Origin of the sequence: Microbacterium meiriae (assembly GCF_025143875.1) — a bacterium.
Lineage (GTDB): Bacteria > Actinomycetota > Actinomycetes > Actinomycetales > Microbacteriaceae > Microbacterium > Microbacterium meiriae.
Genome location: NZ_JAMBDU010000006.1, coordinates 112017 through 160139, shown reverse-complemented (window position 1 = coordinate 160139; position 48123 = coordinate 112017). Strand labels below are relative to the sequence as shown.

The 48123-nt window shown below is 70.6% G+C and carries 55 protein-coding genes and 1 pseudogene (1 of these 56 cut by a window edge); 28 read left to right on the top strand and 28 right to left on the bottom strand.

All coding sequences use genetic code 11. From position 1 onward, the window contains the following. The 4 genes from M4D53_RS06185 to M4D53_RS06170 form a co-directional block, all read left to right on the top strand. Positions 1-706 (top strand): ABC transporter permease (locus M4D53_RS06185; protein ID WP_259952713.1); only part of this gene is annotated, 706 nt, incomplete at its 5' end. Further along, on the top strand, positions 703-1614 hold the full coding sequence (locus tag M4D53_RS06180; RefSeq protein ID WP_259952711.1) for an ABC transporter permease: 912 nt from the start codon (positions 703-705) through the stop codon (positions 1612-1614). The genes M4D53_RS06185 and M4D53_RS06180, both read left to right, overlap by 4 nt. Beyond that, positions 1611-2426, top strand: a complete 816-nt coding sequence (locus tag M4D53_RS06175; RefSeq protein ID WP_187662748.1) for an ABC transporter ATP-binding protein — start codon at positions 1611-1613, stop codon at positions 2424-2426. Before M4D53_RS06180 ends, M4D53_RS06175 begins: the two co-directional genes overlap by 4 nt. Continuing rightward, positions 2419-3258: an ABC transporter ATP-binding protein gene (locus M4D53_RS06170; RefSeq protein ID WP_259952709.1), complete on the top strand. Its 840-nt coding sequence runs from the start codon at positions 2419-2421 to the stop codon at positions 3256-3258. The genes M4D53_RS06175 and M4D53_RS06170 overlap by 8 nt, the downstream gene beginning before the upstream one ends. Positions 3259-3316: 58 nt before the next feature. Here M4D53_RS06170 and M4D53_RS06165 read toward each other — a convergent pair whose 3' ends face one another. After that, positions 3317-4021 (bottom strand): hypothetical protein, encoded by a 705-nt coding sequence (locus M4D53_RS06165; RefSeq protein ID WP_259952707.1) that lies wholly within the window; start codon positions 4019-4021, stop codon positions 3317-3319. Between the two features lie 226 nt (positions 4022-4247). On the opposite strand from M4D53_RS06165, the gene rpsF reads away from it, so the two are divergent. The 4 genes from rpsF to rplI all read left to right on the top strand — a co-directional run bounded on the left by rpsF (position 4248) and on the right by rplI (position 5915). Further along, entirely contained in the window at positions 4248-4616 is a 369-nt protein-coding gene (gene rpsF, locus M4D53_RS06160; RefSeq protein WP_021201450.1) for a 30S ribosomal protein S6, read from the top strand. A 5-nt stretch (positions 4617-4621) separates the two neighbouring features. Continuing rightward, positions 4622-5125: a single-stranded DNA-binding protein gene (locus tag M4D53_RS06155; protein ID WP_025102815.1), complete on the top strand. Its 504-nt coding sequence runs from the start codon at positions 4622-4624 to the stop codon at positions 5123-5125. Positions 5126-5196: 71 nt separating this feature from the next. Next, positions 5197-5451, top strand: coding sequence for a 30S ribosomal protein S18 (gene rpsR, locus M4D53_RS06150; RefSeq protein ID WP_017829850.1), 255 nt, complete (start codon positions 5197-5199; stop codon positions 5449-5451). An 11-nt stretch (positions 5452-5462) separates the two neighbouring features. Then, positions 5463-5915, top strand: a complete 453-nt coding sequence (rplI, locus tag M4D53_RS06145; RefSeq protein WP_187662744.1) for a 50S ribosomal protein L9 — start codon at positions 5463-5465, stop codon at positions 5913-5915. Between the two features lie 80 nt (positions 5916-5995). Here rplI and M4D53_RS06140 read toward each other — a convergent pair whose 3' ends face one another. Next, entirely contained in the window at positions 5996-7690 is a 1695-nt protein-coding gene (locus tag M4D53_RS06140; protein ID WP_259952697.1) for a S1 family peptidase, read from the bottom strand. Positions 7691-7777: 87 nt separating this feature from the next. Here M4D53_RS06140 and M4D53_RS06135 point away from each other — a divergent pair. The 3 genes and pseudogenes from M4D53_RS06135 to M4D53_RS06130 form a co-directional block, all read left to right on the top strand. Then, a pseudogene (locus M4D53_RS06135) lies at positions 7778-9457 on the top strand (acyltransferase family protein); the annotation flags it as partial. A gap of 119 nt (positions 9458-9576) precedes the next feature. Then, positions 9577-9903, top strand: coding sequence for a CapA family protein (locus M4D53_RS17540; RefSeq protein WP_396817193.1), 327 nt, complete (start codon positions 9577-9579; stop codon positions 9901-9903). Positions 9904-9919: 16 nt separating this feature from the next. After that, complete coding sequence (locus tag M4D53_RS06130) at positions 9920-10285, top strand: cupin domain-containing protein (protein WP_259952692.1); 366 nt, start codon at positions 9920-9922, stop codon at positions 10283-10285. A 205-nt stretch (positions 10286-10490) separates the two neighbouring features. Here the strand turns inward: M4D53_RS06130 and M4D53_RS06125 are convergent, their stop codons facing one another. After that, the gene (locus M4D53_RS06125; RefSeq protein WP_259952690.1) at positions 10491-12209 is read right to left on the bottom strand and encodes a beta strand repeat-containing protein; all 1719 of its coding nucleotides are present in this window, start codon (positions 12207-12209) and stop codon (positions 10491-10493) included. Between the two features lie 102 nt (positions 12210-12311). Continuing rightward, a complete protein-coding gene (locus M4D53_RS06120; protein ID WP_259952688.1) occupies positions 12312-13376 on the bottom strand; it encodes a hypothetical protein in 1065 nt (354 codons plus the stop codon). Between the two features lie 517 nt (positions 13377-13893). Here M4D53_RS06120 and dnaB point away from each other — a divergent pair. Then, positions 13894-15267 (top strand): replicative DNA helicase, encoded by a 1374-nt coding sequence (dnaB, locus tag M4D53_RS06115; protein WP_187662739.1) that lies wholly within the window; start codon positions 13894-13896, stop codon positions 15265-15267. Between the two features lie 9 nt (positions 15268-15276). Here dnaB and M4D53_RS06110 read toward each other — a convergent pair whose 3' ends face one another. After that, a complete protein-coding gene (locus tag M4D53_RS06110) occupies positions 15277-15909 on the bottom strand; it encodes a winged helix-turn-helix transcriptional regulator (protein WP_259952686.1) in 633 nt (210 codons plus the stop codon). Positions 15910-16000: 91 nt separating this feature from the next. On the opposite strand from M4D53_RS06110, the gene M4D53_RS06105 reads away from it, so the two are divergent. Beyond that, positions 16001-16477, top strand: a complete 477-nt coding sequence (locus M4D53_RS06105) for a hypothetical protein (RefSeq protein WP_187662737.1) — start codon at positions 16001-16003, stop codon at positions 16475-16477. On the opposite strand, the gene M4D53_RS06100 is transcribed toward M4D53_RS06105, so the two are convergent. Then, complete coding sequence (locus tag M4D53_RS06100) at positions 16474-17079, bottom strand: TetR/AcrR family transcriptional regulator (RefSeq protein ID WP_187662736.1); 606 nt, start codon at positions 17077-17079, stop codon at positions 16474-16476. The two genes, M4D53_RS06105 and M4D53_RS06100, sit on opposite strands and share 4 nt — an antisense overlap. 32 nt (positions 17080-17111) lie before the next feature. Here M4D53_RS06100 and M4D53_RS06095 point away from each other — a divergent pair, with 32 nt between their 5' ends. Further along, a complete protein-coding gene (locus M4D53_RS06095; RefSeq protein WP_187662735.1) occupies positions 17112-18101 on the top strand; it encodes a DMT family transporter in 990 nt (329 codons plus the stop codon). On the opposite strand, the gene M4D53_RS06090 is transcribed toward M4D53_RS06095, so the two are convergent. The 6 genes from M4D53_RS06090 to M4D53_RS06065 all read right to left on the bottom strand — a co-directional run bounded on the left by M4D53_RS06090 (position 18041) and on the right by M4D53_RS06065 (position 22488). Continuing rightward, on the bottom strand, positions 18041-18268 hold the full coding sequence (locus M4D53_RS06090; protein ID WP_187662734.1) for an RNA-binding S4 domain-containing protein: 228 nt from the start codon (positions 18266-18268) through the stop codon (positions 18041-18043). The genes M4D53_RS06095 and M4D53_RS06090 overlap by 61 nt on opposite strands. A 28-nt stretch (positions 18269-18296) precedes the next feature. Continuing rightward, positions 18297-19196 carry a hypothetical protein gene (locus M4D53_RS06085; protein WP_232089130.1) on the bottom strand — a complete coding sequence of 300 codons (900 nt, stop codon included), beginning with the start codon at positions 19194-19196 and terminating at the stop codon, positions 18297-18299. A 170-nt stretch (positions 19197-19366) separates the two neighbouring features. Continuing rightward, positions 19367-20692 (bottom strand): sensor histidine kinase, encoded by a 1326-nt coding sequence (locus tag M4D53_RS06080; protein WP_259952682.1) that lies wholly within the window; start codon positions 20690-20692, stop codon positions 19367-19369. Next, positions 20685-21362 (bottom strand): response regulator transcription factor, encoded by a 678-nt coding sequence (locus M4D53_RS06075; protein ID WP_259952678.1) that lies wholly within the window; start codon positions 21360-21362, stop codon positions 20685-20687. The genes M4D53_RS06080 and M4D53_RS06075 overlap by 8 nt, the downstream gene beginning before the upstream one ends. A gap of 119 nt (positions 21363-21481) precedes the next feature. Continuing rightward, positions 21482-22006: a putative immunity protein gene (locus tag M4D53_RS06070; protein WP_259952676.1), complete on the bottom strand. Its 525-nt coding sequence runs from the start codon at positions 22004-22006 to the stop codon at positions 21482-21484. A gap of 23 nt (positions 22007-22029) precedes the next feature. Then, complete coding sequence (locus tag M4D53_RS06065) at positions 22030-22488, bottom strand: DUF6194 family protein (RefSeq protein ID WP_259952673.1); 459 nt, start codon at positions 22486-22488, stop codon at positions 22030-22032. Between the two features lie 61 nt (positions 22489-22549). Here M4D53_RS06065 and M4D53_RS06060 point away from each other — a divergent pair, with 61 nt between their 5' ends. Next, on the top strand, positions 22550-23347 hold the full coding sequence (locus M4D53_RS06060) for a MerR family transcriptional regulator (protein WP_259952672.1): 798 nt from the start codon (positions 22550-22552) through the stop codon (positions 23345-23347). Here M4D53_RS06060 and M4D53_RS06055 read toward each other — a convergent pair. After that, on the bottom strand, positions 23280-24029 hold the full coding sequence (locus M4D53_RS06055) for a DeoR/GlpR family DNA-binding transcription regulator (protein ID WP_259952670.1): 750 nt from the start codon (positions 24027-24029) through the stop codon (positions 23280-23282). The genes M4D53_RS06060 and M4D53_RS06055 overlap by 68 nt on opposite strands. Positions 24030-24083: 54 nt before the next feature. Here M4D53_RS06055 and M4D53_RS06050 point away from each other — a divergent pair, with 54 nt between their 5' ends. Then, positions 24084-24449, top strand: coding sequence for a DUF4406 domain-containing protein (locus M4D53_RS06050; protein ID WP_259952669.1), 366 nt, complete (start codon positions 24084-24086; stop codon positions 24447-24449). Positions 24450-24458: 9 nt separating this feature from the next. After that, positions 24459-24635, top strand: a complete 177-nt coding sequence (locus M4D53_RS06045; RefSeq protein ID WP_025102796.1) for a hypothetical protein — start codon at positions 24459-24461, stop codon at positions 24633-24635. Between the two features lie 66 nt (positions 24636-24701). Here M4D53_RS06045 and M4D53_RS06040 read toward each other — a convergent pair whose 3' ends face one another. The 4 genes from M4D53_RS06040 to M4D53_RS06025 all read right to left on the bottom strand — a co-directional run bounded on the left by M4D53_RS06040 (position 24702) and on the right by M4D53_RS06025 (position 28297). Next, complete coding sequence (locus tag M4D53_RS06040; protein WP_259952668.1) at positions 24702-26066, bottom strand: LLM class flavin-dependent oxidoreductase; 1365 nt, start codon at positions 26064-26066, stop codon at positions 24702-24704. Between the two features lie 73 nt (positions 26067-26139). Beyond that, entirely contained in the window at positions 26140-26847 is a 708-nt protein-coding gene (gene pnuC / locus M4D53_RS06035; protein ID WP_187662726.1) for a nicotinamide riboside transporter PnuC, read from the bottom strand. A gap of 2 nt (positions 26848-26849) precedes the next feature. Further along, positions 26850-27377 (bottom strand): GNAT family N-acetyltransferase, encoded by a 528-nt coding sequence (locus M4D53_RS06030; RefSeq protein WP_259952667.1) that lies wholly within the window; start codon positions 27375-27377, stop codon positions 26850-26852. 2 nt (positions 27378-27379) lie between these two features. Next, positions 27380-28297: a DUF808 domain-containing protein gene (locus tag M4D53_RS06025; protein WP_187662724.1), complete on the bottom strand. Its 918-nt coding sequence runs from the start codon at positions 28295-28297 to the stop codon at positions 27380-27382. Between the two features lie 152 nt (positions 28298-28449). Here M4D53_RS06025 and msrB point away from each other — a divergent pair, with 152 nt between their 5' ends. Together msrB and msrA are read left to right on the top strand one after the other, a co-directional pair. Continuing rightward, positions 28450-28917 carry a peptide-methionine (R)-S-oxide reductase MsrB gene (gene msrB / locus M4D53_RS06020; RefSeq protein WP_259952665.1) on the top strand — a complete coding sequence of 156 codons (468 nt, stop codon included), beginning with the start codon at positions 28450-28452 and terminating at the stop codon, positions 28915-28917. Next, the gene (gene msrA, locus M4D53_RS06015; protein WP_259952664.1) at positions 28914-29456 is read left to right on the top strand and encodes a peptide-methionine (S)-S-oxide reductase MsrA; all 543 of its coding nucleotides are present in this window, start codon (positions 28914-28916) and stop codon (positions 29454-29456) included. Before msrB ends, msrA begins: the two co-directional genes overlap by 4 nt. A gap of 87 nt (positions 29457-29543) precedes the next feature. Here the strand turns inward: msrA and M4D53_RS06010 are convergent, their stop codons facing one another. The 5 genes from M4D53_RS06010 to M4D53_RS05990 all read right to left on the bottom strand — a co-directional run bounded on the left by M4D53_RS06010 (position 29544) and on the right by M4D53_RS05990 (position 34110). Next, positions 29544-30344 carry an alpha/beta fold hydrolase gene (locus M4D53_RS06010; RefSeq protein ID WP_259952660.1) on the bottom strand — a complete coding sequence of 267 codons (801 nt, stop codon included), beginning with the start codon at positions 30342-30344 and terminating at the stop codon, positions 29544-29546. Positions 30345-30452: 108 nt separating this feature from the next. After that, complete coding sequence (locus tag M4D53_RS06005; protein ID WP_136052327.1) at positions 30453-31922, bottom strand: catalase; 1470 nt, start codon at positions 31920-31922, stop codon at positions 30453-30455. Between the two features lie 64 nt (positions 31923-31986). Further along, complete coding sequence (locus M4D53_RS06000) at positions 31987-32406, bottom strand: Fur family transcriptional regulator (protein ID WP_187662721.1); 420 nt, start codon at positions 32404-32406, stop codon at positions 31987-31989. Positions 32407-32474: 68 nt separating this feature from the next. Continuing rightward, positions 32475-33392, bottom strand: coding sequence for a J domain-containing protein (locus tag M4D53_RS05995; RefSeq protein ID WP_187662720.1), 918 nt, complete (start codon positions 33390-33392; stop codon positions 32475-32477). Positions 33393-33456: 64 nt separating this feature from the next. Beyond that, positions 33457-34110: an IMPACT family protein gene (locus M4D53_RS05990; RefSeq protein ID WP_259952657.1), complete on the bottom strand. Its 654-nt coding sequence runs from the start codon at positions 34108-34110 to the stop codon at positions 33457-33459. A 133-nt stretch (positions 34111-34243) separates the two neighbouring features. On the opposite strand from M4D53_RS05990, the gene M4D53_RS05985 reads away from it, so the two are divergent. The 3 genes from M4D53_RS05985 (at position 34244) to M4D53_RS05975 (ending at position 36639) form a co-directional block, all read left to right on the top strand. Continuing rightward, positions 34244-35488 carry a sensor histidine kinase gene (locus tag M4D53_RS05985; protein ID WP_259952655.1) on the top strand — a complete coding sequence of 415 codons (1245 nt, stop codon included), beginning with the start codon at positions 34244-34246 and terminating at the stop codon, positions 35486-35488. Further along, the gene (locus M4D53_RS05980; protein ID WP_025102775.1) at positions 35485-36108 is read left to right on the top strand and encodes a response regulator; all 624 of its coding nucleotides are present in this window, start codon (positions 35485-35487) and stop codon (positions 36106-36108) included. Before M4D53_RS05985 ends, M4D53_RS05980 begins: the two co-directional genes overlap by 4 nt. A gap of 78 nt (positions 36109-36186) precedes the next feature. After that, positions 36187-36639, top strand: coding sequence for a DUF2871 domain-containing protein (locus M4D53_RS05975; protein ID WP_259952648.1), 453 nt, complete (start codon positions 36187-36189; stop codon positions 36637-36639). Between the two features lie 4 nt (positions 36640-36643). Here M4D53_RS05975 and cycA read toward each other — a convergent pair whose 3' ends face one another. Next, a complete protein-coding gene (cycA, locus tag M4D53_RS05970) occupies positions 36644-38107 on the bottom strand; it encodes a D-serine/D-alanine/glycine transporter (protein WP_259952645.1) in 1464 nt (487 codons plus the stop codon). Between the two features lie 176 nt (positions 38108-38283). On the opposite strand from cycA, the gene M4D53_RS05965 reads away from it, so the two are divergent. Next, positions 38284-39756, top strand: coding sequence for an MATE family efflux transporter (locus M4D53_RS05965; RefSeq protein ID WP_259952644.1), 1473 nt, complete (start codon positions 38284-38286; stop codon positions 39754-39756). 113 nt (positions 39757-39869) lie between these two features. Continuing rightward, positions 39870-40271, top strand: coding sequence for a hypothetical protein (locus tag M4D53_RS05960; protein ID WP_187662715.1), 402 nt, complete (start codon positions 39870-39872; stop codon positions 40269-40271). Between the two features lie 3 nt (positions 40272-40274). On the opposite strand, the gene M4D53_RS05955 is transcribed toward M4D53_RS05960, so the two are convergent. Together M4D53_RS05955 and M4D53_RS05950 are read right to left on the bottom strand one after the other, a co-directional pair. Continuing rightward, positions 40275-41984, bottom strand: coding sequence for an AMP-binding protein (locus M4D53_RS05955; RefSeq protein WP_259952643.1), 1710 nt, complete (start codon positions 41982-41984; stop codon positions 40275-40277). 42 nt (positions 41985-42026) lie between these two features. Next, the gene (locus M4D53_RS05950; RefSeq protein WP_259952642.1) at positions 42027-42494 is read right to left on the bottom strand and encodes an Lrp/AsnC family transcriptional regulator; all 468 of its coding nucleotides are present in this window, start codon (positions 42492-42494) and stop codon (positions 42027-42029) included. Positions 42495-42606: 112 nt separating this feature from the next. On the opposite strand from M4D53_RS05950, the gene M4D53_RS05945 reads away from it, so the two are divergent. Then, positions 42607-43845: a trans-sulfuration enzyme family protein gene (locus tag M4D53_RS05945; protein ID WP_187662712.1), complete on the top strand. Its 1239-nt coding sequence runs from the start codon at positions 42607-42609 to the stop codon at positions 43843-43845. A 150-nt stretch (positions 43846-43995) separates the two neighbouring features. Next, on the top strand, positions 43996-45402 hold the full coding sequence (locus M4D53_RS05940; RefSeq protein ID WP_259952640.1) for a hypothetical protein: 1407 nt from the start codon (positions 43996-43998) through the stop codon (positions 45400-45402). Positions 45403-45496: 94 nt separating this feature from the next. Here M4D53_RS05940 and M4D53_RS05935 read toward each other — a convergent pair whose 3' ends face one another. Further along, positions 45497-45967 (bottom strand): acyl-CoA thioesterase, encoded by a 471-nt coding sequence (locus tag M4D53_RS05935; protein WP_081811533.1) that lies wholly within the window; start codon positions 45965-45967, stop codon positions 45497-45499. A gap of 136 nt (positions 45968-46103) precedes the next feature. On the opposite strand from M4D53_RS05935, the gene M4D53_RS05930 reads away from it, so the two are divergent. Next, a complete protein-coding gene (locus tag M4D53_RS05930; protein ID WP_187662710.1) occupies positions 46104-46718 on the top strand; it encodes a ClpP family protease in 615 nt (204 codons plus the stop codon). Continuing rightward, positions 46715-47317: a ClpP family protease gene (locus tag M4D53_RS05925; protein ID WP_259952638.1), complete on the top strand. Its 603-nt coding sequence runs from the start codon at positions 46715-46717 to the stop codon at positions 47315-47317. Before M4D53_RS05930 ends, M4D53_RS05925 begins: the two co-directional genes overlap by 4 nt. 70 nt (positions 47318-47387) lie before the next feature. On the opposite strand, the gene M4D53_RS05920 is transcribed toward M4D53_RS05925, so the two are convergent. Further along, positions 47388-47738: a helix-turn-helix domain-containing protein gene (locus tag M4D53_RS05920; RefSeq protein WP_187662708.1), complete on the bottom strand. Its 351-nt coding sequence runs from the start codon at positions 47736-47738 to the stop codon at positions 47388-47390. 62 nt (positions 47739-47800) lie between these two features. Beyond that, positions 47801-48123, bottom strand: partial view of a MarR family winged helix-turn-helix transcriptional regulator gene (locus M4D53_RS05915; protein WP_187662707.1) — the 3' portion only. It continues 148 nt past the right edge of the window; only the last 323 of its 471 coding nucleotides appear in the window; its start codon lies beyond the right edge, outside the window; it ends in the stop codon at positions 47801-47803.

Below are 48123 nucleotides of genomic sequence, written 5' to 3'. Positions count from 1 at the left end.
CGCGATCAGCGCGATCATCGTCAGCCTCGCGGTCAGCATCGTGCTCGGCACGCTCGCGGCCTACCGTCGCGGACTCGTCACCGACCAGGTCATCCGCGTCGTCACGCTCGTCGGGCTCAGCGTCCCGACCTTCTGGCTCGCGCTGGTCAGCTTCTACGTGTTCTTCCTGGAGCTGCGCATCGCGCCGGGCTCCGGACGCATCTCGCCGTCGATCACCCCGCCGCCCCGGGTGACCGGGCTCTACACGGTCGACTACCTCCTCAACGGCGACGCGGTGGGCTTCTTCGACGCCCTCGCGCACCTCGCGCTGCCGGTCATGGTGCTCTCGCTCGTGACCATCGGACTGCTCACCCGCTTCATCCGCACCTCGGTGCTCGAGGTCCTCGGCAGCGACTACGTGCGCGCGGCCCGTGCCAAGGGCCTGCCGGCCATGCGCGTCATCCTCGACTACGTGCTCCGGGGTGCCTCGCTGCCGATCCTGACGGTGGTCGGCGTGGCCTTCGGAGCCCTGCTCTCCGGAACGGTGCTCGTCGAGTCGGTGTTCGCCTGGCCGGGGCTGGGCACGTACGCCTACAACTCCGCCGCCAATCTCGACCTGCCCGGCATCATGGGTGTCGGTCTTGTGGTCGGTGTCATCTACCTCCTCATCAACTTCATCGTGGACCTGCTCTACGGCGTGCTCGACCCGAGAGTGAGGATCGCATGAGCCGCATCGCCGCAGCGACCCCCGCCGGACGCTTCCGCTTCCGCTGGCCGCGCGCCTGGCGCACCCCGCTCGGCATCATCGGCACCGTCATCGCCGGTGCGTGGATCATCGTCGCCTTCACCGCGCAGTGGTGGGTGCCCTACCCGCCGAACGCGCAGGTGCTGTCCCGTCTGCAGGCGCCGGGCATCGACACGATCCTCGGCACCGACGGCAACGGCCGCGACATCTTCTCCCGATTGATGACCGGCGCGACGGTGAGTCTGCCGCTCGCGCTCATGCTCGTGATCGCCGCCCTCATCATCGGCACCCTCGTCGGCGCGGTCGCCGGGTACTTCGGGCGCGCCGTCGACGAGACGCTCATGCGCATCACGGACCTGTTCATGGCGTTCCCGACCGTGATCCTCGCGATGGTGGTCGCGGCCTCGCTCGGCCCCTCGCTGTTCAACGCCGTCATCGCCGCGATCGTGGTCTCGTGGCCGCAGTACGCCCGCGTCACCCGCAGCATCGTGCTCGGTCTCCGCGGACAGAACTACGTGATCGCGGGCCGCCTGCTCGGACACTCGCCGGTGCGCACCCTGTTCGTCGACATCCTCCCGAACATCGCCGGCCCGGTCCTGGTGCTCGCGACACTCGACATCGGGGCGGCGATCCTGCTGCTCTCCGGCCTCTCCTTCCTCGGCCTGGGGGCGCAGCCGCCGACGGCCGAGTGGGGGTCGATGATCTCCGGTGCGATGCAGAACTTCGACGCCTGGTGGCTCGGAGTCTTCCCCGGTCTCGCGATCCTCACGGTGGTGCTCGCGTTCAACTTCCTCGGAGACGCGATGCGCGACGTGCTCGACCCGACCGCCGAGATCGCCCACGAGAAGCAGGCGGAGCACACGGCTTCCGCGACGGGGGTGCCCGCATGACCGCGCACAGCACGGCGACGCTGAGCATCCGCGACCTCACGATCGACATCGGCCGTCCGCTGGTCAAGGGCGTGTCCCTGGAACTCGAACCGGGGCGCATCCACGGCCTCGCGGGGGAGTCCGGCTCCGGCAAGACGCTCACCTCCCTCGCCGTGCTCGGCCTGCTGCCGCGACAGGCGAAGACCGGCGGCTCGATCCTGCTCGCGGGGGAGGAGCTCGTCGGTCGCAACCGCCGGGGGCTCAACCGCATCCGCGGGAAGCGGATCGCGATGGTCTTCCAGGATCCGTCGGCCTCGCTGCACCCGCAGCTTCCGGTCGGTCGGCAGCTCACCGATCACATGCGCGTGCATCTCGGGCTCAAGGGCGCCGCTGCGCGCGAGCGGGCGGTGGAGCTGCTCCAGACCGTGCAGGTGCCGAATCCGGCCGAGGCGTTGAAGCGGTATCCGCACCAGTTCTCCGGCGGGCAGCGGCAGCGCATCGCGATCGCGTGCGCCCTCGCGTGCGATCCGGAGGTGCTGCTCGCGGACGAGCCGACGACCGCCCTCGACGTGACGGTGCAGGCCGGCATCCTGAAGCTGCTGCGCGACCTCGCGATCGAGCGGAACCTCGCCGTCCTGCTCGTGACCCACGACCTGGGCGTGATGAGCGCGATCGCCGACACGGTCGCCGTCATGAAGGACGGTCGCATCGTGGAGCTCGCCGACCGGGAGACGCTGTTCCGCGCTCCGCAGCACGAGTACACCCGCATGCTGCTCGCGGCCCTGCCGGGATCGCGCATCGATGAGAGCCCGGAGGAGGCCGCGGATGAGTGAGGTCAGCGTCCTCGACGCGCGCGACGTGGTGGTGCGGTATCCGGGCACCCCGCCCGTGATCGCGGTGAACGGCGTCTCGCTGAGTGTCGCGGCGGGAGAGACGGTCGCCCTCGTGGGCGAGTCCGGCAGCGGCAAGTCGAGCCTGGCCCGCGCTGTCGTCGGCATCGAGAAGACCGCCGGCGGGACGGTGTCGTTCCGCGGAGCCCCCGTCGCGCCGCTGGGGATCCGTCGTCGTGACACGGCGCTCACGGGCATCCAGATGGTCTTCCAGGACCCGGCGACCTCGCTGAACCCGCGCCGGCGGATCGGCGACCAGATCTCCGACGGCATCGCGACCGCCCGCGCGCGCGGTGCCGCCGGTTCCACCGTGGAGGAGTGGCTGGAGCGGGTCGGACTGCCCGCTGAGGTGCGCACCCGCTTCCCGCATCAGTTCTCCGGCGGCCAGAAGCAGCGCATCGCGATCGCCCGAGCGCTCGCCGCGCGGCCCTCGCTGCTCGTCGCCGATGAGCCGATCTCCGCGCTCGACGCGTCCACCCAGACGAGTGTCGCGGGGCTCATGCGCGACCTCGTGGCCGAGTCCGGCGCCGGGATGCTCTTCATCTCCCACGACCTCGCCGTCGTGCGCCGCATCGCCGACCGCACGTTCGTGATGTTCGGCGGGAGGGTGCTCGAATCAGGGCCGACCGCTGAGCTCTGGGCGGCGCCGCGGCACCCCTACACGCAGGCGCTGCTCGCCGCGATCCCGGAGCCGGACGGCACCGGCCGCATCCCCGATGCCCCCTCCGCCGACGACCGCGCGGTCTGGGCCGAGGTGCCTCCCGTCGCCTACTGACGCCTGATACGGCGAAGGGCCGGAGCATGCACCCCGGCCCTTCGCGTGTCTCGTGCGATCAGAGCGGCGCGACGATGTCCTGCTTCACGTCCCACTCGGTGATCTCGAGCGCGACGTCGACCGACTGCCCCTGGACGGTCGCGGAGCTGGTCGAGGCGAGGTTGACGTAGTCCTCGGTGACCTCGAACACGACCTCGACGGGCGTGCCCGCCTGCTCGACGGTGCCGCTGACGAGGTAGACCTTCTGGCCGAGGCGCTCGCCGGTGCCGGTCACGGTGAAGTCACCCGTGATGGCCTTCGCCGTCTCGGCGGGGTCCATCGCGGTGACGTCCTTCGCGGTGGTGCTGAGGCTCGCGATGATCGGGTCGCTCGACGACGGGTCGGCGGTCTGCCAGTCGCTCGATGGCGACTTCACCCAGACGTCGTCGCCGATCGCGACGATCGAGCCCATCGGGGAGAGCGACTCCAGCGCCTTCTCGGACGGGTTGAAGCGCGTGGTGGACTCCATGCCCATCACGACGGTCTTGGCGGCGTAGCCGGCAGTGTCGGTCATGGCCTCGGCGATGCAGGCGCCGAGGGCAGAGCCGTCGACGGTGGCGCCGTCGGCGAGCTCGGGGCAGTCGGTGGACGGCGCTTCGGCCTCCTGCGACGCGGCCCCGCTCGGCTTCGACTCGGCCGGCTTGTCCGACGCTCCCGCCGAGCATCCGGTGAGCATGACGGCGGCGGCGAGCACGACGCCGACCCCCCACTTGTTGACGCGCATGGCGCCCCCCTCCAGGTCACGTGCCGATGACCGTCACCAGGCACGCCCTCCAGCATGCCAAGGACCGAGCGGATGTGCGGGAGGCGGTTCCGAGGAAACTCCGCTAGACTGTCGAGGTTGTCTGCCTTGCGGCGTCCATTCGGGATTCCACGGGCGGGCACGTGCACACACCCTCCTGCTCCCGGGAAAGCCCCGAGAGCCGTTCTAGTCCGAAGGAGGTGGGTAAGTGACGCACCAGTACGAACTCATGGTCATTCTGACCCCCGAGATCGACGAGCGCCAGGTCGCCCCGACGCTCGACAAGTTCCTGAAGGTCATCACCAACGATGGTGGCTCTATCGAGAACGTCGACATCTGGGGCAAGCGCCGTCTCGCCTACGAGATCCAGAAGAAGACCGAGGGCATCTACGCCGTCGTCAACTTCACCGCGACCAGCGCCGCCACGCAGGAGCTCGACCGTCAGCTCAAGCTGAACGAGCAGATTATGCGCACCAAGGTGCTCCGCGCTGAAGAGGCTCAGGCGATGATCGCTTCCGAGGCCAAGCGCTCCGAAGAGAAGGCTGCCCGCAAGGCCGCCAAGGCTGCGAAGGCCTAAGTCTCATGGCCGGCGAAACCGTCATCACCGTGGTGGGCAACCTCACCGCCGACCCCGAGCTGCGCTACACGCAGAACGGGCTGCCGGTGGCGAACTTCACCATCGCATCGACGCCTCGCAACTTCGACCGTGCCGCGAACGAGTGGAAGGACGGCGAAGCGCTGTTCCTCCGCGCCTCGGTGTGGCGTGAGTTCGCCGAGCACGTGGCGGGCTCGCTCACCAAGGGCATGCGCGTGATCGCGCAGGGTCGTCTGCGCCAGCGTTCCTACCAGGACCGCGAGGGCAACCAGCGCACCGCGATCGAGCTGGAGGTCGACGAGATCGGCCCCTCGCTGCGGTACGCGACCGCGCAGGTCACCCGTGCGGCCTCGGGCGGTGGCGGCGGGGGACAGTCCCGTCCCGCGCAGCAGCAGCAGGTGTCGGAGGAGCCGTGGTCCACGCCCGGCTCGTCGACCAGCGCCGACGCCTGGAGCACTCCGGGCAGCTTCGGCGACGACACCCCCTTCTGAAAACACTTCTTCACGGGTGGGTCCCTGAGCTTGTCGAAGGGCCGCACCCCGCTCATCACTAAGGAAAAACTATGGCTGGAAAGTCGAGCGGCGACCGCCGCAAGCCGCGGAAGGGTGGCAAGCCCACCGCTCCCGCGAAGTCCATCCGGGTCGGTGTCATCGATTACAAGGATGTCGCCACCCTTCGCAAGTTCGTCTCGGAGCGCGGCAAGATCCGCGCCCGTCGTATCACCGGTGTCTCGGTGCAGGAGCAGCGTCTGATCGCCACGGCGATCAAGAACGCGCGCGAAATGGCGCTCCTGCCCTACGCTGGCGCCGGCCGGTAAGGGGTATCGAGATGGCAAAGCTGATTCTCACGAACGAGGTCGCCGGGCTCGGTAGCGCCGGTGACGTGGTCGAGGTCAAGAACGGGTACGCCCGCAACTTCCTCATCCCGCAGGGCTTCGCTACGGCGTGGACCCGCGGTGGCGAAAAGCAGGTCGCATCGATCCAGGCCGCGCGTCAGGCACGCGCGATCCACGACCGCGACGAGGCTGTGGCCCTGAAGAACACCCTCGAGGGCACCAAGGTGCGCCTCGCGGTGAAGGCCGGCAAGGAAGGCCGTCTGTTCGGCTCGGTGAAGACCGCCGACGTCGCAGAGGCCGTCACGGCTGCGGGCCTCGGCTCGATCGACAAGCGCAAGGTGCACATCACCTCGCCCATCAAGGCGACCGGTGAGCACGAGGCGACCGTGCGTCTGCACGAGGACGTCACTGCCGTCATCACGCTGCAGGTCGTCGCCGCCAAGTAAGGCACCCGACGGGCCCTGCCTGTCGAACAGAACGCCCCCTGTCCTCCGGGACAGGGGGCGTTTCTGCGTCTGGACGCGGGTCAGGCGGCAGGGGTGCTGCCTGATTCCATCGTCTGGTCGATGAGGTGATGCCTCCGTCGACGCTGCGCGACGAGCGCCCACGCCAACGCCACGATGCCGAGGCCGAACACCGCACCGCCGACGAGGAGCGGGACGTTCAGCGGCTCCTCGCCACGGGCAGCGGCGGCGAGGGTGCACCCGGGAGCGTCCGCGTCGAACACCGAACCGGCCGCGATGCAGTCGTTCAGCACGGTGACCTGACGGGCATAGGCCTGATCGGTGTGGACGCTGATCTTCCCGTCCGCCCCCACCTCGCACGGGTTGTCCTCCGTGCACTTCTCCCCGTCGGTGTTGCTCGAACTGTTCACCCCGACGATGGTCTTCCCGTCGGGGGCGACGAGGGCTGCCCCGGAGGTGCCGTGGTAGGTCTCGCAGTACTCGCCCTTCGCCATTCGCAGCGAGTCGTAGAGCTCATACTCGCCTTCGCGCAGGGTGGGGACGACCGTCTCGACGGTGCAGGTGAAGCCCTCATCCGCCTGCAGGGTGACCACGTCTCCGATCTTCGGCGGCGCGGCGGCGATGTCCAGGACGGTGACGCCCTGCGATTCGAGGTCGGCGTAGGAGGCGTCGAGCCGATAGAGCGCGAGATCGGTGCCGGTCATGGTGGCGAACAGCAGCCGCTCGGTCCTCGACGTGGTCAGGAGGTACCCCTTCTCGTCCTTGAACGGGACCGAGGAGTCCGATGATCGGTCGAGCTCGAATGCTCCAGGCTGCGGGATGTCTCGAGACGGATCCACGGCCGGGGTGCAGTGCCCGTTGGTGAGGAGGAGGGCATGGTCCTCGTCCGTCGACGCCGCGGCTCTGACGATGGAGGACGCGCAGGGCCCGACGCCCGGGTAGCCGGCGAGGGGGTCATGGGGCACGACGTCATCAGGAATCGACTCGTACGTCGACATGACGGTCCGGATCCAGTCCGCGTGCGCGGTCACGTCGGTGAAGAGGCCGCTGACCTCCGGGTTCTGGTCTTCGCTGCCGGTGAGTATGCCGGCGAGGGCCCACCCTCCGTTCACGCGGACGAGCAGCGGCCCCCCGGAGTCTGCGTTTCCGGTCTTGCTGTCGCCGTCGCCGGCGCACATCTCGCTGACTCGTTCGATGGTGGGGCAGTCGGCGTTGTCGAGGACTCGCGCGTCGAACTCCTTCAGCATCGTCGGGTAGTGGGATTGTTCGCTCGGACTCGCGTCATTACCCCAACCGAGAAAACGCACCGCCGTGCCGACCTTCGGCCGCGCCGACGCGAGAGGGATCGGCGTCTGCGACACCGGCTCGTCGAAGCGCAACAGCATGAGGTCTTCACCGAACACGGGCTCGGTACCCCCGGGGAGGCGGAAGAACCGGCTCACCGTGGCGACCTCACCGCCTTCCGTCACGTCGGCGGAACCGAACTGGACCGTCCATCCCTTCGGCGTTCCCGTGCTGACGAGGTTGTTCTTGCGGCAGTGCGCGGCGGTGAGGCCCCAGTTCGCGTCGATCAGGGTGACGCCGCAGCCGTTGCCTCCCGGCCCCGGCGTCTTCGGGTAGCCGGGCTTGTAGGCGCCCATGAAGGGGTAGGGCTCCGTCGCGTCGCTGCCGTCGCTGATCGCGAGCGCGGGCGTCGTGCCCGCGAGGACCAGGAGCGAGGCGAGCACGGCGGCGACGAGGTATCTGATGCGTGTCATGCGAAGGACCGTACGGACGGGGATGTTGCAGGACTGTCGCCGGATTCGCATACGTTCTCGCAACATCCGGTGGGGTGGGCTGGTGTCATGACCGCAGCGACGACATCGCGCGCGCCCTGGGGCGATGCCGCGAAGGGGCTGCTGATCGTCCTCGTGGTGTTCTGGCACGTCGTGCTGAAGACCTACCTGCAGGTCGACTGGCGGCTCGGCATCCCCCTTCCCGGAGCCTGGGGTCTCGCGAGCGACCTCATCTGGCCGTTCCTCATGCCGCTGTTCCTGTTCCTGTCCGGATACTTCGCCTCCGCAGCGTTGGCTCGACCGTGGGCGGCCGTGCTCCGTCCGCGCGTGGCCCGCTTCCTCTACCTCTATCTGCTGTGGAGTCTCATCCATGCCGCCGCGATGTGGGCGTTCCCCGACTTCCCGACGTTCGTACCGAGGAGTGTCTCCGCGTTCGTGGAGGGGGTGACGATGAGCCCGCCGAACACCTGGTACCTCTACGCCCTCGCGCTGTACTTCGTCGTCGCCAAGGGTCTGCAGCGACTGCCGCGCGGCGTGATGCTGGCGGGTTCCGGAGTCCTCTCGGTGGCGGTGGCCGCCGGGCTGGTCGATGTGGTGAGCAACCGCGGATCGCTCCTCTACAACCTCTTCTTCTTCCTCGGAGGTGCGTACCTCGCACCGCGCATCCGTCGCTTCACCGCTCGTCCGCGACCAGCACTCGCCGGGGCCCTGATCTTCGGGTACCTCGCCGCCTACGCCGTCATGCGCGTGACGGGTACGGAGACCGTTCCGGGGGTGTGGCCGGCGGTGTCCGTCCTCGGGGTGGCGATGGGACTCGCGGTCGCTCCGATCCTCGCGGGCCTCCCGCTGGCCGGGCGGGGCCTGCAAGCGCTCGGCGTCTGGAGCCTGCCCATCTACCTCCTGCACATGCCGCTGCTCGCGCTCGCCGACGCCGCGCTCGTGGGGGTCCTGTCCGACGCGGGGCAAGCCGTGCAGCTGCTCGCGGCCGTCCTGCTCCCGGTCGTGCTCACGGCGGGTCTCGTCGCCGCGTGCATCGGCCTCGATCGCCTCACCGCTCGCGATGGACTCGCCTGGCTGTGGGACCTGCCGCGTCGGCGGGCCGCGGTCGACGACGCGCCTCGCAGAGTCCCCTGGCGGACCCCGGTCGCGATGCTGGCACTGCTGGGGGTCGGCCTCGCCGTCAGCGCGGCAGCGGCGATCCCCGCCCGGCCGGCCGCGACCGCCGACCGCGCCGCCACCAACGAGGGCGAGGTCAGCGTCGGCGCCGTCGGCGACATCCTGCTGTACGATGCGTCGCGCGGGATCCCGGCGGATCGCGGGCGATCGACCTTCGACGAGATACGCCCCTGGTTCACCGAGGACATCGTCACCGGCAACCTGGAGCAGGTGATCGCGGCGGATACCGGCGTCGACAAGTGCGGCGGGAGCGACCACTGCCTCGCGTTCCGCAGCGAGCCGGATGCCGTCGAGGCGCTGCGCGGCTTCGACGTGCTCAATCAGGCGAACAACCACAGTCACGACTTCGGCCGGGAGGGCGTCGAAGAGACGAGGACGATCCTCCGCGCAGAGGGCATGGACGCGGTCGGCGACCGGAACGAGGTCGTCGTGACGAGGGTGGGGGAGACCACCGTGGCCCTGGTCGGGTTCGCGCCCTACGGGGGGTTCAACCGGGTCACCGACCTCCGTCACGTCGGTCAGGTGGTGCGCGCGGCGGCGGAACAGGCCGATCTCGTCGTCGTCCACGCGCACATGGGCGCCGAGGGACCAGAGGCCGACGGGGTCACCGGCGGGACCGAGCACAGCTTCGGGGAGAACCGGGGTGATCCGCAGGCGTTCGCGCATGCCGCCGTCGACGCCGGGCCGATCTGGTGGTCGGGCACGGTCCGCACGTCGTCCGGGGTGCGGAGTTCTACCGTGGCCGGCTCATCGCGTACAGCCTGGGCAACTTCGCGGGAGGGGGCGTCTTCGGGGCCGAGGAGGAGACGCGCTTCGGCGCCTACCTGTCGGTCCGTCTCCGCGCAGACGGAACGTATCTCGGCGGACAGGTCCGCTCGATCGTCTTGGAGGCCGACGGCGGCGCCCCGGCGCCCGATCCGACCGGTCGGGCCGGCGCCCTGATGGACGAGCGCGGCCGACGGGACTTCCCGGGCAGTGCCGCCGTCGTCGACGCCGACGGGTTGATCGCCCCGCCGTGAGGATAGGCTGCTGGCCATGACGGACGACGTTCGCAATGTGCACGAGGCCCTGTCCACCATCCACGAGCACTGGCAGCCGCACCGGCTGACGAGCGTCAACGACTACGACGTCAAGGTCGTGAAGCTGCAGGGCGAGTTCGTCTGGCACACGCATCCCGAGACCGACGAGCTGTTCTTCGTGGTGAGCGGGCGCCTGACGATCCAGCTCCGCGACCGCGACGTCATCCTGAACCCGAACGACGTGTTCGTGGTGGCCCGGGGTATCGAGCACTGCCCGAAAGCCGAGGAAGAGGTGCAGGCGATCCTCTTCGAGCCGAAGGGCACGGTCAACACCGGAGACGCAGGCGGCGACATGACGGCGGAGCTCCAGGAGCTCGGCTAACCACCACATCGCATCCCGCGCACCTCGCCGAACGGGCGCACGGATGCCCCGCGGTGGGGGACCACGGGGCATCCGCCGTTTGCGCGGCGGTCACGCTCGGCAGAGGAAGCGCAGCGAGGGCTGCACCGCACGGGCGGACGCTGCCGCGCACCGGCGGGGGCGAGTCTCCTCCCCCGAGGACATCGCCACCGCCGGGGCTCAGCGCCTACGCCGCGCGACGGCGCAGCAGGCCCGCACCTCCCAGCAGCAGGAGAGCGGCGAGGGCCCACAGCCACGGGGCCGAGGCGCCACCGGTCATCGCGAGGCCGGTGGCCTCACCCGTCGCGGCGGCACCCGCAGCCCACGGCATGCTGGTCATGCCGGCTCCGGTGCTCGGCGTCGTTCCCGGGTTCGCTCCGGGGTCGGTTCCGGGGTTGGTGCCGGGGTCCGTGCCCGGGTCGGTTCCGGGGTTCGTGCCCGGGTCGGTGCCCGGGTCCGTTCCGGGATCAGTGCCCGGGTCCGTGCCCGGGTCCGTGCCGGGGTTCGTGCCGGGATCGGTCACCGTGCTCTCGCCGACGACGGAGATCGCGTTCCCGCCGATCGTGATGGGAAGCGTCACCGGGAGCTCCAGCTGAGTCCCGCCGAGGACGCTGTCGTCACCGCCGGTGGTGCTGCCTCCGGTCGCGGGTGCGGTCGGGGCCGTGGCGCCGCCGGTGGTGCCGGTGACGGTGGCGTCGTCGGTGACGGAGATGGCGTTGCCGGTGACGCCGATGGGGGCGGTCACGGGCGCGACCACCTGGGTGCCGCCGAGGATGCTGTCGTCACCGCCGGTGGTGCTGCCTCCGGTCGCGGGTGCGGTCGGGGCCGTGGCGCCGCCGGTGGTGCCGGTGGCCTCGCTGTCACCGAGGAGTGAGATGGCGTTGCCGCCGACGGTGACGGGGGCCGTCACCGGGGCGACGACCTGGGTGCCGCTCGCGGTGCCGTCCTCGCCCGAGGTGCTCGACCCGGCCGCGGGCGCAGCCGGTGCCGGGCTGGTGCCGCCGGAGGTGCCGGTGGCCTCGCTGTCACCGAGGAGCGAGATGGCGTTGCCGCCGACGGTGACAGGCGTCGTCACGGGTGCCACGGCCTGCGTGCCCCCGAGGATGCTGTCGTCACCGCCGGTGGTGCTCCCGCCGGCCGCGGGTGCGGTCGGGGCCGCGGTGCCGCCGGAGGTGCCGGTGGCCTCGCTGTCGCCGAGGAGCGAGATGGCGTTGCCGCTCACCGTGACGGGGGCCGTCACCGGGGCGACGACCTGGGTGCCGCTCGCGGTGCCGTCCTCGCCCGAGGTGCTCGACCCGGTCGCCGGGGCAGGCGCCGGTGCTGCGGCGCTCTCTCCCTCAGCGGCCGACTCGGAGTCACCGAGCAGCGAGATGGCGTTGTCGGACACGGTCACCGGGGCGTTGACCGCCACCAGAGCCTGCGTGCCCGAGAGCACGCCATCCAGGCCGTCCGTGTCGAGGGAGAGCACCCCGGCCGCGTCAGGGGCCTGGGGAGCCGCGCTCTGGGGAGGAGCGGCGGCCGGGGTGCTGGTCGTGGAGTCTTCGGTGAGGCTGATCGCGTTGTCCGTCACCGTGACGGGGAGGTTCACGGTCACCACGGCTTGGGTGCCGGATGCGGTGCCCTCCTCGCCGCTCGTCTGCGGAGCGGGGGCGGACGCCGGTGCGGGAGCCGGAGCAGGGGCGGGAGCCGGGGCCGGAGCCGGCGCGGTGGATGCCGCGTCGCCGAGCACGGAGATCGCGTTGTCGACGACCGTGATCGGGGCGGTGATGGGCGTTACTACCTGGGTGCCGGAGAGGAAGCCGTCGTCTCCGGATGTCTCGGCCGCATTGGCGGCCGTCGCGCCGAGCAGGGTGATCCCGCCGGCGATGAGCGTGCCCCAGAGGACGCGCTTCGCGTAGGTACGCATGATGGTTCTCCTGACGTGACTGGTCTGTCTGATGGGATGCGCGCGAGGAAGTGCGTGCGCAGCACGGCATCTGTCATCCCGGTGGGATGACGCGACAGTCCGTCAGTCAGGCGAGACGTCGGTGTCGGCGACGGGTGCGCCCGGAAGGGCGTCGTCCCGTGCGCCGGCGGCCCGCTCCCAGGCACGGAGCGGGGTCGCGCCGATCTCGCTGAGGCGAGCGGGGGCGCTGGCGGAACCTCCGGCCGAGGTGGCGGAGGAAGAGGCGGGGGCGGCCGGAGCGGCCGGAGGAGCACCGAACGGCACCGGAGCGGTGTCACCGGCACCGGCGTCCGAGGAGTCGGGTGCGGAGACCGGACCTGCGAAGGAAGCCACGGTGCGGAGCACAGAGTCCTGGCCCGTGCTCGGCGAGGCCGACGGTGCGGGAGCAGGCTCGGGAAGCGCGGCGATGTCGTCGCGCACAGGGGGGACGCCCATGGGGACGGAGCCCTCCGGTGTCTGCGGTGCAGCCGGCTCATGTGGCGTAAGCACCTCGACGACCGGCGGAACGGTCTCTTCGACGACGCCGCCGATCAGGCTGGTCGTGCCGTCGACGACACCGACGACGTTCTCGACCAGGTCGATGGCGCCGGAGTCCACGACGATGCCGCCGACCAGCGGAAGGCCGCCGACGAGGTCGAGCACGGGCGCGGTGATCTGCGAGACCGGTGCAGAGCCGAGCACGTCGGTCACGGGCTCGACGACCGTCTCGGTGGTCTCGGCGACCGCCTCGAGCACCGGGGCCGCGGTGTCTCCGACGACGGGGACCTGCGTCACCGTCTCGGTCACCGTCTCGACGACGGCGGGAGCCGCCTCCTGCACAGGAGCGACGGTGTGGGTCACGACGGGAGCGACGACCTCGTGCACGACGGGGGCCACGACCTCCTGGACCACCGGCGTCGCCACCTGCTTCACTACCGGAGCCACGACGTTGTTCACGACCGGCTTCGTCACGGCGGTGACCGTCTCCGACACGACGGAGGTGAGGCCGTCGAGCGGACCCTTCGGCTCCTCGGCCGCATGCGCGGAGCCCCCACCGGTGAGGACGGTCAGGGCCGCCCAGGCGAGCACGCCGACGCCACCCCAGAGGACGGCGTGGGGTACGCCGCGTCGGGTGGTCCGAGCGTCCACGTGGTCCTCCCCCTCCGAAAGGTCTACGCGTGTGTCGATGGGAGGGAGAATACTCGCGCACCCCCTCTCTGTCCAGGGGCGTTTACATCCGATTCGTCTCGTGTCAGATCGTGACGCGCCCGGCGGATTTCCGGCTTGACTTTCCCCAGGTTCTACACATGCCCCCTCCGGAGGGGAAACCTTCAACGCGCAATTTAAACTCGTTTTCATCCACAGGCTGGGGAAACGATTTATGCCTGGTCGGCTGGCAGAAAAAACTTCGCTCTTCACACCGTCCACCGGGTTATCCACACCCGTTCTGCACAGACACTCCGAGATTGTCCGCACGCTGTCCACATGGTTATCCACAGGCCGTGTTGCACCGTGTGGAGACCGCTCATAGCGTGGTCGAGCGACCGAATGTCGGGGGCACCTGCTTGTCTGGGGATGGCCGCCGCGCGGCCGCGGTCCCCCGCACCGGCATCCGCGGATGCGAGCGCGGGGCCCGCCTCAGAACCGTCGCATCGAAGGGAACACAGTGTCGATCGCCGACATCTCCGCGGAGCGCCTGGGAGGGCAGCGTCCGCCCGAGCGCACCCCTCCGCACGACCTCCTCGCCGAGCAGAGCGCCCTGGGCGGCATGCTCCTGTCGAAGGACGCCGTCGCCGATGTGATCGAGACGCTCAAGGGCGCCGACTTCTACATCCCGAAGCACGAGCTCATCTTCGAGGCCATCCTCTCCCTCTACTCCCACGGTGAGCCGACCGACGTCGTCGCCGTCACCGACGAGCTCATCAAGACCGGTGAGCTGAACAAGGCGGGCGGCGCGGACTACCTGCACACCCTTACGTCGATCGTCCCGACCGCGGCCAACGCCGGCTACTACGCGGGCATCGTCTCCGAGCGAGCGATCCTCCGCCGCCTCGTCGACGCCGGGACGCGCATCGTCCAGCTCGGCTACGACGGCCAGGGCGACGCGACCGACATCGTCAACAACGCGCAGGCGGAGATCTACTCGGTCACCGGCTCGGAGACGGCCGAGGACTACGTACCGCTCACCGTCGCGGTCGATGCCGCCGTCGAGGAGATCGAGGCGGCCAACGGCCGCGACGGTTCCATGACCGGCATCCCCACCGGCTTCCGCGAGCTCGACGAGCTCACCAACGGCCTGCACGGCGGCCAGATGATCGTCGTCGCCGCGCGACCCGCGATGGGTAAGTCCACGCTCGCCCTCGACTTCGCCCGTGCGGCCTCGATCGGGCACGACTTCCCCTCGATCTTCTTCTCGCTCGAGATGGGCAAGAGCGAGATCGCGATGCGTCTGCTCAGCGCCGAGGGGGCGATCCCGCTGCAGAACATGCGCAAGGGAACGCTCGACCCGCGGGACTGGACGACGGTCGCCGCCACCCGCGGCCGCATCAACGACGCCCCGCTCTACATCGACGACAGCCCGAACATGACGCTCGTCGAGATCCGGGCGAAGTGCCGGCGGCTGAAGCAGCGGGCCGGTCTGCGGATGGTCATCATCGACTATCTCCAGCTCATGACATCCGGCAAGCGCGTCGAGTCCCGTCAGCAGGAGGTCTCGGAGTTCTCCCGAAGCCTCAAGCTCATCGCCAAGGAGCTGCAGGTGCCGGTCATCGCGCTGTCGCAGCTGAACCGTGGTCCCGAGCAGCGACAGGACAAGAAGCCCGCCATCAGCGACCTGCGAGAGTCCGGATCGATCGAGCAGGACGCCGACATGGTCATCCTCTTGCACCGCGACTCGGTCTACGACAAGGACGTCCGTCCCGGCGAGGCCGACCTCATCGTGGCCAAGCACCGTAACGGTCCGACCGCGACCATCACGGTCGCCTTCCAGGGGCACTACTCCCGGTTCGCCGACATGGCCCCCGGCGGCGACTTCACCTGAGCCGCGGCGTCAGCGTCCCACGTCGGACGCCGACTCCTCGCGGAGGCTGAGCCGGACGTGGCAGGAGTGGGACGTCGTGAACGGGATCACGCGTTCGATCTCCACGGGGCCGCCCGCTCTCGCCAGCACCGACTTCATGAGTTCCTCGTGCACCCGGCAGACCAGGGTCTGGTCATCGGTCAGCAGCGTGTGGAAGCGGCAGGGGGAGAGGTCGACGGTCATCGCCTTCTCGTCGATGTCCGGCTGCAGGCCCACGTCGTCGAGGTGGTGGAACAGCGCATCGAGCTGATGCGTCGCGGCCTCCGGGAGCCCGGATCGCGTCGCCGGGAGCACCGCGCGCATGAGGTCGCCGTGACGGATCGCCTCCTGGACCCGCCGCTCCTCGATCTCATTCGGCTCGCTCGGCAACACGGGGGAGAAGCGCAGCCGCGGCCGTCCGCGACGACCGGTGTGCTCCACCTCGGACCGGGCGAGGCCCTCGCCTTCGAGCACGCGAAGGTGGTCGCGCAGCGTGTTCACGTGGAGGCCCATGCGGAGGGAGAGCTCGGCGAGGCCGATTCCCGGAGTGTCCATCAAGGCGGCGAGAACCCGCAGCCGGCTGCTCTGCATGAGCCCGCGGTAGGCGTCGGTAGGACGTGGCATGTTACCCATTATCCCCTGCGCGCCGAGCGAGGGGCCGATTTCCACGGCCAGGTCTGGCGACGGCGGCGACCGGTCCGGTTAGCCTGAGGCCATGACGGGTGGACGCACGGTGACCGCGCTGCGCCTGCTCCTGCCCGCATTCCTGCTCGGGGCGATCGTCGCGATCTCATTCCTGGAGGCGCCGTTGAAGTTCCTGGCTCCCGGAATCACGATCCCGCTGGGGCTCGGCATCGGTCGCCTCGTCTTCACCGCCCTCAATGTCCTCGCGGGAGCGGTGCTCCTCGTGTTGACCGCGGTCAGCATCCGCGCCAGGGCCGGACGTCCCTCGGCGCTGCTGCTCGGCGGGCTGTGGCTGGCGTTCCTCGTCGAGGTGATCGTCATCCGCCCGATCCTCAATCGGCGCAGCGATCTCGTCATCGCAGGGCAGGAGGCTCCGGGAACCGATGGCGCGCACTACGCCTACATCGTCGCGGACGTGACGATGGTCGTGCTGCTCGTGGCCCTTCTCGTGGTCACGGTGCGCGCTGTGCTGCCGCCGCGCGCGTCCTTGCCGACGACCGACGTCTAGGACGCGTCGGACGGTGTGGACTCCAGGATCCGCCGCGCGCTGTCGCGAGCGGTGACGAACGGTTCGGCGAAGGTCCCCATGCCGACGGTGACGATGGCCCCTTCATAGAGGAGCATGAGCGTCGCCGCGAGACGTTCCGGATCGCGGAAGCCCGCCTCATCGCAGAGCTCTGCGAACACCGCGAGCAGCCACTCCTTCTCGCGACGGGCCTCGGCGAGCACCAGCGGGGCATCCCCGGGGCCGTCGATCTCGGCACGCGCGTTGATGGCGCTGCATCCCTTGGTGCTGTTGTCGGGCACCCAGGCTAGGGCTGCGTCGAAGATCGCGAGCACACGGGCAGGCCCCGGCTCCGGCACCCGCGCGAGGTGGGCCGCGACGTGATCGCGCCAGCGGGCGTCCCGGTGCTGCAGGTACGACACGACGAGCGCTTCCTTCGATCCGAAGCGGTCGTACAGCGTCTTCTTCGTGACGCCGGCGGCCGCGGCGATGGTGTCGACTCCGATGGCGTGGATGCCGCGCTCGTAGAAGAGGTCGGAGGCGGCGTCGAGCACGCGGCGTGCTCCCGGGGTCAATGGGGGGAGTTCCGGGACGGGGATCGACATGCGCCGAGTATACCAACCTGTATAGTGGGCGGATGAGTAAACAGATCGGTATACTCGGGCGCCTCCTCACCGTCGGTGCCGCGGTGGCTTTCGTCCTCACGTGGAGCTCGGGATTCCTCATCCCCGCGGTCGCCACCACGGACGTCGACCCGCTGACGCTCCTGGTCTGGCGGTTCACGCCGCTCGCCGTCGTGCTCGTGGTCCTCGTCGCGGTGTCCGGTGCGGCGAGGGGGATGACCGGTCGCGAACTCGGCGTCCAGGCGCTCGTCGGATCGCTCGCCCAGTTCGGATACTGCGCCGCTGTGTACGCCGCCGTCGCCGCAGGCATCGCCACCGGCACCGTCGCGCTGATCGATGCCGTCCAGCCGCTGCTCGTCGCCGTGCTGGTCGGTCCGGTGCTAGGCCTCCGCGTACGCGGCGCTCAGGTCGCGGGGCTGGTGATCGGGGCGGTGGGGGTGCTGCTCGTCGTCCAGTCGCAGTTCGGCGCCGGCCGCGCGCCGCTCGTCGCCTACCTGCTTCCGGCGACGGCGATGGTCTGCCTCGTGATCGGCACGCTGGTGCAGCGGCGGACGGCCGTGCGCACGGGGGTGCTGCTGACCCTGACCATCCACGTGAGCGTGACCGCAGTGCTGCTCCTCGTCATCGGCGCGCTCGCCGGGGCACTCGTGCCGCCGGCTCGACCGTCGTTCTGGATCGCCGTGGTCCTGACCGCGGTCTTCCCTACGCTCGGCGCCTACGGACTGTACTGGTGGCTGCTGCGCCGGGTCGGCATCACCGCGCTGCAGGCCCTGCTCTTCCTCGTCGCCCCGGCGACCGCGATCGGCGGGGCGCTGCTGCTCGGCGAGCCCCTCACCGCGATCACGCTCGGCGGGTTCGCGCTGTGCGGGGCCGGGGTGACCGCCGTGCTCGTGAGCGAGGCGCGGAATCGGGGCCAGGAGGAGGACGGCTCCGCGGTGCCGAGTCAGGGCCGGACGCGCACCGCCCGGCCCTCGAAGGTCACCACATCGCCATCGCGGAGCTGACGCCCGCGGCGCCGGTCCACGTCGCCGTTCACGGTGACGTAGCCGTCGATGATGACCTCTTTCGCGTCGCCGCCCGAATCGAGCAGGCCCGCGAACTTGAGGAACTGCCCGAGGCGGATGACCTCGCCGCCGATGGAGACTTCGTCGATCGGATCGGAGTTCGTCATCCTTGCATGCTAGCCGTCGGGCCGACCGTCACTCGTCGATGTCGGTGCCCACGACCGCGAACGAGGCATCGAAGGAGATGTCGATCGAGCGGTTGTCCGTCGTCAGGACGGAGGCGTCGTAGGGGCTCACGTCGTCGGAGTCCACGTCGAGGTCGGTGATCATCCCCTCGGCCTCGGCGAGAGCGGCATCGACGAGCGTGCGGATGGTCTCCTCGTCGAGCGTGAGAGTCGGACCCTGGTCGTCGCCGTCCGCAGCGTCTGTCGACACCACGGTCGCGGCGAGCTCGTCGTCGACGCGCACCTCGGTCTCGTCCCCAGCGGACGTGGTGAGCTGCACCTCCCACGTCCCGTCGCGCTTCGCGTCGATCGAGGTGACCTCGCCCTCCGCGGCGTCCTGGGCGGCGGCGGCGATCGCGAGGAGCTCGTCGACGTCGTCGGTGCCGATGCCGGTCACCGGACCGCGGTCGCCCCGGTCTCCGCTCGGGCGCGCGTCGTCGTCGCCGCGGTGGTCTCCGCGCGGGCCGTGATCGCCCTCGTGTCGGGGGCCCTCCATGGCGGGACGGTCGTCGTCGTCACCGAACTCGTCGCCGATCGCGGCGCCCACTGCCACGCCTCCGCCGGCGAGCAGCACCGCGGCCGCGATCCCGCCGCCGATGAGGAGCGCGCGCTTGCGTCCGGGCTTGGTGGGGGTCGCTGCGGCGGCCGGTGCCTCCGGCGCGCCGTTCGGCGTCGCGGCAGGATCGGTGGTCGGCGCGACCGGCACCGTCGGGTCGTCGGCGTTCGCGTTCGTGCCGGGGCCGGCGGGGGAGCCCTGTCCTGCGGTGTGGTCCTGGCCCGCGTTCGGGACGGCGGATGCCGAGTCCGGTCCGGAGGCGCGGTTCTCGTCCGGCGTGGGGTTCTGGTCGGAAGCAGGAGTCTTGTCGTTCATGTCTCGATGGTCTCCCGACGCCGCTGAAGCCACCCTGAAGCCTCCTGAAGCCCCGTTCAGGAACCGATATCCCGGGCACGATTTCGGAGCTCGGCGACGACACGCCGTCCGGGAGGAGGTCATGGCCGGGGTGTCGTGGGGGATCTCCGAAGCTGTGCCCGGGGGCGGGGTCAGGAGAGAGGGCCGGCCGAGGGGAGGGTGACGGTGAAGCGGGCGCCGCCCCACCGGGAGGCGTCCACCGCGATCGCGCCGTGGGCGGCGGTGGCGATGCCGTGAGCGATCGCGAGACCGAGCCCGCTGCCTCCCGCGTCGCGACTCCGGGCCTCGTCGAGCCGGACGAAGCGCTCGAAGATGCGGTCCCGCTCCTCCGGCGGGATTCCGGAGCCGTCGTCTTCGACCGTGAGGACGACGTGCGGCGGCCGTGGCTCCACCCCGATCGCCACGCGGCCGTTGCTGTGCCGGGCGGCGTTGTCCGCGAGGTTCCGCAGCAGCTGGCCGAGCAGGCGGGGATCGCCGGCAGTGCGGGCCGCGCGGATGCCGGACCCGTCGACGTCGAGTCCGGCGGCCCGCAGCCGGCGCACCTCCGCGAGGGCGAGGTCGTCCAGATCCACCGGTTCGGTGCTCCCGGCCGCGCCCTCGTCGAGGCGGGCGAGGAGCAGCAGCGACTCCACGATGCCCTGCAGTCGCAGCCCCTCCTCGGCCACCACCTCGGCGAGCTCGTCGATGCTCGTCACCTCCGGGTGCGCCTGGGCGAGCTCCGCGTGCTGACGGATCGTCGCCAGGGGAGACCGCAGTTCGTGCGAGGCGTCGGAGACGAAGCGGCGCTGCGCGGTCGCCGCCGCGTCGAGCCGATCGAGCATCCCGTTCATCGTCACGGCGAGGGAGTGGATCTCATCCGCCGTGTCGGGAACCGGCACCCGGTGATCGAGGCGCTCGGCGGTGATGCCCTCGACCTCCTGGCGGATGCGTGTGACCGGCCGCAGCGCACGCCCCGTGACGAGCCAGGTGGTGACGGCCACGAGCAGCAGCAGCGCGGGGACGGCGATCACGAGCAGCGTCGCCACGGTGGCCAGGGTCTCCGCGTCCTCGTCCATCGGCACCGCGAGCACGAGGGTCTGGTCGCCCTCCACGTCGTCGGACACCACGAGCATGGGTTCCCCGTCGATGCGGACCACCTGCGGATCGTCGTCCACGGGCAGCGGGGTGGCGCCGAGCGCATCGGCAGCCTCCTCGCTGGACGCCCGCACCGACCCGTCTCGTCCGAGCAGCTGCACGAGGTCGTCGTCGAGCTGGTCGGGGCCGCGTCGGCCCGGACCGTCGAACCGGCTGACGAGCTCCTCCAGCCGCTGCTCCGCCGCGCGTTCGGTGCTGCCGTGGATGCTCGCGCTCAGCACCCCGTAGAAGGAGAAGGCACCGAGGAGCAGCGCGACCGCGACGACCAGGGTGGCGCCGAGCGTCGTCCGGCCGCGGACCGACCGCCAGAGCCGCCTAGCCACCGTTCGCCGCCAGCCGGTAGCCCGCACCGCGGATGGTCTCGATCGCCTCGCGCCCGAACGGCTTGTCGACTTTGCGGCGGAGGTGGCCGACGTAGACCTCGACGATGTTCGGGTCGCCGTCGAAGTCGTCGTCCCAGACGCCGGCCAGCAGGTCGCGCTTCGACAGCACCTGCCCCCGGTGCCGCATCAGGTGCTCGAGCACAGCGAACTCGCGGGCCGTCAGGGTGATCGGGGTCTCGCCGCGCCAGACGTGGTGTCCCGCGGGATCCAGTCGCAGGTCGCCGGCCTCGAGGATCGTCGGTCGCGCCACGGCGCCGCGGCGCAGGAGTGCCCGAAGTCGGGCCACGAGGATCGCGAACGAGAAGGGCTTGGTGACGTAGTCGTCGGCGCCGCTCTCCAGCGCCTCCACCTGATCCCACTCGCCGTCCTTGGCGGTGAGCATCAGCACGGGGGTCCAGTTCTCCTCGGCGCGCAGGGCCTCGCAGACCTTCCACCCGCTCATGCCGGGCATCATCAGGTCGAGCACGATGGCGTCGTACCGGGTCTCGCGGGCCCGCCACAGGCCGTCGACGCCGTTGTGGGCGACGTCGACCGCGAAGCCCTCCGCCTCGAGTCCGCGGCGCACGCCTTCGGCCAGACGCACCTCGTCGTCCACCACCAGGATCCGCATCCCCCCAGTGTGGCGGGTCGACGCTGAATCGGGGCTGAAGCCGTCGGGCCGCTTTCGAATCGCGCAACTGGTTCCATCTGCGGCTCAGATACAGCCAGTTGCGCGATTCGAAGAGGGACTCAATCGACGGCGGACGAGAGGTGTGCCTGCAGGTCGCGGATCACTTCGCCGAGGGGGCCGGAGGAGAGGAGCCCGGGGCCGAGCGGGCCGGCGGGGTCGGTGCCCAGGGGCGGGAGGGTGCGCAGGGCCGCAGCGGCCTCGGGGGAGAGGTGCGCGAGTTGCCAGCGCACCTCTGCGACGCGGACGTCGGGGGCGTCCGGGTGTGCCAGCTCGACAGCTCGCGCGGCGTAGGCGGCTGCCCCGAGAGCATGCGCACCCATGTGCGCGACCCCGGCGGCCTGTGCCGCGGAGCGAGCGGCCGCGGTGCCGGCAGGTGTCACGGCGCTGCGGGCAGCCCTGCCCGCGACGAAGCGACGACGGATCTCGCCCGCAGCCGCGAGCTCGCCACGGGCGAAGGCGCGCGTCCTGGCGATGGCATCACGCGCACGTACGTCGTCCGGGGCCTCCCTCTCGAACAGCGGCAGCACGCGGTCGGCGCAGTCGGCCGCCCACACCGCGACGATCCGACGGTCGGACTCGGTCATGCCCTGAGGAGTCGACACGGGACTCATCGCGCCCGTCGTCCGGTGCGCGCACGTGCCGCCTCGTGCGCCTCGCGGAGAAGGGCGAGCACGGCACCCTCCGTCGCCTCTGCGGGGTCGATGACGCACACCCAGCCGGCGGTGCCGTACAGGGGGTGAGGGCGGAAGACGTCGACCGCCGTCGGGTCGGTGTCGTCGCCTGTGAGAGACGCCGCCGCGATGATCGACCCCGCGCGCTCGCGTCCGACGTGGATGTTCACCCGGAAGCGCCCTGGAGCGTCCAGCGCGGAGGACGTGTCGTCGGGATAGTCCTTCGTGATGATCGTCCCGTACGGCTGAGTGCGCTCGGGCATCCGGCCGTCGGGCGCGTGGTAGAAGTACGCGTCTCCCCATGACAGTTCGGGGAAGTCGCTGCCCGCCTCCGGGGCGATGACGAGCACGCCGTCGAACGAACGGACCTCTGCGATGATCTCCTGCATTTCCATCCTTCAATGCTGAGGCTGACGTGCCTATGTGGACTCAAGGACCGGAAAGACGAGGAGGAGTGTGCAGAACCCTCAAGAGCAGGTGATGACGACGGCGGCGCTCGGCCGGCTGGTCGACTACTCGACGCAGCAGGTGCGCGACCTCGAGCGCCTCGGCGTCCTCCCCGCCGCGGAGCGCGGCGCGAACGGGTACCGGCGGTATCGGACGCCGCATGCCCTGGCGCTGCGTGCCTATCGCGCGTTGGCGGCGGCGCTCGGTCCGGTGCCCGCGCGTCGACTGATGCCCGCTCTCATCGGCGGATCGGTCGAGCACGCGGCGGAGCGGATCGACGCCCTGCACGCGGACGTCGCCCTCGATCGCTCACGGGTGCGCGCGGCCCTGCGCGGACTCGAGGACGCCGTGGCGGAGGCCGACGATCCGTTCGTCGAGGACGATGCGATGGCCATCGGCGAACTCGCCCAGGCGCTCGGCGTCCGTTCCTCCGCACTTCGGCACTGGGAGCGAGAAGGGCTCGTGCGCCCCCTTCGTCGCGCGGGATCGGTCCGCTCCTATGACTCCCTGGCGATCACCGAGGCGCGGATCGCCGCCGCCCTGCGCTCGGGCGGCTACGGCATCCCCGCGGTATCCCGGATCATCGACGAGGTGCGCGCGCATGGTGACACCGAAGACGTGCAGCGCATCCTCGCGGAGCGGCTGGCTGACCTCACGCGCCGTAGCGTGGCGCTCCTCGCGGCGGCAGGTCACCTGCACGCCCTGCTCGCGGAACGCCTCGCGGAGGAGGGATCCTCGCTCACGCCCCCGCCGGGATCTGCGCCAGGACCTCGGGGATCAGCGGATTCTCGTCGAGGGGGTCGGTGATGACCGCGGCGACCGCCTCGAACGGCAGCACCGGGTAGCGCGAGGCGGCGCCGATCTTCTCGTCGCTCGCGAGCACGATCGTCGCGGCACATCGGGAGGCGATCGCCCGCTTGGTGACGGCATCGTCGAGCTCGCCCGTCGTGAGGCCGTGACGCGGGTCGACACCCGTGACCCCGACGAAGAACACGTCGGCAGCGAGGTGCTGGATCGCCTCCATCGCGAGTCCCCCTCCGGCGACGAGAGAGTGCCGGGCGAGCTCGCCGCCGATCATGATCACGCGCGCATCTGAGTGCTCGGCGACGGCCAGGGCGATGGCGGGACTCGGGGTGATGACCGTGACGCCGGTGCCGGAGGGCAGCAGTCGCGCCATCGCGAGCGTGGTGGTTCCGGCATCCAGCGCGATCGTCGATCCGGGCCGGATGGTCGTGACGGCCTGGCGGGCGACCCGCTCCTTGCTCTCGGTCGCCAGGTCATGGCGCTCGCGCACCGGGCGATCGGCCGCGGCGATGGGCAGCGCGCCGCCGTACACGCGCTGGAGCCTGCCCTCCTCGGCGAGCTCGCGGAGGTCGCGGCGGATGGCGTCTTCCGATACTCCGAGGTCATCGGCCGCAGCCTTCGCCACGACCCGTCCCTCACGGGCGAGCACGGCGAGCAGGTGGTCTTTGCGCTGAGCAGCGAGCATACGTTTCCTCACGAAGTTGCACGTTTATGCATGATTCAGACTACAGTCATCTCCATGATGAAGCCACTCCTGATCCTGATCGCCGGCCCCTACCGTTCCGGCACCAACGGCGACCCCACCCTGATCGCCCGCAATCTCGCGCGTCTGGAGGAGGCGTCCGGTCCGATCTTCCGCCTCGGCCATGTGCCGATGATCGGGGAGTGGGCCGCTCTGCCCATCCTCCGCACCCTCGACGCGGCCGAAGTGGAGACCGGTGACGTGATGTACGAGACCGCGCACCGCCTCCTCCAGCACTGCGATGCGGTGCTGCGCCTTCCGGGGGCTTCGACGGGCGCGGACCAGGATGTCGCCATCGCCCACGAGCGCGGACTGCCCGTCTACCGGTCGCTGGAGGAGATCCCGGCCGCCGCGACTCCGTAGGCTGGAGGCATGACCAAGAACATCTGGACCGTCCTCGGCGTCATCCTCGCCGTCGTGATCGCGTGGTGGATCGTCAGCGCGCTGTTCTCGGTGCTCTGGTTCATCGCGAAGCTCGCCATCGTCGCTGTCGTCGCCGTGGTGGTCTTCCTCGTGCTGCGGAGCCTCTTCACCCGCGACGCCGACTGACCTGCCTTCGAATCGCCCACTTTGCGCCAAACCGGATTTGCAGCACAGCGGGCGATTCGAACGGGGTCAGAGGCGGTACTGGGCGGCGCGGTGCGTGGGCTGGACCCGGTCGCCGCGGCCGTGCAGCTTGTGGCGGAGCGTGCCGGGCACGTACTCCTCGGGGTACGCGCCGCGCTCGCGCAGCACCGGGATGACGTGCTCGATGACGTCCTGCCAGGTGCCGGGGGTGACGGCGTACGCGAGATTGAAGCCGTCGATGTCGATCTCCTCGACCCACGACTGCAGCTCGTCGGCGATCTCGACCCCGGAGCCGACGATCGTCGGGCCGAGCCCGCCGATCGCGTTGTGGCGACCGAAGTCGCCCACCGTCCACTCGCGCCCGAGGTCGGCCTCCTCCTTCAGGTGCTGCAGCACCGACTGGATCGCGTTCGACTCGACGTTCCCCACCGGCTCGTCCTCGGCGTACTGCGACAGGTCGACGCCCATCCACCCCGACATGAAGGTGAGCGCCCCCTCCGGGCTCGCGTAGGAGAGATACTCGGCGTGCTTCGCGGCCGCCTCCTCGCTCGTCGCGGCGGTGATGACAGTGAGCAGGGTGTAGATCCGGGCGTCGTACCGGTCGCGCCCCGCCGCCTCGAGAGCGTCGCGGATCCGCTTCACGGTGCCGGCGAGCACCTCCTTCGACGGCGCCGCGACGAAGATGGCCTCGGCGTTCTCCGCCGCGAACCGCACTCCGCGCGGGCTGGCGCCGGCCTGGTAGATCACCGGAGTGCGCTGCGGCGACGGCTCCGAGATGTGGATGCCGGGCACGGAGAAGTGCTTCCCCTCGTGCCGGATCGGGTGCACCTTCGACGGGTCTGTGAAGATGCCGCGCTCGCGGTCCTCCACCACCGCGTCGTCCTCCCACGACCCCTCCCAGAGCTTGTAGAGCACCTCGACGTACTCGTCCGCGTGGTCGTAGCGGTCGTCATGCGCGAGCTGGTCCTCCTGCCCCATGTTCCGGGCGGCGCTGGGCAGGTACCCGGTCACGACGTTCCAGCCGACGCGGCCCTGGGTGAGGTGATCGAGCGTGCTGAGTCGTCGAGCGAACGGGTAGGGGTGCTCGAAGGCCGTGCCGGCGGTGACGCCGAATCCCAGATGCTCGGTCACCGCGGCCATCGCGCTGACCAGGAGGATCGGGTCGTTCACCGGCACCTGGGCGCCGTTGCGGATGGCGGCCTCGTTCGTGCCGCCGTAGACGTCGTAGGTGCCCAGGACGTCGGCGATGAAGATGCCGTCGAAGGTCGCGCTCTCCAGCAGCTTCGCCAGGTCGGTCCAGTACGAGATCGTGTTGTACTGGCGCGACCGGTCGTCGGGATGCCGCCACAGGCCGGACGACTGATGGGCGACGCAGTTCATGTCGAAGGCGTTGAAACGGATCTGCCGGGTCATGCCCCCATGAAACGGGACCGGGCGGCATCGGGGCGAGCGACGGCGACACGCACCGAAACAATCGCGACGCCGGTCAGGCCTCGTCGTCCGGACGGCGGGGGCTCGGGTCGGGCGGGAGGATCTCGATCGGACGGGCAGCCTGCCGTTGCGCCCGCCACCAGATCACGAACCCGATCGCGGTGAAGACGCCGTAGAACACGTACATGAGGCCGGTCGCGTAGTAGCCGGAGCTGAACAGAAGCGGCACCCCCACCACGTCCACGGCGATCCAGATGAGCCAGAACTCGGTCCAGCCCTTGGCCATGCCGTACGTCGCGAGCAGTGACCCGACGAAGGTCCAGGCGTCGGCCCAGACCGGTTCCCACGAACCGAGGGCGCGGAACAGGGGGGTGAGCGCCACGGTTCCGACGACGAGGACCACGACCAGACCGACGCGGGCACCGGTCGGCGCCCACCGCGGCACGATGCGACCGCCGTCGGCATTCCGCCAGCGGATCCAGCCGTAGATCGCGACGGCGATGAACATGATCTGCCGCCCGGCCTGACCGAGGAGATGCGGGAGCGACGGGTCGGGGCTCAGCGCGGAACCGAGGAACACCGTCAGCAGCAGGACGTTGCCGACGATGCCGACCGGCCACGCCCAGACCTTGCGCCGCATGCCCCCGAGGGCGCTCGCGAGTCCGAACGCGTTCCCGACGACCTCACGCACCAGGAGGGTCTGGCCTCCCGGCAGCACCCAGGACGAGGAGAAGGCGTCGACGAGCCACTGCAGGAAGCCCATCGCTAGAGCGCCGCGTGGGGGGTGGGGCGGTCGTCGAGCACGAGCTGCAGCATGCTGAGGTCGAGCCAGCGGCCGAACTTCGCACCGACCTGCGGCATGCGGCCCACCTCCCGGAACCCGAGGCGCTCGTGCAGGGCGATGGAGGCGGTGTTGCCGCTCTCCACCCCGCCGATCATCACGTGCATCCCGGCTGCCCGAGCCCGGGCGATGAGCTCCGTCATGAGGAGCGTGCCGATGCCGCGCCCGCGCTGATCGCCGCGCACGTAGACGGAGTGCTCGACGGTCAGGCGGTAGCCGCTGTGCGGGCGCCACTGGGCGTAGGACGCATAGCCCACGACCCCGCTGTCGTCGGCGGCGACGATCACGGGGTAGCCGCGCGCGGTCCGGTCGGCGAGCCAGGCTTCCCGGTCGGCGCGATCCACCGCCACCTCGTTCCAGATCGCGGTCGTGTGCACGACGGCGTGGTTGTGGATCTCGGTGATCGTGTCGAGGTCGTCGCTCTCGGCGGCCCTGAGGTGCACGGCGGTCATCGTCAGACGTGGATGTCGGCGGGGGAGGCCTCGCCCTCGTGGAAGCTCGGCTTCTTGCCGAAGACCTTCGCGATGCCGAGGACGGCGCCGACGATCACGAGACCCCAGATGAGACCGGCGATGGCGGAGATGATGGTGTCGACCACCCAGACCACGAAGCCGCCGAGGGGCTCCAGCGCGTGCTCGACCGCATGGAGCACGTCGGCCGGCGCGTGCAGCCCGACCTCGCCGAGGTTGATGAGGACGAGGTGCCCGCCGACCCAGAGCATCGCGACGGTGCCGAGCACGCTGATGAAGCGGAAGACCGCGGGCATCGACCGGACGATACGCGTGCCGGTGTGCCGCACGCGCTGCACGGGGTTCTTCGCCATCTTCAGGCCGATGTCGTCGATCTTCACCAGGAGCGCCACGGCGCCGTACACCGCGACGGTCATGACCAGCGCGATCACCGCGAGGATCGCCAGGGTGGACCAGATGCCGAGTCCCTTGTCGAGGCTGGCGAGGGAGATGAGCATGATCTCGGTCGAGAGGATGAGGTCGGTGCGGACGGCGCCGAGCACGAGCTTCCTCTCGTCGCGGGCGCCCTCGTCCGCGTGACCGTGCTGCACCCCGAACCACTCGAGCACCTTCTCCGCCCCCTCGAAGCACAGGTACGAGCCGCCGAGGATCAGCAGATAGGGCAGTACCCATGGCGCGAAGGCGGTGAGCAGCAGCGCGATGGGGATGATGATGACGAACTTGTTCACCAGCGACCCGAGGGCGATCTTGCCGACCACGGGGAGTTCGCGGGCCGGCGTGATGCCCTGCACGTACTGCGGCGTCACGGCGGCGTCGTCGATGACGACTCCCGCAGCCTTCGCCGACGCCTTCATCGCGGCGCTCAGGATGTCGTCGACGACGGCGAGCAGTCCAACGGACATGGCAGTTCCCCTCGGGTGGTGTGTGGTGCGGAGGCAACTCTATCGAGTGGGAAAACTCCCAGCCCGCTCCCAGCCCCGCGGGACCAAAAGCCGCGCCCGCGTGGTTCTCCTCTATGACGCCGCAGCCAGCGGCGTCGGACAAGGAGCCACTCATGTCGAACGACTACGGCAGGACCCCCGAGGCCGTCAGCGGTCTCACGAACCTGCAGTACGAGGTCACGCAGCAGGACGCCACCGAGCCGCCCTTCCGCAACGCCTACTGGAACACGCACGACGACGGCATCTACGTCGACGTCGTCTCCGGCCAGCCGCTGTTCTCCTCGAAGGACAAGTACGACAGCGGTACCGGCTGGCCGAGCTTCACCCGTCCGATCGATGCCGACGCCGTGACCACGAAGACAGACCGCACCCTGTGGATGACCCGCACCGAGGCGCGGTCCTCCGGAGCCGACAGCCACCTGGGACACGTCTTCGACGACGGACCCCGCGCCGAGGGCGGCCTCCGCTATTGCATGAACTCGGCGGCCCTCCGCTTCATCCCGGCGGAGGATCTCGAGAAGGAGGGGTACGGTCGCTACAGCCCCCTCTTCACCACCCACACCTCTGAGGAGCAGTCATGACCGACACCGGAACCATCACCCGCACCCCCGGGACCGAGACGGCCGTCCTCGCGGGCGGCTGCTTCTGGGGCATGGAAGACCTCATCCGCCGCCAGCCCGGCGTCATCGACACCCGCGTGGGCTACACCGGCGGCGAGAACGACCACGCGACCTACCGCAACCACCCCGGTCACGCGGAGGCCGTGGAGATCGTGTTCGACCCGAGTGCGACGACCTATCGCGACATCCTGGCGTTCTTCTTCCAGATCCACGACCCGTCGACCCTGAACCGGCAGGGCAACGACATCGGGTCGAGCTACCGGTCGGCGATCTTCCCGCTCACCCCCGAGCAGGAGCAGGTCGCCCGCGACACGATCGCCGATGTCGACGCCTCCGGCCTGTGGCCGGCGAAGGCCGTCACGACGATCGAGCCCGCCGGTCCGTTCTGGGAGGCCGAGCCCGAGCACCAGGACTACCTGATCAAGTACCCGAACGGCTACACGTGTCACTTCCCCCGCGCCGGCTGGGTCCTCTCGAAGCGCGAGGACGCCACCGCCTGACCCCGAGACCCCGCTCTCGCGCCGAGACCCCCTCCTGCACACGCGTGCGGGAGGGGGTCTCGGCGCGAAGACGGGGTCTCGGCGGGCTCAGGACTCGGCGAAGAACGCGAGCGCGGCCTCCTTGAAGTCGCGGGAGCCGGGGGCGTTGAAGTGGTGGCGGTTCGGGAGCTCGACGAAGCGGGCATCGGGAGCCGCCGCGGCCAGTGCCCGGGAGCCCTCGATGATCGCGTCCTTGGACCCCGTCGCGAACAGCAGCGGCACGACCGGGGCGTCCGCGGGATCGGGGTCGATCGTGCCGGAGCCCCGCAGCCCCTCGGCCAGCGCGACGAGCGCACGCAGATCGTTCCCGGGCACCCGCTCGGTCAGCGCGATGTAGTTCTGCGTCGTGCGGTCCTCCACCGAGGTGCCGTCCGCGATGTATGCGCGCACCTGGTCGAGGTCGAGACGCGCGAGGGGGATGCCGTCGGGAACACCGCCCAGGACCGCCCGGCCGATCCGATGCGGGAGCTCACGGGCCACTTCCCACCCCACCCGCGCGCCGAGCGAGTAGCCGAGGTAGAACGCGTCGTCGACGAGGTATGTGTCCATGACGGTCTCGACGTCGGTCACGAGGTTGCGGATGGCGTAGGCGTCGGACTCATGCGGCTTGTCGCTCTGCCCGTGGCCCCGCTGGTCGAGCGCGAGCACGCGGTACCCGGCCCTGGTCAGCTCGCGCACCCAGCCCGTCAGCACCCAGTTGTCGCGCGCGCCGGAGGCGAAGCCGTGCACGGTCACCACGACCGGGGCATCGAGCTCGCCCCACGTGTACGTCGCCAGTCGTGTGCCGTCCGCCGCGTAGACGTGCTGCGGGGCGGGCATCTCGGTGAGGTCGGAGAGGGAAACAGCCACCCCTCCATCTTGGCCCTGACGTCGACGCCGAGACCCCGGTTACACGCCGAAACCCCCTCCCCGCGGTGTCACGGGGAGGGGGTTTCGAGGAGAACCCGGGGTCTCGGGTCAGACGCGGTCGCGGAGAGCGGCGCCGAGCTCGGCGTCGACGTTCGTCCAGTACTGGAAGAAGCGCTCGCGGATGGCGTCGACCGTGATCGAACGGCCCTGACCGGTCAGCACCTCCAGGAAGCGGGCGCGCTGCGGGCCGTCGAAGACCTCGCGGTACAGCGTGCCGGCCTGACCGAAGTCGTCGTCCTCGGCGTGCAGCGTCGCGGCGGAGCGGGTGAGCTCGCCGTCCGCCGACCAGTTCACCTCGATGCCCTTGGCCGGGTCGGCCTCGGGGCCACCGGGGGTCCCGAAAGAGTTCGGCTGGTAGGTGCGGTGCGCGGCGTCGTTGTACTGGTACCGCATCGAGCCCTCGTGCTGGTAGTTGCGGGTCTCAGCGGCGTGCGGCTGGTTCACCGGCAGCTGGTTGTAGTTCGCGCCGATGCGGTGACGCTGGGCGTCCGGGTAGGCGAACATCCGGCCCATCAACATCTTGTCGGGGGAGATGCCGGTACCGGGCACCTGGTTCCCCGGCGCGAAGCCGGCCTGCTCGATCTGCGCGAAGAAGTTCTCCGGGTTGCGGTTCAGGGTCAGCGTGCCGACCTTGATGCGCGGGTAGTCCTTCTTCGAGATCGTCTTGGTGAGGTCGAACGGGTTGAAGCGGTAGTCCTTCGCCTCGTCGTACGGCATGATCTGCACGTACAGGTCCCACTTCGGGAAGTCGCCGCCGTCGATCGACTGGAACAGGTCGCGACGGTAGTGGTCCGCGTCGGAACCGGCCAGCTGCTCGGCCTCCTCCGGGCTCATCGCCTCGACGCCCTGGTGGGAGATGAAGTGGTACTTGACCCAGAACACCTCGCCCTCGGCGTTGATCCAGGAGTAGGTGTGCGAGCCGTAGCCGTTCATGTGACGCCAGCTGCGGGGGAGTCCGCGCTCGCCCATGAGGTAGGTGACCTGGTGCGCGCTCTCGGGCGAGAGGGTCCAGAAGTCCCACTGCATGTCCGCGTCGCGCAGACCGGAGTCGCCGAGGCGCTTCTGCGAGTGGATGAAGTCCGGGAACTTGATGGCGTCGCGGAGGAAGAACGTCGGGGTGTTGTTGCCGACGATGTCGAGGTTGCCCTCGGTCGTGTAGAAGCGCAGCGAGAACCCGCGCACGTCGCGCCAGGTGTCGGGCGAGCCCTGCTCACCGGCGACGGAGGAGAAGCGGAGGAGGGTCTCCGAGGTGGCGCCCGGCTGGAACACGGCCGCACGGGTGTACTTCGAGACGTCCTCGGTGACGACGAACTCGCCGAACGCGCCGCCGCCCTTGGCGTGCGGGTTGCGCTCCGGCACGCGCTCGCGGTTGAAGGAGGCGAGCTTCTCGACCAGGTAGTGGTCGTGCAGCGCGGTGGGGCCGTCGGGGCCCACGGTCAGCGAATGGGTGTCACTCGCGATCGGCGCTCCGGCCTGCGTCGTCGTGGCCGGACGGCCCGCGTCGGTGGGGTTGGTCATGGTCTTCTCCTTCTCCGCGCGGACATGCCGAACGGACCCTCGGGGAGGGGATCGGTGGATGCGCCTACGCGGCGTTCTGGCAGCTGGGGCAGAGGCCCCAGAAGGTGACTTCAGCTGTCTGCACGGTGAAGCCCCCCGTCGAGGACGGGGTGAGACACGGCGCCTCGCCGACGACGCAGTCCACGTCGCCGACTGCACCGCAGGAGGTGCAGACAATGTGGTGGTGGTTGTCGTCGATGCGCCGTTCGTACAGCGCCGCGGATCCTGCCGGTTCGATCCGGCGGATGAGGCCCGCCGTCGTCAGGTCCGCGAGGATGTTGTGCACCGACTGGATCGACGTGGTCGGAAGCACGTCGGACACGGCGCGGTAGACCCGCTCCGCATCCGTGTGGGCCATGGAGCCGAGAGCCTCGAGGACGGCGACGCGGCCCGCAGTCGCACGCAGCCCGGCGTCGCGCAACGCCGAGTCGAGTTCCGTCTCCATGCCTCCGACTCTACACGTGTTTTGAGTGATTCAAAAGAGCATGCCGGGATGCCGGGCGCGTCGCGGACTCAGACGAAGCGGACCGTCTGCTGGAGACGGGTGCGGACGTCGAACAGCTCGTTGCCCCCGATGGCCCGCGCCCCGGGGACGCCCTGCCGCAGCACCATCGCCAGCGCGCTGCGTCGGACCACCACGACCGGGACGCCGCGACTGCTGCCGAGCGGGGTGACGGCCTGGGCGAGGTCGTCGTCGGGGAGCACCACGATCGCGCCGCCGAACTTCACCTTCGCGGCCTTCGCCACCGCGCGCATCCGGGCGAGGGCCGCCGTGACCGGGGCGCGGGTGCCGAGGCTCGGACCGGTGATCTCCCCGCGGCGGAAGCCCACGACCCCGCCGAAGTCCTCGGACATGATGCCGTAGAGGCCGGAGGGACTGAGCACGACGTGGTCGAGCTTGTCCTCCGGGGTCTGCCCGGCGGCGACGTCGTGCCAGACCGTGAAGCCCATGCCGAGGTCGGAGACCGTGCGGGCCGTGGCCTCCTCCGCGAGCGCATCGGCGAGCAGCCGCCGGAGTTCGCGCGGGGCCGCACGGACCAGAGCCGGGGCGTACGGATCGGGGACCTCGACCCCGTGACCCGCCCACTCGCGGATGAGGGAGAGGTAGCGCTCTCGCCGCCAGCCGCCGGGGTGTCCGTAGGAGCGGGCGCGCGGCCGGGTGTCGGTGCGCACGGTCTGGGGGCGCCAGCCGCTCCACTCGCCGCCGTCGTCGGTCAGGCCCGCGCGGCGGTCGTACGCGGCACGGTCCTCCGCAGTACCGATGAGCTCCCAGGCGCGCTGGACCTGGATGAACACGGCCGCGTCGCCGCCGGTGTCGGGGTGGGTCTGCCGCAGCCGCAGCCGATACGCCCGCCGGAGCTCGGCGTCGTCGACGGCCGGATCCACGCCGAGGACCTCGTACGGCGAGGCCGAGAGCGGACTGTCGAACATCGCTCTCCTTCCGCGACCGCGGCGTCCAGGATATCCGGCGGACGGTGTGCGGCCGCCGGGAGCCTCAGTCCGCGACGTCGACGATCCGCTCGATCCCGGCCACCGGGGCGACGGCGCCCCCGGACGCGGCGGCGAGGTCGGCGGTCAGACGCGGCAGCGCGGCGGCGGGCACCCACAGCTCGAGGTGCGCGGAGGCCCCGTAGGTCGGAGTGCCGAGCGTGGCCCCGTGCGACGCCGCCCAGTCGCGGAGCAGGTTGTCGTAGCGGCCGGCGTCGGCGTGCGGGACCTCGACGGTCGCCTGGGTGAGCGCCTCGCGACGGACGAGTGAAGCACGATCGAGCGTCTCGGACACGGCGGTGGAGTAGGCGCGGATGAGGCGGCCCGCCCCGAGCTTCACCCCGCCGAAGTACCGGGTCACCACCGCCACGACGTCCGTGAGGCCGCGACGCCGCAGGACCTCGAGCATCGGGACGCCGGCCGTGCCGGAGGGCTCGCCGTCATCCGAGGACCGCGCCTGATCCCCGTGCAGGCCGGTCACCATCGCGGTGCAGTTGTGGTTCGCGTCCCAGGCGCGCTTCCGGATCGCCGCGATGACGGCCTCCGCCTCGGCCACCGTCGACACCGGTGCGACGTGCGTGAGGAAGCGAGACTTCCGGATGACGAGCTCGTGGTCGACGGCCGCCGCGATCGTCGCCGGGAACGGGTGCGGTGTCGACATCGGCCCCACGATACCTCCGTTCGAGTCGCCTGATTGGTCCCGAATCCGGGCCGGATGCCGCCAATCGGGCGATTCGAACCGGCTCGACCGAACGATGGAGGCGGACTGTGGCCCGGCGGACGAGAATGTCAGCATGCCGACCGGAGACACCGCCGAGCCCGACCTCCCCGGAGGGCGGACAGGAGCGCGAACGCGCTCCTGGGGGCGCCTGGTCACGTCGCTGCGGATCGGGCAGGCCGTCATCACGGTCGTGCTCACCGTCGTCGGCGTCGTCCGCTCCCTCGCCGACGGGGTCCCGGTGCCGTGGCTGGTCGCGACCGCCCTCGCCTTCCTCGGCTGGTACGGCGGCGGACTCCTGCTCTCCTCCCGGACGGACGACCGGGCGCTCGCCACCGGCTGGCTGCTGGGGCTCACGGCCATCTGGCTGGGGGCGGTGGCGCTGTCGCCGGAATTCGTCTGGCTCGCGTTCTCGCTGTGGCTGCTCGCCGGCTTCCTGTTGCGGCTGCGATGGGCCGTACCGCTGAGCCTCCTCGTCCTCGCCGTCGTGATCGTCGCGCCGCTGCTGCACACCGGAACGACCACCTACGCGAACGTCATCGGACCGCTCGTGGGCGGCATCTTCGCCCTCGGGATCTCCCGCGGCTACCTGGAACTGGTCCGCGACGGACGCGAGCGGCGGCGGCTCATCGCCTCCCTCGTCGCGACGCAGCAGGAGATGGCGGCCCTCCAGGACGAGCTCGCCCGGACCCAGCGGGAGTCCGGCGCCGCCGCCGAGCGCACCAGGGTGTCCCGCGACATCCACGACACGCTCGCCCAGAGCCTGTCGTCCATCGTCCTGCTGGCGCGGTCGGCGGCCGAGCACGAGGACGGTCGGGAGCAGGCGCTCGGGCAGATCGGGGCGCTCGCCGCGGAAGGGCTCGCCGACGCCCGCCGCATCGTGGACGACCTCATGCCCGCCGAGCTCGACGGTTCCGCGTTGAGCGACGCCCTCGCCCGGATGCTCGAGCGCCTGACCGCCGAGACCGGGATCGCGGCCACCCTCCACGCCGACGAGGAACTCCCCGCACTCGGCCTCGACGCCGAGGTCGCCCTGCTGCGGACGGCGCAGTCCGCACTCGCCAACGTGCGCAGCCATGCCGCCGCGACCCGGGTGGTGGTGACCCTCGCGGACGCCGGCGACGCCGTGCGGCTGGACGTGGTCGACGACGGCCGCGGCTTCGATCCGTCCCGGCTGGAGTCGGCGGGGCCCGGCGGCGGCTACGGTCTGCGGGCGATGCGCGCCCGACTGCGCGAGCTCGGCGGCGGTCTCGACGTGGAGAGCGCCCCCGGCGACGGCACCGCGCTCTCCGCCCACCTGCCGCTCGGAGGACGGTCGTGACCCCGGTGCGGATCCTCCTCGTCGACGATCACCCGATCGTGCGGGCCGGCGTGCGTTCGCTGTTCGACCGCCGCGACGACGCCGAGGTCGTGGGTGAGGCGGCGTCGGGGGAGGAGGCGGTCGTGCTCGCCCGGCACCTCCGTCCCGACGTCGTGCTCTGCGATCTGCGTCTGGGGGCGGGGATGGACGGCGTGCAGACGACGGCGGCGCTCCGGGCGCTCGACCCGGCGCCGGCGGTGCTCATCCTCACGACGTTCGACCGCGACGCCCAGATCCTCGGCGCGATCGAGGCGGGGGCGGCGGGGTATCTGCTCAAGGACATCGACCCGGAGGACATCGTCCGTGCCGTGCGACAGGCCGCGTCGGGCGGGCAGGCGCTGACGCCGGAGCTCACGGCGCGCGTCGGGCGGGCCCTCCGTGCCCCGCGGGTGCAGCTCACGGGGCGCGAGCTCGACGTGCTGCGGCTGCTCGACACCGGGGCCTCCAACCGGGAGATCGCGAAGGCGCTGTTCGTCACGGAGGCGACGGTGAAGACCCACCTCGTGCACGTCTTCGAGAAGCTCGGGGCCGACAGCCGCGCGAAGGCGGTCGCGATCGCCAGGGAGTCCGGTCTGCTCTGACGCCCGCGGTCTCCACCGTTCGATGGATCCGCGGCGACGGCTCCCCGGCGAGGCTGGAGGCAGACAGAAAGGACTCCCATGCGCAGGCTCTTCACCGCCGCGTTCGCCTCCATGCTGGTGGGCGTCGCCTCCGGACTCTTCTACCGCGAGTTCACCAAGATCAACGGCTTCCCCGAGGGGGCGCCGACGCAGCTCGGACTCGTGCACACGCATCTGCTCGTGCTGGGCTTCGTCGTCTTCCTCGTGGTGATGCTCTTGGAGAAGGCGTTCGCGCTCTCCGAGAGCCGCCTGTTCGGCTGGTTCTTCTGGACCTACACCGCCGGTCTCGTGCTGACCTCCGCGATGCTCGTCTGGCACGGCTGCCTCACGGTGCTCGGGCAGGAGTCCACGAAGATGATCGCCGGCATCGCGGGCGTGGGGCACATGCTGCTCGCCGCCGGCATGGTGCTGCTGTTCCTCGCGCTCCGCCCTCGTGTCTTCGCGCCGAAGGTCGCGGCCACCGGGCCCGCGACCCTCGAGTCGGTGGCCTGACGCCTCAGTCGGCCGGGATCGTGTCGTCGCGCAGGTAGGCGATGTGCGCGGCGTGACGCTCCAGGTGGTGCGGCGACTTCCGGACGAACAGCCACGCCACGATGAGGATCGCGAACCAGATCGGCGTCACGAGCAGCGCGATCAGGGTGTCCGGCTGGGTGGTCAGCGCCCAGAGGATGAACAGGAAGAACGCGAGCACGACGAACACCATGAACACGCCGCCCGGCATCTTGAACGCCGAGGTCGCCGCCTTCTCCGGACGTCGTCGCCGGTACACGAGGTAGCTGCAGAGGAAGATCGTCCACACGAACATGAAGCACACGGCCGACACGGTGGTGACCATCTCGAAGGCCGTGCCGATGTCCTTGCCCGCGTAGAGCAGCACGACGCCGGACAGCAGCAGGATGCAGGACAGGAACAGCGCGTTCTGCGGCACGCGGCGCTTGGAGAGCCGGCCGAAGAACCGGGGGGCGTCGCCGTCCTGCGCCAGGCCGAACACCATGCGCGACGTGGAGTAGATGCCGGAGTTCGCGCTGGACATCGCCGAGGTGAGCACCACGAGGTTGACGACGGTGGCGGCGATGCCGAGTCCGGCGAGGGCGAACATCGCGATGAAGGGGCTCTCACCGGCGACGTACTCGGTCCACGGCGTGACGGCCATGAGGATGATGAGCGCGCCCACGTAGAACAGCAGGACCCGGATCGGGATGGCGTTGATGGCCTTCGGGAGGTTGCGCTCCGGGTCCTTGGTCTCCGCGGCGGCGGTGCCGACGAGCTCGATCCCGACGAACGCGAACACCGCGATCTGGAAGCCGGCGACGAATCCGAGGAAGCCGTGCGGGAACATGCCGCCGTGCTCCCACAGGTTCGAGAAGCTCGCGGTGCCGGCGTCGTGGGAGAAGCCGGTGAGGATCATGACGAGACCGGTGACGATGAGCGCCACGATCGCGACGATCTTGATGAGTGCGAACCAGAACTCCATCTCGCCGAAGGCGGCGACGGTGGGCAGGTTGAGCGCCAGGAGGATCACGACCACGAGGAGACCCGGGATCCACAGCGGGACGCCGGGGATCAGGGCGTCGGTGTACCCGGCGATCGCGATCACGTCGGCCACGCCCGTGACCACCCAGCAGAACCAGTACGTCCAGCCGGTGAAGAAGCCCGCCCAGGGGCCGAGGAGGTCGCTCGCGAAGTCGCTGAACGACTTGTACTTGAGGTTCGACAGCAGCAGCTCGCCCATCGCCCGCATGACGAAGAACAGCATGAACCCGATGATCATGTAGACGAAGATCACGGAGGGGCCGGCGACCGAGATCGTCTTGCCGCTGCCCATGAACAGGCCCGTGCCGATCGCCCCGCCGATCGCGAGCAGCTGGATATGCCGATTGCTGAGCGCGCGCCGCAGGTGCTCCTCGCCTCCGGCTCCGGTCTGCCCCTGGCGGATGGCCCCCGTGTCTTGCTTCGTCACGCTCTTCTCCTCCGGTCGTCGTCGACTGATGCAGAGTAACCACCGGGATGTGCCAGGCCGAAATCGACGGGCGTGGACCGGCATTTCGGCATTCGCGTGTTCCCTTCGCCCGAAACGATTCGATAAACTAAGCGCACCCCCGATCCATCCCTCCTTCCCTGCGAGCCCCTTCCTTCATGGCCACCACCCTCACCACGGGCCGTCCGTGGCGCGTCATCCTCGCCTTCTCGATCCCGCTCCTGCTCGGCAACGTCGTGCAGCAGCTCTATCAGTTCGCCGACGCGATCGTCGTCGGACGACACCTCGGCGTCCAGTCGCTCGCCGCCGTCGGCGCGACGGGCAGCCTGCTCTTCCTCCTCCTCGGCTTCGCCTGGGGTCTGACGAGCGGTTTCGCGATCCCCATCGCCCAGGCCTTCGGTGCGCGCGACGACGCCGCCGTGCGCCGCTCGGTCGCGACGGGTGTGCTCCTCAGCGGCATCACGAGCGTGGTCCTCACGGTGGTCGCGCCGCTCATCGCGGGGCCGATCCTGACGCTGCTGCAGACGCCGCCCGAGCTCATGGCCGAGGCGACGGTGTTCACGCAGATCAGCTTCCTCGGCGCGGGCGCGACGATGTTCTTCAACTACCTCTCCGCCATCATCCGCGCCATCGGCGACTCGAAGACCCCGCTGGTGTTCCTCACGGTCTCCTGCGCGCTCAACGTCGGCCTCGTCGTGCTCATGGTCGGTCCGCTGGAGTGGGGCGTCGCCGGGGCCGCGCTCGCGACCGTCGTCGCACAGGCCGTGTCGGTGATCCTCTGCCTGGAGTTCGTGCGCCGGCGGCTGCCCATGCTGCACCTGCGTCGTTCGGACTGGCGCATCTCCCGCACGGACATCGCCGACCACCTGCGCCTCGGCCTCCCCATGGGCTTCCAGGCCTCGATCATCGCGATCGGGACCCTCACGGTGCAGGTCGCCCTCAACACGCTCGGAGCTGACGCCGTCGCCGCGTACACGACGGCGTCGCGGGTCGACAGCCTGGCGGTCGCCCTGCTCTCCTCGCTCGGGCTCGCCGTGTCGATGTACGCGGCGCAGAACCACGGCGGCCGTCGCCCCGACCGCATCCGGCGCGGCGTGGTCGAGGCCACCTGGATGGCGGTCGCCGCGGCGATCGTCCTCGGCGGGCTGCTCATCGCGTTCGGCGCGCCGATGGTCCGGCTGTTCGTCGGTGACGGTTCGGACGACGTCGTCGCCATGGCGCACCGCATGCTCATCATCAACGGCTGCGGCTACTGGGCGCTCGGCATGCTCTTCGTGCTCCGCGGCGCACTCCAGGGGCTCGGCCACACGCTGGTGCCGACCGTCACCGGCGTGATCGAGCTCGTGATGCGCGTCGTCGCCGCAGTGGTCCTCGGCGCGATGATCGGGTTCGACGGCGTGGCCCTCAGCAACCCGCTCGCCTGGGTGGGCGCGATCGTGCTCCTCGTGCCGGCCTACGTCAAGGCGCATCGCGCGCTGGCGACCCAGCCCGTGGCCCCGACCGAGGCCACCGAGACCTCCGCGATCGCGATCGTCGGCCCCACCGACGGCTCGATGGTGGTCGACGCGGTCGTCACCCGCCCGGTCCGCGTCGTGCGCCCGCGCCGGCTGCGGTGGCCGGTCCGGCGCTGATCCGCGATATCCACCGGAAGGATGACCCGGATCGGACTTGAGACGGATGGCCTTCCGGAGAGACACTTCTAATGTCGAAGGTGCGGAGGGGTTCCGCCGGACGGGGGGTCGTCATGACGACATTGGGAGTGGCCAGAGATCTGGCCGCCATTCTGGTACCGATCGGATACGTGGGTGCGGCGCTCGCCGCGGTCTGCGCGATCGTGGCCGCGATCGCGATCATCCGCGGAGCCGGGGGGCTCGCGGGAGGCGCGGTCGGACTGTGGATCGTGTGCGCGCTGATGAGCTTCACCGCGAGCTTCGCGAATCAGTGGCTTCCGCTGATCGCGGCGGGCGCGTCGCTCGGGGGCATGCTCGTGATCGGCGGGATCGTGCGCGCGATGCTCACGGCGGGCGGCTTCGAGTCGCGACGCCGGGCCGCGCGCGTGAAGCCGGCGCCGGCGACCACGACGACGGCCACGCTCAAGACCGGCTCGACCGCGACGCCCACGGCGCCGGTCGCCGTCGTCTCCTAGCGCTCAGCGGTAGTCGCGGTCGCGGTGCTGCCGCGCCTCGTCGCCCGCGGCCACGCGGGCGCTCTCGCGTGCCCGCAGCTCGACGCGGCGGATCTTCCCGGAGATCGTCTTCGGCAGCTCGGGCACGAACTCGATGATCCGCACCCACAGGTGCGAGGACAGCCGTTCGTGCGCGTAGCCGAACACGGCGCGCGCGGCGGCGGCCTCGTCCGCGCCCGCGTCCGGTGTCAGGCACACGTACGCCTTCGGCACCGCGAGGCGCGTGGGGTCGGGGCTGGGGATGACGGCCGCTTCGACGACGAGGTCGTGCTCCAGCAGCACGGACTCGAGCTCGAACGGCGAGATCTTGTAGTCGGAGGCCTTGAACACGTCGTCGGAGCGTCCGATGTAGGTCAGGTAGCCGTCGGCGTCGCGCACGGCGATGTCCCCGGTGTGGTGGAAGCCCCCGGCCCGCGACTCCGCGGTCTTCTCCGGGTCGTCGTAGTACCCCGCCATGAGGCCGAGCGGCGGCTGCGCGAGGTCGAGCGCGATCTCGCCCTCGTCCTCCACGACCTCGCCCGTCGACGGGTCGAGCAGCACGACCGGGTAGCCGGGCAGCGGACGGCCCATCGACCCGACCTTGACCGTCTGGCCAGGGGAGTTGCCGATGCAGGCCGTCATCTCGGTCTGACCGAAGCCGTCGCGGATCGTGCCGCCCCACGCCTCGCGCACCCGGTCGATGACCTCGGGGTTCAGCGGCTCGCCGGCGCCGACGAGCTCCCGCGGAGGGTGCGCGAGCCGGGAGAGGTCGGCCTGGATGAGCATGCGCCAGACCGTGGGCGGGGCGCAGAAGGTCGAGACGTGGTGGGTGTCCATGACCTCCATGAGCGTGTTCGCGTCGAAGCGGTCGTAGTTGTAGACGAGCACCGTCGCCTCGGCCAGAAAGGGGGAGTAGAAGCTCGACCAGGCGTGCTTGGCCCACCCCGGGGAGGAGATGTTGAGGTGCACGTCGTCCGGGCGCACCCCGAGCCACCACATCGTGGAGAGGTGGCCGACGGGGTACGAGACGTGGGTGTGCTGGACGAGCTTCGGGCGGTTCGTCGTGCCCGACGTGAAATACAGCAGGGCCGTGTCGCCGGCCGGCGTCGGGCCGTCCGGGACGAACGCCGTCGTGGTGGCATCGGCGTCCGTGAACCGCTTCCAGTCCGCAGGCAGCGATGCGCCGACGCCGATGCGCAGGACCGCGGGGTCGATCCCTTCGAGGCGGTCGGCCAGGGCGCCGAGGGTGACGACGGCGCCGGCGCGGCCGTGCTCGATGCGGTACGCGAGGTCGGAGGCCGACAGCAGCGTCGAGGTCGGGATCGACACCGCGCCCAACTTCGTGATCGCGAGCATCACCTCCCACAGCTCGATCGTGTTGTTGAGCATGACGATCACGTGGTCGCCCCGGCTGATGCCGAGGCTGCGGAGCCAGGCGGCGACCTGATCGGAGCGCGCGGAGAGCTCCCCGTACGTCCAGGACCGGAGGCTGAGGTCGGCCTCGACGATCTGCACGGCCGGACGATCGGGGTTCTCGCCGGCGATGACGTCGAACCACTCGAGCGCGAAGTTGAAGGCGGTCAGGTCGGGCCAGGCGAACTCGCGGCGCGCGGCGTCGTAGTCCGTGGCGTGCGTGAAGAGAAGGTCCCTCATCCCGCGGATCGCTTCGGTGGCGGGGGTGGCACGACGGCTCATGGTGCTCCTTTGCAACGGCGTCCCTCCATCCTGCCCCTTCGTTCAGCGGGGGAGGAAACCCGTGCCGTCGCGGAGCTCGAACACGAGCTGGGTCTCGGTGCCGCGGACGACGGGGTGCACGGTGATGTGCTCGAGCACGATGTCGCGCAGGGCGGTCGCATCCTGCACGGCCACGTGCACCAGGAAGTCGTCCACCCCGGCGACATGGAACACCTGGAGCACCCGGGGGATCGCGACGAGCGCGTCGAAGAGTGCCGTGACCTTGGGGCCGGTGTGGTGAGCGAGCCGGACCTTGATGATCGCCTGCAGCGGGTAGCCGAGAGCCGACCCGTCGAGGCGGACGCGCGTATCGCGGATCACTCCCCGGTCTCGGAGCGCGCGGATGCGGTGTGCGCATGTGGACTCCGCGAGCCCGAGGCGGTGGGCCAGAGCCTTGTTGGTCACGGCCGCATCGCGGCTCAGGGCGGCGAGCAGCTCCAGGTCGATCTCGTCGAGTTGCGCTTTCGCCAAAGTGCCCTCCTCGGTACGACCGGATGTTGCACAGAATAGCGAGAATCCCGGCTTCGGCGAGCTGTTCTGTCGAAGATCAGCGAGAACGCCGTGATTCGGTCACCGTGGAGGGATGACCGCACCGCTGCATCCCGACACCGTCGCCGTCCATAGCGGCCGAGCCGACCTCGAGGCGCTCGGGGTCCACGCCCTGCCGATCGACCTCTCCACGACCAACCCGCTGCCGGACGTCGAGCGCGGCGGGGACTCGTACGAGGCGATGGCCACGGGGGGTCGTCCGCCGCAGGACGGCAGCATGGTCTACGCCCGCCTCTGGAACCCGACGGTCGCGCGCTTCGAGGACGCCCTCGCCGAGCTGGAGCACGCTGAAGCCGCCGTCGCCTTCGGCTCCGGGATGGCGGCCATGACCGCCGTGATCCTCGCGCACACCGGTGCCACGGGGGCGCGGCACGTCGTCGCGGTGCGTCCGCTCTACGGAGGGACCGACCACCTGCTGGGGTCGGGTCTGCTCGGTGTGGAGACGACGTACTGCCGTCCCGACGAGGTCGCCGCCGCACTGCGCGCCGACACCGGACTCGTCGTCGTGGAGACGCCGGCGAACCCGACCCTCGAGGTCGCGGACATCGCCGAGATCGTGCGGCAGGCCGGGAGCGTGCCGGTGGTGGTCGACAACACGTTCGCGACCCCCGTGCTGCAGAACCCGATCGACCACGGCGCGGCGATGTCGTTGCACAGCGCCACCAAATACCTCGGCGGCCACGGTGATGTCATCGCCGGCGTCGTCGCCTGTGACGAGAGGACCGCGGAGGCGCTGCGTCGCGTGCGTGCGGTGACCGGGGGGCTCCTGCACCCGCTCGGCGCGTACCTGCTGCACCGCGGTCTCACGACCCTGCCGGTCCGCGTGCGGCACCAGCAGGAGAGTGCTCGTCGCATCGTGCAGTGGCTGGTCGATCGACCCGAGGTCGCCGAGGTCTTCTATCCGGGGCTCGACGGGGATCCGTGGGGCATCCTGGAACGGCAGCTCCGCGGGCCGGGGGCGATGATCGCCCTGCGGCTGCGAGGCGGTTATGCGGCGGCCGCGGCGGTGGCCGGGGCGACCCGCCTCTTCACGCATGCGGTGTCACTGGGCGGCGTGGACTCCCTCATCCAGCATCCTGCCGCGCTCACGCACCGCCCGGTCCCCGCGGAGGCGCGTCCCGCCGCCGACGTCCTTCGCCTGTCCATCGGCCTCGAGAACGTCGATGATCTCCTCGCCGACCTCGCGAACGCCTTCGCCACTCTCGCCGACCCACCCCTTTCCGTGCCACCCACCCCGGAAAGTGCGTCACATATGGGGGTGGCTCGCACATAAGGGGCCGGGTCGGCGATTGTGTGAGGACGACAAGAAACTGAGTCTCGACTGAGGTGGGACTTGGTACCTGACGGCAAAACCGGGGGGTCGCGGAGAGGGCGGGCCTACAGTCGCGGGTGGCAACGACGCCACTGACCTCGGGAGTCCTCAATGACGAGTGAAAAGACCCACGCGCACGGCCTCGGCATGCGCATCGCCGTGATCGTCCTCAGCCTTTTGCTGGCGGCGATGGTGCTGCTGTTCTTCGCCACGATGAGCAAGGTCTCCGCTGGGGCCGCGGAGCTCGCGGACGGCACGACCACCGCGCGGGGCGGATCCGCGGACCTCGCCGCCGGTGCCTCCGACCTCGCCGCGGGAGCCGACGACCTGGCCGCGGGCACGCAGGATCTCGCGGCAGGCACGGCGACGGCGCAGCAGGGCTCCGAGAAGCTGAGCGACGGGGCGACGACGGCCGCCGCGGGCGCCACGACGCTCGCCGAGGGCGCCGGAACCCTTGCGGCGGGAGCCGCCACCGCTCTCGACGGTGCAGGACGAGTGAGCGGCGGAGCGCAGACGGCGCTCGCCGGGTCGCAGGAGCTCGCGGCGAAGATGGCGGCGGCGGATGCCGGGGCCCGAGAGCTCGTCGCGGGAGCGACCACGCTCGCCGCGGGCGTCGACGGCGCGCACCGGTACGCGAACGGCGTGCTCGAGGGCGCGACGACTCTGAGCACCACGCTGCGCGCCGGAGTGAGCGCCGACGTGCAGAAGCTCGCCCATCCGGACACGCAGACGCTGCTGACGGGCGTCGCCACGAGCGCTCCCGGCAATGCGCGGACGCTCGCCGCCGGTCTGCAAGGTCTCCTCGCCGCACACCCTGATGACGTGCAGCTCCAGCAGCTCGCGACGCTCGCCGCCGGTGTCGAGAAGCAGGTCGGCGCGCTGGCCGCCCCCGCCGCGGCTGCTCCGGGCCTCGCACAGGGACTCATCGGCGCCGCCGACGGCTCCGCTCGCGTCACGGCAGGCGTCGGCGCGCTCATCAACGGCGACCCCTCGAAGGGGTGGCCGGGGACCGTGGTGCTGGTCTCCCCGAAGGGCGCTCCCGCCCTGGTCGCCGGAACGCAGACACTGCAAGACGGCACCTCCCGGCTCGCGGCAGGTGCGGCGGATCTCTCGTCCGGGCTGCAGACCCTCTCGACCGGGGCGTCGTCGCTGTACTCCGGCACCGCGGAGCTCAGCGCCGGCGCGGCGCGGCTCGACGACGGCGCCGGGTCTCTGGCCGCGGGCGTCGGCGCGCTGCAGTCGGGTGCCGGTGACCTCCGGTCCGGGATGAGCGAACTCCGCACCGGCGCCGACGCGGTGGCCGAGGGCTCCGGGGCCCTTGCGAGCGGAGGCGCGAGGCTCGACGCCGGTGCCGCCGACCTCGCGGCCGGAAACGGACGTATCGCCGACGGTTCGGGCACCCTCGCGACGGCCACGGCGGGCGCCGCGCCCTCTCTGCTCCCGTGGATCCTCGGGATCGGCCTGATCGGCCTGATCGCGATCGGGTTCTGGATCGGCCACCGCGTCGCCCACCGCTGATCGTCGACCCGCCCCCTTCCGCGCGACCCACCCCCGTAAGTGACGCACTTTCGGGGGTGGGTCGACCGCAGGGGGGTGGGTCGGCGAGCGCGGGTCAGCGCTTCGGGAGGGGGATCGTGCCGGTGGCGATTCGCTCGGTGGGCATGCGGTCGCGATCGTAGGTGATCTCGTCGTAACCGTGCGGGGTCGGCAGGCCGTCCTCACCGATGCTGACGAACACGATCTCGTCGATGGTGAGGATGCGCTTGCGGGTGATCATGTTGCGCGCGACGGCCCGCATCGTGAGCGACGTCGTACCGAAGCGGGTGGCCTGCAGCCCGATCTCGATGAGGTCGCCCTGCACCGCCGACGCCTCGAACGTGATGGCGGAGATGTGCCGGGTGACGACGCGGTAGTTGCCGAGCTGCACGATCGCGTAGATCGCGGCCTCCTCGTCGATCCACTTCAGCAGGCTCCCGCCGAACAGCGTGCCGTTCGCGTTGAGGTCTTCCGGGCGCACCCACTTGCGGGTGCGGAAGTTCAGGCCGTCCTCGGACTGCCATGCCGGTGCTTTCTGTTTCGCCATGCCCCGAGGCTAGGCGGCTCGTGCGTCGGCGGTGTTACGCCGGGTTTTCGGACGGGTGCACGCGCCGCCGCTCACAGCGGATCTGCTCCGGGCGGATTCGCGCCCGCGGTCATGACCGGAGCCGGATGCTGGGGACATGAGCGAAGACACCCCTCTCCCGCAGTTCGGCCCCGAGGCCCGGCGCGCCCTGTTCCACGAACGGGTGCTCGTCCTCGACGGCGCCCTCGACGACGACAACGGCACCCTCCTGATGACCCAGCTCCTCGGCCTCGCCGCGGAGGACCCGACGACCGACATCGCCCTCTGGATCCACTCGCCGGGCGGCTCTGTGCCGTCGATGCTGGCGATCCGCGACCTCATGCACCTCATCCCCAACGACGTTTCCACCCTCGCCCTCGGCCTCGCCTGCAGCGCGGGACAGTTCCTGCTCTCCGCGGGGACGAAGGGCAAGCGGCGCGCTCTCCCGCACGCCCGGATCCTCATGCACCAGGGCTCGGCGGGGATCGGCGGATCGGCGGTGGAGATCGAGGCGCAGGCCGACGACCTCCGGCACATGCGCGACACCGTCCTCGGCCTCATCGCCGACGACACCGGCCAGCCCCTCGCGCGGATCTTCGAGGACTCCCTCCACGATCGCTGGTACACCGCGGCCGAGGCGCAGGGCTACGGGTTCATCGACGAGATCGTGCGGTCCGCGGCGGAGATCATGCCCCGCCGTCGGGCGCGGGTGGGACTGGGGGCGGACGTATGAGCAGCTACACGATCCCCCACGTCATCGCGCAGCATCCGCGGGGTGAGCGCGTCATGGACGTCTACTCGCATCTGCTCGCCGAGCGCGTCATCTATCTCGGCACCGGGATCGACGCGGGGGTGGCCAACGCCGTCATCGCGCAGCTCCTGCACCTCGACGCGGACAGCCCGGAGACCGCCGTGCAGTTCTACATCAACAGCGAGGGTGGGGATCCCGGTGCCGCGCTGGCGATCTACGACACCATGCAGCACATCCGCCCGCGGATCGCGACGACCTGCGTCGGGCAGGCCATCGGTCCGGCGGCGCTGCTCGTCGCGGCGGGGGCGCCGGGGGAGCGAGCGGCCCTCGCCCACGCGCGCATCGTGCTGCATCAGCCGGCCGGGCAGTCACGCGGAGCCATCCCGGACCTCATCCTTGCGGCCGAGGAGGTCGTGCGGGTGCGGGCCGACATGGAGTCGATCCTGGCCCGGCACAGCGGTCGCGCGCTCGCGGAGCTCCGCGTCGACACCGACCGGGACCGGGTCTTCACCGCCGCCGCCGCTCTCGAGTACGGCCTCATCGACACCGTGCTCGGTCCCCGTGATCCGGATGCACGATGAGGTGACGGGTGTACGACGGATTCCCGAGATCCGTCGTGCACCCGGACTCCGGTCGTGCAGGTGAAAGGGGTCAGGCGGCCAGAGCGAAGGCGCCGCGGGAGGTCGAGACCGCCGCCGCGGCAGGGGTGGCCTGACGAAGCTCCTCGGCGACCGCGCTCGTGAGCTCCACGAGGGAGGAGTCCAGCGCGCCGGCGATCGCGGCGATCATCTCGCTGGACGGCTCCTTCCGGCCGCGCTCGACCTCGGAGAGGTACTGCGGCGAGACCCCGGCCTTCTCCGCGGTCTCGCTGAGTGTCTCCCCGCGGTCATGGCGTCGCCGTCGCAGCTGATCGCCGAGCATCTCGCGCCACAGCGGTTCGGGTCCGTTGGACGGCGGACGGACGGGATGCGGGGCGCGGGGGAACGGGACGATGTCGGCCATGCCTCACGATAAGCCGCCGCCCGCGGGGCGATCGAGACGTTCTGCTCAGAGCAGAACGCGGCTCAGAGCGCGGCCGTGACTCCCGGCAGCAGCGCCCCCAGGATGTCCTGCAGCCGCTGCCGATCCTCCGCGGACAGCGGGTCGAGGATGAGCTCGCGGATCTGGGCCACGTGGACCGGTGCGGCCGCGCGGAGCATGTCCCGTCCGGCCGGGGTCAGCGTCGCGGAGAGGGTGCGCTTGTCCGTGCTGCACGAGGTCCGTTCCACCCACCCGCGCTCCTCCAGCGAGTCCAGGGCGTGGCTCAGGCGCGACCGGCTGAGTCCGGCGATGCGCGCGAGCTCGGTCATGGTGACGGCGTCCTCACCCTGGCCGGCGAGGGTGACGA

Coding starts and splice junctions, on each gene's coding strand:
- M4D53_RS06045 (WP_025102796.1), top strand. CDS start 24,459: ATGACCAAGAACATCTGGACCGTCCTCGGCGTCATCCTCGCCGTCGTG.
- M4D53_RS06065 (WP_259952673.1), bottom strand. CDS start 22,488: ATGGAAATGCAGGAGATCATCGCAGAGGTCCGTTCGTTCGACGGCGTG.
- M4D53_RS06175 (WP_187662748.1), top strand. CDS start 1,611: ATGACCGCGCACAGCACGGCGACGCTGAGCATCCGCGACCTCACGATC.
- M4D53_RS06180 (WP_259952711.1), top strand. CDS start 703: ATGAGCCGCATCGCCGCAGCGACCCCCGCCGGACGCTTCCGCTTCCGC.
- M4D53_RS05940 (WP_259952640.1), top strand. CDS start 43,996: ATGACGAGTGAAAAGACCCACGCGCACGGCCTCGGCATGCGCATCGCC.
- M4D53_RS06070 (WP_259952676.1), bottom strand. CDS start 22,006: ATGACCGAGTCCGACCGTCGGATCGTCGCGGTGTGGGCGGCCGACTGC.
- M4D53_RS05945 (WP_187662712.1), top strand. CDS start 42,607: ATGACCGCACCGCTGCATCCCGACACCGTCGCCGTCCATAGCGGCCGA.
- M4D53_RS06130 (WP_259952692.1), top strand. CDS start 9,920: ATGACGGACGACGTTCGCAATGTGCACGAGGCCCTGTCCACCATCCAC.
- msrB (WP_259952665.1), top strand. CDS start 28,450: ATGTCGAACGACTACGGCAGGACCCCCGAGGCCGTCAGCGGTCTCACG.
- M4D53_RS06105 (WP_187662737.1), top strand. CDS start 16,001: ATGACGGGTGGACGCACGGTGACCGCGCTGCGCCTGCTCCTGCCCGCA.
- M4D53_RS06030 (WP_259952667.1), bottom strand. CDS start 27,377: ATGACCGCCGTGCACCTCAGGGCCGCCGAGAGCGACGACCTCGACACG.
- M4D53_RS05925 (WP_259952638.1), top strand. CDS start 46,715: ATGAGCAGCTACACGATCCCCCACGTCATCGCGCAGCATCCGCGGGGT.
- M4D53_RS05960 (WP_187662715.1), top strand. CDS start 39,870: ATGACGACATTGGGAGTGGCCAGAGATCTGGCCGCCATTCTGGTACCG.
- M4D53_RS06040 (WP_259952668.1), bottom strand. CDS start 26,066: ATGACCCGGCAGATCCGTTTCAACGCCTTCGACATGAACTGCGTCGCC.
- M4D53_RS06075 (WP_259952678.1), bottom strand. CDS start 21,362: ATGCGGATCCTGGTGGTGGACGACGAGGTGCGTCTGGCCGAAGGCGTG.
- M4D53_RS05995 (WP_187662720.1), bottom strand. CDS start 33,392: ATGTTCGACAGTCCGCTCTCGGCCTCGCCGTACGAGGTCCTCGGCGTG.
- M4D53_RS06025 (WP_187662724.1), bottom strand. CDS start 28,297: ATGTCCGTTGGACTGCTCGCCGTCGTCGACGACATCCTGAGCGCCGCG.
- M4D53_RS06085 (WP_232089130.1), bottom strand. CDS start 19,196: ATGAACGACAAGACTCCTGCTTCCGACCAGAACCCCACGCCGGACGAG.
- M4D53_RS05990 (WP_259952657.1), bottom strand. CDS start 34,110: ATGTCGACACCGCACCCGTTCCCGGCGACGATCGCGGCGGCCGTCGAC.
- M4D53_RS06170 (WP_259952709.1), top strand. CDS start 2,419: ATGAGTGAGGTCAGCGTCCTCGACGCGCGCGACGTGGTGGTGCGGTAT.
- M4D53_RS06165 (WP_259952707.1), bottom strand. CDS start 4,021: ATGCGCGTCAACAAGTGGGGGGTCGGCGTCGTGCTCGCCGCCGCCGTC.
- M4D53_RS06155 (WP_025102815.1), top strand. CDS start 4,622: ATGGCCGGCGAAACCGTCATCACCGTGGTGGGCAACCTCACCGCCGAC.
- M4D53_RS05985 (WP_259952655.1), top strand. CDS start 34,244: ATGCCGACCGGAGACACCGCCGAGCCCGACCTCCCCGGAGGGCGGACA.
- M4D53_RS06055 (WP_259952670.1), bottom strand. CDS start 24,029: ATGCTCGCTGCTCAGCGCAAAGACCACCTGCTCGCCGTGCTCGCCCGT.
- rpsR (WP_017829850.1), top strand. CDS start 5,197: ATGGCTGGAAAGTCGAGCGGCGACCGCCGCAAGCCGCGGAAGGGTGGC.
- msrA (WP_259952664.1), top strand. CDS start 28,914: ATGACCGACACCGGAACCATCACCCGCACCCCCGGGACCGAGACGGCC.
- M4D53_RS05965 (WP_259952644.1), top strand. CDS start 38,284: ATGGCCACCACCCTCACCACGGGCCGTCCGTGGCGCGTCATCCTCGCC.
- M4D53_RS05955 (WP_259952643.1), bottom strand. CDS start 41,984: ATGAGCCGTCGTGCCACCCCCGCCACCGAAGCGATCCGCGGGATGAGG.
- M4D53_RS05930 (WP_187662710.1), top strand. CDS start 46,104: ATGAGCGAAGACACCCCTCTCCCGCAGTTCGGCCCCGAGGCCCGGCGC.
- M4D53_RS05920 (WP_187662708.1), bottom strand. CDS start 47,738: ATGGCCGACATCGTCCCGTTCCCCCGCGCCCCGCATCCCGTCCGTCCG.
- M4D53_RS06140 (WP_259952697.1), bottom strand. CDS start 7,690: ATGACACGCATCAGATACCTCGTCGCCGCCGTGCTCGCCTCGCTCCTG.
- pnuC (WP_187662726.1), bottom strand. CDS start 26,847: ATGGGCTTCCTGCAGTGGCTCGTCGACGCCTTCTCCTCGTCCTGGGTG.
- M4D53_RS06110 (WP_259952686.1), bottom strand. CDS start 15,909: ATGCCACGTCCTACCGACGCCTACCGCGGGCTCATGCAGAGCAGCCGG.
- M4D53_RS06100 (WP_187662736.1), bottom strand. CDS start 17,079: ATGTCGATCCCCGTCCCGGAACTCCCCCCATTGACCCCGGGAGCACGC.
- M4D53_RS05935 (WP_081811533.1), bottom strand. CDS start 45,967: ATGGCGAAACAGAAAGCACCGGCATGGCAGTCCGAGGACGGCCTGAAC.
- rplI (WP_187662744.1), top strand. CDS start 5,463: ATGGCAAAGCTGATTCTCACGAACGAGGTCGCCGGGCTCGGTAGCGCC.
- M4D53_RS06095 (WP_187662735.1), top strand. CDS start 17,112: ATGAGTAAACAGATCGGTATACTCGGGCGCCTCCTCACCGTCGGTGCC.
- M4D53_RS06090 (WP_187662734.1), bottom strand. CDS start 18,268: ATGACGAACTCCGATCCGATCGACGAAGTCTCCATCGGCGGCGAGGTC.
- M4D53_RS06125 (WP_259952690.1), bottom strand. CDS start 12,209: ATGCGTACCTACGCGAAGCGCGTCCTCTGGGGCACGCTCATCGCCGGC.
- M4D53_RS06005 (WP_136052327.1), bottom strand. CDS start 31,922: ATGACCAACCCCACCGACGCGGGCCGTCCGGCCACGACGACGCAGGCC.
- M4D53_RS06000 (WP_187662721.1), bottom strand. CDS start 32,406: ATGGAGACGGAACTCGACTCGGCGTTGCGCGACGCCGGGCTGCGTGCG.
- M4D53_RS06050 (WP_259952669.1), top strand. CDS start 24,084: ATGATGAAGCCACTCCTGATCCTGATCGCCGGCCCCTACCGTTCCGGC.
- M4D53_RS05975 (WP_259952648.1), top strand. CDS start 36,187: ATGCGCAGGCTCTTCACCGCCGCGTTCGCCTCCATGCTGGTGGGCGTC.